Annotated in this window: 52 protein-coding genes (1 of these 52 running past the window's edge); 9 read left to right on the top strand and 43 right to left on the bottom strand. The window is 46.8% G+C overall.

All coding sequences use genetic code 11. The features are described 5' to 3' along the window. On the bottom strand, positions 1-1,178 hold the 5' portion of the coding sequence (pcrA, locus tag ABCM67_RS09845) for a DNA helicase PcrA (RefSeq protein WP_147603317.1). Its footprint begins 1,066 nt before the window's first position; 1,178 of the gene's 2,244 nt are visible here — the first part of the coding sequence; its start codon is at positions 1,176-1,178; the stop codon falls past the left edge of the window. Between the two features lie 145 nt (positions 1,179-1,323). Between pcrA and ABCM67_RS09840 the strand changes: the two genes are divergently transcribed. Then, positions 1,324-1,944 carry a DUF1836 domain-containing protein gene (locus ABCM67_RS09840; RefSeq protein WP_021651658.1) on the top strand — a complete coding sequence of 207 codons (621 nt, stop codon included), beginning with the start codon at positions 1,324-1,326 and terminating at the stop codon, positions 1,942-1,944. 130 nt (positions 1,945-2,074) lie between these two features. Here ABCM67_RS09840 and ABCM67_RS09835 read toward each other — a convergent pair whose 3' ends face one another. Continuing rightward, the gene (locus tag ABCM67_RS09835; RefSeq protein ID WP_015526079.1) at positions 2,075-2,392 is read right to left on the bottom strand and encodes a YerC/YecD family TrpR-related protein; all 318 of its coding nucleotides are present in this window, start codon (positions 2,390-2,392) and stop codon (positions 2,075-2,077) included. A gap of 239 nt (positions 2,393-2,631) precedes the next feature. On the opposite strand from ABCM67_RS09835, the gene ABCM67_RS09830 reads away from it, so the two are divergent. From ABCM67_RS09830 to ABCM67_RS09820, 3 genes are read left to right on the top strand one after another with little or no spacing between them, the layout of a single operon-like run. Beyond that, on the top strand, positions 2,632-3,321 hold the full coding sequence (locus ABCM67_RS09830; RefSeq protein WP_022426525.1) for a YesL family protein: 690 nt from the start codon (positions 2,632-2,634) through the stop codon (positions 3,319-3,321). Then, the gene (locus ABCM67_RS09825) at positions 3,321-4,262 is read left to right on the top strand and encodes a TIGR01212 family radical SAM protein (RefSeq protein WP_147603278.1); all 942 of its coding nucleotides are present in this window, start codon (positions 3,321-3,323) and stop codon (positions 4,260-4,262) included. Before ABCM67_RS09830 ends, ABCM67_RS09825 begins: the two co-directional genes overlap by 1 nt. 14 nt (positions 4,263-4,276) lie before the next feature. Continuing rightward, positions 4,277-4,789, top strand: coding sequence for a DUF4364 family protein (locus ABCM67_RS09820; protein ID WP_059086750.1), 513 nt, complete (start codon positions 4,277-4,279; stop codon positions 4,787-4,789). Positions 4,790-4,817: 28 nt separating this feature from the next. Here the strand turns inward: ABCM67_RS09820 and ABCM67_RS09815 are convergent, their stop codons facing one another. The 11 genes from ABCM67_RS09815 to infC all read right to left on the bottom strand — a co-directional run bounded on the left by ABCM67_RS09815 (position 4,818) and on the right by infC (position 13,934). Continuing rightward, the gene (locus ABCM67_RS09815; protein WP_147603279.1) at positions 4,818-6,140 is read right to left on the bottom strand and encodes a replication-associated recombination protein A; all 1,323 of its coding nucleotides are present in this window, start codon (positions 6,138-6,140) and stop codon (positions 4,818-4,820) included. Positions 6,141-6,322: 182 nt separating this feature from the next. Then, positions 6,323-7,087 carry a polysaccharide deacetylase family protein gene (locus ABCM67_RS09810; protein ID WP_092071246.1) on the bottom strand — a complete coding sequence of 255 codons (765 nt, stop codon included), beginning with the start codon at positions 7,085-7,087 and terminating at the stop codon, positions 6,323-6,325. Positions 7,088-7,189: 102 nt separating this feature from the next. Further along, positions 7,190-7,810 carry a cytidylate kinase-like family protein gene (locus ABCM67_RS09805; RefSeq protein WP_173722505.1) on the bottom strand — a complete coding sequence of 207 codons (621 nt, stop codon included), beginning with the start codon at positions 7,808-7,810 and terminating at the stop codon, positions 7,190-7,192. Between the two features lie 10 nt (positions 7,811-7,820). Beyond that, positions 7,821-8,531, bottom strand: coding sequence for an ABC transporter ATP-binding protein (locus tag ABCM67_RS09800; RefSeq protein ID WP_015526086.1), 711 nt, complete (start codon positions 8,529-8,531; stop codon positions 7,821-7,823). A 14-nt stretch (positions 8,532-8,545) separates the two neighbouring features. After that, on the bottom strand, positions 8,546-9,304 hold the full coding sequence (locus ABCM67_RS09795; RefSeq protein WP_147603281.1) for an ABC transporter ATP-binding protein: 759 nt from the start codon (positions 9,302-9,304) through the stop codon (positions 8,546-8,548). A gap of 2 nt (positions 9,305-9,306) precedes the next feature. After that, on the bottom strand, positions 9,307-10,380 hold the full coding sequence (locus ABCM67_RS09790) for a branched-chain amino acid ABC transporter permease (protein ID WP_173722504.1): 1,074 nt from the start codon (positions 10,378-10,380) through the stop codon (positions 9,307-9,309). A gap of 10 nt (positions 10,381-10,390) precedes the next feature. After that, complete coding sequence (locus ABCM67_RS09785; RefSeq protein WP_015526088.1) at positions 10,391-11,275, bottom strand: branched-chain amino acid ABC transporter permease; 885 nt, start codon at positions 11,273-11,275, stop codon at positions 10,391-10,393. Positions 11,276-11,371: 96 nt separating this feature from the next. Beyond that, positions 11,372-12,532, bottom strand: coding sequence for an ABC transporter substrate-binding protein (locus tag ABCM67_RS09780; protein WP_173741346.1), 1,161 nt, complete (start codon positions 12,530-12,532; stop codon positions 11,372-11,374). 236 nt (positions 12,533-12,768) lie between these two features. After that, positions 12,769-13,125 carry a 50S ribosomal protein L20 gene (gene rplT / locus ABCM67_RS09775; protein ID WP_015526090.1) on the bottom strand — a complete coding sequence of 119 codons (357 nt, stop codon included), beginning with the start codon at positions 13,123-13,125 and terminating at the stop codon, positions 12,769-12,771. Positions 13,126-13,158: 33 nt separating this feature from the next. Next, on the bottom strand, positions 13,159-13,356 hold the full coding sequence (rpmI, locus tag ABCM67_RS09770) for a 50S ribosomal protein L35 (protein ID WP_021651646.1): 198 nt from the start codon (positions 13,354-13,356) through the stop codon (positions 13,159-13,161). A gap of 83 nt (positions 13,357-13,439) precedes the next feature. Next, positions 13,440-13,934 (bottom strand): translation initiation factor IF-3, encoded by a 495-nt coding sequence (gene infC / locus ABCM67_RS09765; protein WP_015526092.1) that lies wholly within the window; start codon positions 13,932-13,934, stop codon positions 13,440-13,442. Between the two features lie 440 nt (positions 13,935-14,374). Here infC and ABCM67_RS09760 point away from each other — a divergent pair, with 440 nt between their 5' ends. Further along, positions 14,375-14,698 carry a DUF1540 domain-containing protein gene (locus tag ABCM67_RS09760; protein ID WP_092071177.1) on the top strand — a complete coding sequence of 108 codons (324 nt, stop codon included), beginning with the start codon at positions 14,375-14,377 and terminating at the stop codon, positions 14,696-14,698. 123 nt (positions 14,699-14,821) lie between these two features. Here the strand turns inward: ABCM67_RS09760 and ftsZ are convergent, their stop codons facing one another. From ftsZ to ABCM67_RS09700, 12 genes are all read right to left on the bottom strand, one after another. Next, positions 14,822-15,973: a cell division protein FtsZ gene (ftsZ, locus tag ABCM67_RS09755; RefSeq protein ID WP_015526094.1), complete on the bottom strand. Its 1,152-nt coding sequence runs from the start codon at positions 15,971-15,973 to the stop codon at positions 14,822-14,824. A 251-nt stretch (positions 15,974-16,224) separates the two neighbouring features. After that, entirely contained in the window at positions 16,225-17,508 is a 1,284-nt protein-coding gene (locus tag ABCM67_RS09750; protein ID WP_092071174.1) for a cell division protein FtsQ/DivIB, read from the bottom strand. Then, complete coding sequence (gene murA / locus ABCM67_RS09745; protein WP_342992826.1) at positions 17,505-18,785, bottom strand: UDP-N-acetylglucosamine 1-carboxyvinyltransferase; 1,281 nt, start codon at positions 18,783-18,785, stop codon at positions 17,505-17,507. The genes ABCM67_RS09750 and murA overlap by 4 nt, the downstream gene beginning before the upstream one ends. Positions 18,786-18,812: 27 nt before the next feature. Then, positions 18,813-19,913: a putative peptidoglycan glycosyltransferase FtsW gene (locus tag ABCM67_RS09740; protein WP_342992825.1), complete on the bottom strand. Its 1,101-nt coding sequence runs from the start codon at positions 19,911-19,913 to the stop codon at positions 18,813-18,815. Between the two features lie 55 nt (positions 19,914-19,968). Beyond that, positions 19,969-21,324, bottom strand: a complete 1,356-nt coding sequence (murD, locus tag ABCM67_RS09735) for a UDP-N-acetylmuramoyl-L-alanine--D-glutamate ligase (protein WP_148448544.1) — start codon at positions 21,322-21,324, stop codon at positions 19,969-19,971. A gap of 14 nt (positions 21,325-21,338) precedes the next feature. Beyond that, complete coding sequence (gene mraY, locus ABCM67_RS09730) at positions 21,339-22,295, bottom strand: phospho-N-acetylmuramoyl-pentapeptide-transferase (RefSeq protein WP_021977880.1); 957 nt, start codon at positions 22,293-22,295, stop codon at positions 21,339-21,341. Positions 22,296-22,358: 63 nt separating this feature from the next. Beyond that, positions 22,359-24,125 carry a penicillin-binding transpeptidase domain-containing protein gene (locus ABCM67_RS09725; protein ID WP_342992824.1) on the bottom strand — a complete coding sequence of 589 codons (1,767 nt, stop codon included), beginning with the start codon at positions 24,123-24,125 and terminating at the stop codon, positions 22,359-22,361. Positions 24,126-24,192: 67 nt separating this feature from the next. After that, positions 24,193-26,262, bottom strand: a complete 2,070-nt coding sequence (locus tag ABCM67_RS09720) for a penicillin-binding transpeptidase domain-containing protein (protein ID WP_227588587.1) — start codon at positions 26,260-26,262, stop codon at positions 24,193-24,195. Positions 26,263-26,292: 30 nt separating this feature from the next. After that, positions 26,293-26,862, bottom strand: coding sequence for a hypothetical protein (locus ABCM67_RS09715; RefSeq protein WP_015526105.1), 570 nt, complete (start codon positions 26,860-26,862; stop codon positions 26,293-26,295). Between the two features lie 22 nt (positions 26,863-26,884). Then, positions 26,885-27,820, bottom strand: coding sequence for a 16S rRNA (cytosine(1402)-N(4))-methyltransferase RsmH (gene rsmH / locus ABCM67_RS09710; RefSeq protein WP_015526106.1), 936 nt, complete (start codon positions 27,818-27,820; stop codon positions 26,885-26,887). 35 nt (positions 27,821-27,855) lie between these two features. Further along, positions 27,856-28,287 (bottom strand): division/cell wall cluster transcriptional repressor MraZ, encoded by a 432-nt coding sequence (mraZ, locus tag ABCM67_RS09705; RefSeq protein ID WP_021651636.1) that lies wholly within the window; start codon positions 28,285-28,287, stop codon positions 27,856-27,858. A gap of 303 nt (positions 28,288-28,590) precedes the next feature. Then, complete coding sequence (locus ABCM67_RS09700) at positions 28,591-31,635, bottom strand: glycoside hydrolase family 2 TIM barrel-domain containing protein (protein ID WP_342992823.1); 3,045 nt, start codon at positions 31,633-31,635, stop codon at positions 28,591-28,593. Positions 31,636-31,775: 140 nt separating this feature from the next. Between ABCM67_RS09700 and ABCM67_RS09695 the strand changes: the two genes are divergently transcribed. Next, complete coding sequence (locus tag ABCM67_RS09695; protein WP_015526109.1) at positions 31,776-32,582, top strand: helix-turn-helix domain-containing protein; 807 nt, start codon at positions 31,776-31,778, stop codon at positions 32,580-32,582. Between the two features lie 194 nt (positions 32,583-32,776). On the opposite strand, the gene lgt is transcribed toward ABCM67_RS09695, so the two are convergent. The 15 genes from lgt to ABCM67_RS09620 form a co-directional block, all read right to left on the bottom strand. Beyond that, entirely contained in the window at positions 32,777-33,895 is a 1,119-nt protein-coding gene (gene lgt, locus ABCM67_RS09690; protein WP_342992822.1) for a prolipoprotein diacylglyceryl transferase, read from the bottom strand. A gap of 56 nt (positions 33,896-33,951) precedes the next feature. Beyond that, complete coding sequence (ychF, locus tag ABCM67_RS09685; RefSeq protein WP_044961563.1) at positions 33,952-35,049, bottom strand: redox-regulated ATPase YchF; 1,098 nt, start codon at positions 35,047-35,049, stop codon at positions 33,952-33,954. A 145-nt stretch (positions 35,050-35,194) separates the two neighbouring features. After that, positions 35,195-35,869: a thiamine diphosphokinase gene (locus ABCM67_RS09680; protein ID WP_342992821.1), complete on the bottom strand. Its 675-nt coding sequence runs from the start codon at positions 35,867-35,869 to the stop codon at positions 35,195-35,197. Between the two features lie 2 nt (positions 35,870-35,871). Next, a complete protein-coding gene (gene rpe / locus ABCM67_RS09675) occupies positions 35,872-36,546 on the bottom strand; it encodes a ribulose-phosphate 3-epimerase (RefSeq protein ID WP_015526113.1) in 675 nt (224 codons plus the stop codon). Between the two features lie 3 nt (positions 36,547-36,549). Next, positions 36,550-37,428: a ribosome small subunit-dependent GTPase A gene (gene rsgA / locus ABCM67_RS09670; RefSeq protein ID WP_021651619.1), complete on the bottom strand. Its 879-nt coding sequence runs from the start codon at positions 37,426-37,428 to the stop codon at positions 36,550-36,552. Positions 37,429-37,430: 2 nt separating this feature from the next. Next, positions 37,431-39,638: a Stk1 family PASTA domain-containing Ser/Thr kinase gene (gene pknB / locus ABCM67_RS09665; RefSeq protein WP_342992820.1), complete on the bottom strand. Its 2,208-nt coding sequence runs from the start codon at positions 39,636-39,638 to the stop codon at positions 37,431-37,433. After that, a complete protein-coding gene (locus ABCM67_RS09660) occupies positions 39,632-40,378 on the bottom strand; it encodes a Stp1/IreP family PP2C-type Ser/Thr phosphatase (protein WP_021651617.1) in 747 nt (248 codons plus the stop codon). Before ABCM67_RS09660 ends, pknB begins: the two co-directional genes overlap by 7 nt. A 1-nt stretch (position 40,379) precedes the next feature. After that, a complete protein-coding gene (rlmN, locus tag ABCM67_RS09655) occupies positions 40,380-41,420 on the bottom strand; it encodes a 23S rRNA (adenine(2503)-C(2))-methyltransferase RlmN (protein ID WP_015526117.1) in 1,041 nt (346 codons plus the stop codon). A gap of 6 nt (positions 41,421-41,426) precedes the next feature. Further along, the gene (rsmB, locus tag ABCM67_RS09650) at positions 41,427-42,779 is read right to left on the bottom strand and encodes a 16S rRNA (cytosine(967)-C(5))-methyltransferase RsmB (RefSeq protein WP_044961572.1); all 1,353 of its coding nucleotides are present in this window, start codon (positions 42,777-42,779) and stop codon (positions 41,427-41,429) included. Beyond that, positions 42,775-43,482, bottom strand: a complete 708-nt coding sequence (locus ABCM67_RS09645) for a zinc metallopeptidase (RefSeq protein WP_015526118.1) — start codon at positions 43,480-43,482, stop codon at positions 42,775-42,777. The genes rsmB and ABCM67_RS09645 overlap by 5 nt, the downstream gene beginning before the upstream one ends. A 6-nt stretch (positions 43,483-43,488) precedes the next feature. After that, complete coding sequence (gene fmt / locus ABCM67_RS09640; protein WP_178687457.1) at positions 43,489-44,433, bottom strand: methionyl-tRNA formyltransferase; 945 nt, start codon at positions 44,431-44,433, stop codon at positions 43,489-43,491. 12 nt (positions 44,434-44,445) lie between these two features. Next, positions 44,446-44,919, bottom strand: a complete 474-nt coding sequence (def, locus tag ABCM67_RS09635) for a peptide deformylase (RefSeq protein ID WP_021651614.1) — start codon at positions 44,917-44,919, stop codon at positions 44,446-44,448. A 12-nt stretch (positions 44,920-44,931) separates the two neighbouring features. Then, entirely contained in the window at positions 44,932-47,151 is a 2,220-nt protein-coding gene (gene priA, locus ABCM67_RS09630) for a primosomal protein N' (RefSeq protein ID WP_250789525.1), read from the bottom strand. 4 nt (positions 47,152-47,155) lie between these two features. Next, positions 47,156-48,622 (bottom strand): UDP-N-acetylmuramoyl-L-alanyl-D-glutamate--2,6-diaminopimelate ligase, encoded by a 1,467-nt coding sequence (locus tag ABCM67_RS09625; protein ID WP_022426879.1) that lies wholly within the window; start codon positions 48,620-48,622, stop codon positions 47,156-47,158. Positions 48,623-48,809: 187 nt separating this feature from the next. Continuing rightward, positions 48,810-50,777 carry a hypothetical protein gene (locus ABCM67_RS09620; protein WP_342992819.1) on the bottom strand — a complete coding sequence of 656 codons (1,968 nt, stop codon included), beginning with the start codon at positions 50,775-50,777 and terminating at the stop codon, positions 48,810-48,812. 565 nt (positions 50,778-51,342) lie between these two features. On the opposite strand from ABCM67_RS09620, the gene arcC reads away from it, so the two are divergent. Beyond that, a complete protein-coding gene (gene arcC, locus ABCM67_RS09615; RefSeq protein WP_173741334.1) occupies positions 51,343-52,275 on the top strand; it encodes a carbamate kinase in 933 nt (310 codons plus the stop codon). Between the two features lie 163 nt (positions 52,276-52,438). Here arcC and nrdD read toward each other — a convergent pair whose 3' ends face one another. Both nrdD and ABCM67_RS09605 read right to left on the bottom strand, forming a co-directional pair. Continuing rightward, the gene (nrdD, locus tag ABCM67_RS09610) at positions 52,439-54,574 is read right to left on the bottom strand and encodes an anaerobic ribonucleoside-triphosphate reductase (protein WP_015526126.1); all 2,136 of its coding nucleotides are present in this window, start codon (positions 54,572-54,574) and stop codon (positions 52,439-52,441) included. 200 nt (positions 54,575-54,774) lie between these two features. Beyond that, positions 54,775-55,308 (bottom strand): hypothetical protein, encoded by a 534-nt coding sequence (locus ABCM67_RS09605; protein WP_147420723.1) that lies wholly within the window; start codon positions 55,306-55,308, stop codon positions 54,775-54,777. A gap of 216 nt (positions 55,309-55,524) precedes the next feature. On the opposite strand from ABCM67_RS09605, the gene asnA reads away from it, so the two are divergent. Both asnA and ABCM67_RS09595 read left to right on the top strand, forming a co-directional pair. Continuing rightward, positions 55,525-56,535: an aspartate--ammonia ligase gene (gene asnA / locus ABCM67_RS09600; RefSeq protein WP_015526128.1), complete on the top strand. Its 1,011-nt coding sequence runs from the start codon at positions 55,525-55,527 to the stop codon at positions 56,533-56,535. A gap of 48 nt (positions 56,536-56,583) precedes the next feature. After that, positions 56,584-57,018 (top strand): CBS domain-containing protein, encoded by a 435-nt coding sequence (locus tag ABCM67_RS09595; RefSeq protein WP_021651604.1) that lies wholly within the window; start codon positions 56,584-56,586, stop codon positions 57,016-57,018. 90 nt (positions 57,019-57,108) lie between these two features. On the opposite strand, the gene ABCM67_RS09590 is transcribed toward ABCM67_RS09595, so the two are convergent. Then, positions 57,109-57,671, bottom strand: a 563-nt coding sequence (locus ABCM67_RS09590; RefSeq protein WP_342992818.1) for a glucosamine-6-phosphate deaminase, incomplete at its 5' end; no start/stop codon positions are given.

Genomic DNA, 57,671 nt, shown 5'->3' with positions numbered 1-57,671 from the left:
TCCTTGATCTCCTTACGGGCATAGAAGTTCACCCCGCCGACAATCTTATAAGGAACATTTGCCAGGAGGAATTTTTCCTCGAAGAGGCGGGACTGGGCATTGGTCCGGTAAAGTACCGCGCAGTCCTTATACTGAAATTTCCCGTTACGCCGTCCCTGGATGATCTCACCCGCAACATATTCCGCTTCCTCAAATCCGTTGTTAAACTGACGGAAATGGACTTTATCGCCCTCTTCGTTCTCTGTCCAGAGGCGTTTTTCCTTACGCTCTGTGTTGTTGACGATCACCTCATTGGCTGCATTGAGGATGTTCTGGGTAGAACGGTAATTCTGTTCCAGGCGCACCACCTTAGCCTCAGGAAAAACCTTCTCAAATCCTAAGATGTTCCCGATATTTGCTCCACGAAAACGATAGATGGACTGATCATCATCACCAACCACACAGAGATTCTTGTATTTCTCAGCAAGAAGACTTACAAATTTAAACTGGGCAGTATTGGTATCCTGATACTCATCCACCATAATATATTTGAAACGTTCCTGATAATAGTCCAGGATATCCGGATTATGCTGAAAAAGCTCCACCGTCTTCACGATCAGGTCATCAAAATCCAGCGCATTGTTTCCCCGGAGGATAGACTGATATTCCTTATACATACCGGCAATCTTCCGTGCATCCGGATCGCCGCCTGCATTCAGCTCCATCTCTTCCGGTGTGATCAGTTCATCCTTGGCATGGGAAATCTCAGCAAGAACGCCTCGTTCCTTGTAGATCTTGGTATTGATATCAAACTTCCGGAAGATTTCCTTCATGACTGTTTTCTGGTCGTCGGCATCATAGATGGTAAAATTACTGCCAAAGCCCAGCACCTCAATATGTCTGCGCAGGATCCTCACGCAGGCGGAATGGAAGGTGGAGACCCATACGCTCTCCGCACCCATTCCCGCAATTTTATTCACGCGTTCCCGCATCTCACTGGCGGCCTTGTTGGTAAAGGTGATCGCCAGGATATTCCATGGGTTTACACCCTTTTCTTCCATTAAATAGGCGATCCTGTGGGTCAGCACTCTTGTTTTTCCGGAACCGGCTCCTGCGAGGATCAGAAGTGGTCCCTCTGTATGTACGGCAGCTTCCCGCTGCATAGGATTCAATGTGTCCAAAGCATCATGTATACTCATTTTGATCTCCATTTCTTTTTCCATATGAACAGTATCTTTATATACTATCATGACTTTACTTTCCGGTAAACCCACCTCTCTGAAAAAAAGTTTCTTTACAAGTAGTATTTAAAACTATATAATAGGGAGCAGAGGTGATAATGCGATGACAGAAAACGAAAAAGAAATGATGAACAGCATTTTTGCAAAAATTGCTGAGCTTGATTATATAAAACCCGATGAAATTCCCAATATTGCTCTTTACATGGATCAGGTCACAACCTTTATGGAAGATAATCTCGCTTCCACCAAGCGTCATGATGATGACAAGATCCTGACCAAGACCATGATCAACAATTACGCAAAGAACAAGCTCCTTCCCCCGCCGGAAAAAAAGCGGTATTCCCGGGAGCATCTGCTGATGCTGATCTTTATCTACTATTTTAAAAATATCCTCTCCATCAGTGATATCCAGACCCTTCTGGGACCGATCACCGAGAAATACTTCAAGTCCGTTACAGAAAAGGACATGACTTACATCTACCAGGAGGTTTTCAGTATGGAGCAGTCACAGATCCGTTACCTGGAAAAGGATCTTATGCGCCGTTTCAAAAGTGCCGGAGAAATTTTTGAGGACGCCGACCCGGAGGATAAGGAATTCCTTCACCAGTTTTCCTTTATCTGTCTTCTTAGCTTCGACGTATACATGAAAAAAATGATCATCGAAAACATGATCGACCACATGAATTCCTCAAAAGATACGGATTCCTCAAAAAAAGACAAATAATATCCGGAGCTCACATCCGATCATAAACGTGCGTCGCCGGGCGCACCGAAAAAAAAGAGACAGACGCACGATCGCCTGTCTCTTTTTCGTTACAGCATTATCCGTTATCATCACGGTATGGACGTAAGCCTTATTCTGCTTCGCCGCCCTGCTCCCCGTTATCCTTCTTCATACGTGCAAATACCATCTCATAACCATCATTTCCATAGTTCAGGGAACGGTTCACACGGCTGATCGTAGCTGTGGAAGCTCCTGTTTTCTCGGAAATATCAAGGTATGTACGCTTATCAGTAAGCATCTTGGCTACCTCGAAGCGCTGAGATAAAGAAAGCAGCTCATTGATGGTGCACACATCCTCAAAAAATGTATAACACTCTTCCTTGTCCTTCAGGCACAGGATCGCTTCAAAAAGATGATCCACAGCCTCCGTCCTGATTTTTTTGCTCATTGTTACGCTCCTTTAAAATACATGAATTTCGTCTAATACAATACTGATATTTTAACACTCTAAATCGTGATAAGCAAGCCTTTTAGGAAAATTTAATAAACTATTTCTCTTTTTTGTCTTTCTATGGCGGACACATGATTTTCCCATTTCCACTGCCCCGGAAAACATTTGGGATTTGCTTTTTCTGCTGTGATTGGGTATACTTAAAATAATATCCAAAAGAAAAGGAGACTTATCAAATGAATCGTTTTTTCAACATGGACAACAAATTCTTCGTGTTCATGGGACGCGTAGCAGACCTGCTTCTTCTGAATTTTCTGTGCATCCTCTGCTGTATTCCGGTTGTCACCGCAGGCGCCTCCATAACAGCTCTCTACTATGTCACACTGAAGATGGCAAGAGACGAAGAATCTTATATTGCCCGCAGCTTTTTCCACTCCTTCAAACAGAACTTCAAACAGGCGACCATCATCAATATCATCATGCTCCTCACCGCTGCTGTTCTGTTTATCGATCTTCGGATCGCCAGAGCCGGAAGCGGAGCTATGTACAAAGGACTTTTCAGTCTGTTCATTGCATTTGCACTGATCTATGCGATGATCCTTCTGTACATTTATCCGATCCTTTCCAAATTTTTTAATTCCGTCAAGAATACCTTTGTAAATGCATTCCTGATGTCCGTCCGCCATCTTCCGCTGACACTTTTGATGCTTGTGATCTCTGCGTCTCCGCTCCTACTGATGTGGCTTTTTGCTTATGTGAGCTACGCACAGTTTACATCCATCCTGATCATGCTTTTTATTCTGATGGGATTTTCCACGCTGGCCTACTGGAAATCAAAGATCTTTGTAAAGATCTTCGATAACTATATACCGAAAGATGAAAACGAAGAAAACGGCGAAGAGAAAAACGAACCGAAAGAGGCATAATGAAGCGCTGGAACGACAAGCCTTATCATTCTCTGGACTATATGCTCCGGGAGCGATACGGCGAAAAGGTCTACCGGGTTGCCTTAAACGGCGGCATGTCCTGTCCCAACCGTGACGGCACCCTGGGCAAAAAAGGCTGCATCTTCTGCAGCCAGGGCGGAAGCGGAGATTTTGCAGCAAACGCCGCTCTTTCCATTACAGAGCAGATCAACACACAGATTAAAAGTCTCTCTTCCAAACGCCCGATTCATAAATATATCGCCTATTTTCAGGCATATACAAACACATACGCTCCTGTGGAACACCTGCGTAAGATCTTCACAGAAGCCATCTCCCATCCGGATATCGTGGCACTGTCCATTGGTACCAGACCGGACTGTCTGGGAGATGATGTACTGGAGCTTCTTGATTCCCTGAACCAGATCAAACCGGTGTGGGTGGAGCTGGGGCTCCAGACTATCCATGAAGATACCGCCAGATATATACGGCGCGGCTATCCACTGTCCTGTTTTGATACCGCAGTGAAAAATCTCCGCGCAGGCGGCATCGAAGTGATCGTCCACACCATCCTGGGGCTTCCCGGCGAAAGCCGGAAGGATATCCTGGAAACAATGGCTTATCTGAACGCCATGGATATCCAGGGGATCAAGCTGCAGCTTCTTCATGTACTGCGTGGTACAGATCTTGCCGCTGATCATGAAGCCGGTCTTTTCCGCACTTATGAACGGGACGAGTATCTGAACCTTGTCATTGACTGTCTGGAACATCTCAGACCGGATATCGTGATCCACCGGGTCACCGGCGACGGACCGAAGGATCTGCTGATCGCACCTTTATGGGCCAGCCGCAAACGAGAAGTTTTAAACCTTCTTCATCACCGGATGAAAGAAAGAGCAAGTTTTCAGGGAAAAGCTCTCGAAGCCTTTTCCCGCAGCCAGTAAAAAGGAGGATTCTTATGGCATCACCTTTTACAACCTATAAGCTTATTATTTTATATATGCTGCAGAATTCCGATGGGGATCTCACAAATTCCCAGATCACCGATTTTATCCTGGACCGGAAATACACCAATTATTTTCAGCTCCAGCAGGCAGTTTCCGAACTTGTGGAGGCAGATCTGGTGGAAATGTCTTCACAGTCCAACCGCAGTTACTATCGACTGACCTCCGAGGGAAAAAACACTCTGAAATATTTTTCCAAAGAACTTTCCTCTGACATCAAGAAAGAAGTGGAAGAATATCTCAATTCCCTCCACTGCAAGATCGAAGAACATCTCCTGACTCCTGCAGATTACTATCCCACCAAAGAGGGCAGCTACTCGGTACGTCTGCGGATCATCGAAAGCGGCGTCAGCATCGTTGATCTCAGCATCAATGTGCCAAATCTTGCTGCTGCACAGTCTGTATGTGAAAGCTGGCCTTATAAATACCAGAATGTTTATGACAAAATAATGGAGGAGCTGCTCTGAGAGGCTCCTCCGTTTTACTTATATTCATTTATTTCGCTTCTTCGTGGATCTTCTTCATATGCTCTTTCAGTTTCTTTTCATATCCCATATCACTGAGCTCGTAAAAATGTTCTCCTTCGATTTCTGGTGGCAGATACTGCTGTTTTACATAGTGGTTCGGATAATCATGGGCATATTTATATCCGATACCATGACCCAGACTTTCGTGGCCACCATAATGGGCATCCTGCAGATGCACCGGAACGGTTGTCTTCTTCGCCTTCACGCAGCGCATGGCTTCCTGTATGGCATTTACTGCAGAATTGCTCTTGGGTGCACAGGCCATGTATGTAACTGCCTGGGAAAGAATGATCTGGGACTCCGGCATTCCCACACGTTCCACTGCCTGTGCTGCTGCCGTTGCCACGCAGAGGGCCTGGGGATCTGCATTTCCGATATCTTCAGAAGCAAGGATCATGATCCTTCTTGCGATAAATTTCACATCTTCTCCTGCATAGAGCATTTTTGCCAGATAATAGACTGCCGCATCCGGGTCGGAGCCTCGCATGCTCTTGATAAAGGCAGAAATGATATCATAATGATTGTCCCCGTTCTTATCGTAGCGCACCACCCGCTTCTGGATACACTCAGAAGCCACCTCAAGGGTCAGATGTATCTTACCGTCTGTATCACGGGGTGTGGTGAGGATTCCCAGTTCTATGGCGTTTAAGGCGCTTCTGGCGTCTCCTCCTGCCATATCTGCCAGAAATTCCAGAGCATCCTCCTCGATCACCGCCCCATAGCTTCCCATTCCACGTTCCGGATCGTTAACCGCACGCAGGATCAGTTCCTTTATCTCCGGTATCTCCAGGGACTTCAATTCAAAGATGATCGATCTTGAAAGAAGCGCTCCGTTTACCTCAAAATATGGATTCTCTGTTGTGGCCCCGATAAGAATGATGGTTCCGTCCTCCACAAAGGGAAGAAGGTAATCCTGCTGGCCTTTGTTGAAACGATGGATCTCATCGATGAACAGAATGGTCTTTTTTCCATACATGCCGAGATCGTCCTGTGCCTGCTTTACAACTGCTTCCATATCTTTCTTCCCTGCTACGGTTGCATTGATCTGGGTAAAGCTGGCGCTTGTGGTATTGGCGATGACTTTTGCCAGGGTGGTCTTTCCGGTTCCCGGAGGGCCGTAAAAAATAACAGATGTCAGCTTATCCGCCTTTATGGCACGATACAGCAATTTATCTTTTCCTACGATGTGCTGCTGTCCCACCACCTCATCCAGTGTTCGCGGACGCAGCCTGGATGCAAGAGGTGACTCCTGATCCAGCGTTTTTGACTTTGCGTATTCAAATAAATCCATGGCTTTCACTCCTGTATTTTCTGTAAAAAGCGGATATTCACGATCCGTATTCTTTTCATAGATCTGTATCCGGCAACGATCGTTTCATTTGTTTCCGGCATACGGACAGATTCCTTATTTTTATAATTTTACCTGTTTGCACATAAAAAAGCAATCGTTTCTGCCTTTTCGGCAAATCACAGTTACATCACCAGCAGCTGATCTGCAGTTACCAGGTCATATCCTTCTTCCGTAAGCATATCCGCGATCTCCAGGGCCGCTTCCACGGAGGTAGAAAAGCTGTCATGCATCAGGATAATGGAGCCATCCTTCACTTGTCTTTTTACGATATTTTCCACAGAACGGACATTTTTTGATTTCCAGTCCAGGGTATCCACATCCCAAAATACCGGCAGCATGGTCACACAGAGCTCCAGATCCTTCGGCCAGGCACCGTAGGGCGGGCGAAGATACATGGGATACTCTCCGGTGATCTCGTAGATCTCATTATTCGTCTTTATGATCTGCTGACAGGCCTGATCACCGGGAAGCTTATCAAGCTGCACGTGATCATACGTGTGATTACCGATGAGATGACCGTCTCTCTGCATCTGCGTTACGATCTCCTCATTTCCCCGGATATTTTTTCCCATAAGAAAAAATGTGGCATGGATTCCACGCTTCCGCAGGCCATCCAGAAGCAGAGGTGTATATGTTGCATGCGGTCCATCATCAAAGGTAAGAGCCACACGTGGACGATCCTCTTTTTCGCTTCTGTCAGAGGCTGTCTCAGCCACCGGTTCTGCTGCTTTTTGTCCGTACTGTGCCGCCACCAGCCGGAGCATCCCCTCACCGGCGATCATTCTGGTCACCCGCATCCGAAATGCACTGTCTGAGATTTTTCCATATCCGCTGAGCAGGATCAATACCATTGCCACTACACAGAAATATTTTTTTCGCTTATCCATATTTCCCGCCGGATCAAATATACTTTTCCACAATATATGAAAAAATCCCCGGGAAAAGACTTTTGGCTTTTCTTTCCCGGGGAATATTCTCTGATATATGTCTTATTTTTTCAGGATCTCAAGTGCACTCTCGATCTCCTCCACACATTTCTCATAACCAAGGGTACCGTTATCCAGGCACAGATTATATTTCGTCATGTCTGCCCAGTCAACACCCATGAAACGTTTGCAGAAATCTTCTTTGCGTTTGTCATCCTTCTGCATGAATTTCTCAATATCCTTTGTAGTTCCGCTGAGCTTCTTACTTGCCTCACGGATACGGAAATCCCAGTCTCCGTAAACAAACACACGAAGAACATTGGAATAATCCTTCAGGATCATATTTGCACAACGTCCGATGATCACACAGGACTCTTTTTCTGCCAGCTGCCGGATCACCTTTGCCTGATAATTAAACAGGTTCTCATCGGATGTGAAATCCTTGCTCTGAGGCGGGATCAGCTCACCCTTGTAGATTCCGGACTTTGCAAAAAATCTCTGCTTTGTGCTGACATTTTCATCTGCCCTTCCAAAAAGCTGCTCATGAATGCCGCTCTCCTCAGATGCCATGCGGATGATATCCTTGTCATAGTAAGAAATCCCTAATTTCTTTGCAAGCTCCTCTCCGATGGTACGTCCACCGCTTCCATACTGTCTTGCAATGGTAATTACGAAATTATCCATGTCTTTCCCCCTACTCTCCAAGATATGCCTTCTGAACGGCCTCGTCATTCAGAAGATCCTCTGCCTTTCCATCCATAGTAATGCTTCCTGTTTCCAGAACGTACGCTCTGTCCGCAATGGAAAGAGCCTTCTTCGCATTCTGCTCAACCAGAAGCACTGTAGTTCCGCTCTCACTTACCTCGCGGATAATGTCAAAAATCTCATTTACAAAGATCGGCGACAGACCCATGGACGGCTCATCCATCAAAATGATCCTTGGTCTGCTCATCAGTGCACGTCCCATGGCAAGCATCTGCTGCTCACCACCGGAAAGTGTTCCGGCACGCTGTCCTTTACGTTCTTCCAGACGCGGAAATCTCTTGTATACACCTGCAAGACTCTCTGCGATCTCTGCCTTGTCCTTTCTTGTATAGGCTCCAAGGAGCAGATTCTCATAAACAGACATATCCGCAAATACACGTCTTCCCTCCGGAACATGCGCCATACCCATCTCTACGATCTTATGCGCCGGTGTTCTTGTGAGGTCTTTTCCCTCAAACACAATGCTTCCGGACTTCGGAGAAAGAATTCCGGTAAGTGTCTGAAGTGTGGTTGTCTTTCCGGCACCGTTGGCACCGATCAGCGCAATAACCTCTCCCTGATTTACATGAAAAGAAATTCCCTTCAGAGCCTGGATCACACCATAATAGACCTGGAGGTCCTTTACTTCCAACATTGCCATTGTCTCGTTCCTCCTTATTCTCCCAGATATGCAGTGATAACCGTCGGGTCTTTCAGCACTGCAGATGTCTCCCCCTGGATCAGTACCTGACCGAAGTTCAGAACTGTAAGTTCCTCACAGATACCGCCCACCAGTTTCATGTCGTGCTCGATCAGAAGAACAGTCATATCAAAATGCTCCCGCACAAAACGGATAGTATCCATCAGTTCCTGTGTCTCATTCGGGTTCATACCAGCCGCCGGCTCATCCAGGAGAAGAAGCTTCGGCTCTGTGGCAAGAGCTCTGGCGATCTCCAGCTTACGCTGTTTACCATAAGGCAGATTTCCTGCCAGAGTGTCTGCTTCCTTATCCAGATCAAACACCCTCAGTATCTCCATGGCACGTTCATTCATCTCTTTTTCTACCTTGTAATATTTCGGCAGTCTTAAGATCCCGGTCAGTGTGGAATATGGATGATGATTGTGAAGTCCTACTTTTACATTGTCAAGAACCGGCATATCCTTGAAAAGACGGATATTCTGGAAGGTTCTTGCGATTCCGGCCTTGTTGATCTCAATGGTGCTTTTTCCGGTGATGTCCTGGCCGTCCAGTCTGATGATTCCCTCTGTTGGTTTGTATACACCTGTGAGAAGGTTGAATACCGTTGTCTTACCGGCACCGTTAGGTCCGATCAGTCCATAGAGCTGTCCCTTCTCAATGGTCATATTAAAGCCGTCAACAGCACGAAGACCGCCGAACTGGATAGACAGATTATTTACTTCCAGCATTGCCATGATCAGGCCACCTCCTTTTTCTCTTTTTTGCCTTTAAATTTCTCTACCATGCGTGCTCTCCAATCTCTCGCCGCCGGTGCCCAGTTAAAGAGCATCATGATGATCAGTACGATGGCATAGATCAGCATACGGTAGTTTGCGAATCCACGGAGAAGCTCAGGCAGTGCATAAAGGATAATGGTTGCAATGATAGATCCTCTGATATTTCCGATTCCTCCAAGTACTACATACACAAGTACCAGAATGGACATATTGTAATCGAATACAGAAACCTTAAGAAGAGAAAGGTTATGTGCATACAGCACACCTGCAACTCCTGCAAGGGCTGCGGAAATTGTAAATGCAAGCAGTTTGTATCTGGTGATATTGATTCCTACAGACTCCGCTGCAATACGGTTGTCCCTGGTTGACATAATAGCACGTCCGCTTCTGGAGTTTACAAGGTTCTGTACAATAAACAATGTGAGAAGAAGCAGGATCACGCCGATCAGGAAAAAGTAATTCTTGATATCTTTATAAAGAGTTGCTGTTCCCGAAATACCAAGGGCACCTTTGAGAATCTGCTTTCCGCCGGCTTCCAGATGAAGACCGGCTGCACTTGTTGCAACGTGAAGTCCTTTGTCATCCACGCCAATGTAAAGTACATTGATCAGGTTCTTAATGATCTCACCAAAAGCCAGTGTAACAATAGCCAGGTAGTCACCGCGGAGACGAAGTACCGGAATACCGATGATCACACCGAACAGTGCTGCAACTGCCGCACCTACAAGGATTGCAAGGATAAAGCGAGGAACCTGCGGAATGGAGTCTGCAGCAACCTGTGAAAACAGGGCACTGGAAAAAGCTCCCACGCACATGAAGCCCGCATGTCCAAGGCTCAGCTCACCGGAAAAACCGACTACCAGGTTCAGGGAAACTGATGCAATGGTATAAACACAAAGGGGAACAAGAAGTCCCATAAGAAGTCTGGAAAGATTTCCAGTTGAGGAAAGTGCCTGTACGATCACAAAGAGTACAATGACAATTCCGTAGTTGATCATGTTATTTTTTGTTGTTTTGTTTTTCATATTCTTCATATCGGCCACCTTACACTTTCTCCTGGATGTTCTTGCCGAACAGTCCGGTAGGTTTTACAAGAAGCACGACGATCAGGACTGCAAATACGATCGCATCTGCAACCTGGGAAGAAATATAAGCTTTTCCGAAGATCTCGATGATTCCCAGAAGGATGCCGCCGACCATAGCTCCCGGAATCGAACCGATTCCACCGAATACAGCAGCTACGAAAGCTTTGATACCAGGCATGGCTCCTGTGTACGGAGTCAGTGTCGGATAAGTCTGACAGAGCAGAAGGCCTGCGATCGCTGCAAGTCCGGAACCGATGGCAAATGTGAGGGAAATTGTCGCATTGACGTTAACTCCCATCAGCTGTGCCGCATCTCTGTCCTCGGAAACCGCCTGCATGGCACGGCCAGGTTTTGTCTTTTTTACAAAGAGGGAAAGTCCCACCATGATAATGATACATGCAAGGATGGTTACGATGGTGATTCCCTTGATGGTAAGCTCACCGTCAAATAGTGTGATGGACGGAACTTTGATAACAGCTACGAAACTCTTGGCATCTGCGCCGAAGATCAGAAGTGCCAGGTTCTGAAGCAGATAACTGACACCGATAGCCGTGATAAGAACGGCCAGGTTTGAGGAAGCTTTTCTAAGTGGACTGTAAGCTACCTTCTCAATGACAACACCAAGCAGTGTACAGATCACAACGGAAAGGATCACAGCAAGGATCGGTGACATGCCGCCTCTTGTGATACAGGTAAGGATGATATAAGCTCCCACCATGATAACATCTCCGTGTGCAAAGTTCAGCATCTTGGCAATACCATAAACCATGGTATATCCAAGTGCGATGATTGCATAGATACTGCCAAGACTGATGCCGTCTTTTAAATAAGATATAAAACTCATAACGCACCTCTTTTAATTGTTTATTGATAAGGGAAAAAGGGGACGGTTCCCACTAAAGGTGACCGTCCCCTGACCCCTAACGTTAACAGAAATTACTTATTTCATCTCTACATAAGCACCGTCTTTGATCTCGAATGCTTTCGGCTCTTTATCACACTCGCCATCCTCGGTCCATTTTGCTTTTCCGGTAAGTCCATCAAGCTCGATGTTTGCCATGGATGCGCTCATTGCTGCACTGATGTCTGCATTTTCCATATCTGGTGTGATCTTTGCATCGTCAGCTGCAAGCTGCATTGCGTAAAGTACATCATATGTATCTGCCGCAAACTGGTTCGGGATCTCACCGTTGTGAGCATCGCCGTATGCTTTTACGAAGTTCTGGCTCTTCTCATCTGTAGCTGTTGCGGAGAATGGTGTCAGAAGCATAACACCCTCTGCAAGGGATTTATCGAAGTTCTCTACATTGAGGATACCATCCATGCCATCTACACCAAAGAATTTAATGTCAAGTCCTGCCTCAGATGCCTGCTGAAGGATCAGCGCATTGTCGGAATAGTAGTTCGGAAGGAAAAGAAGCTCAGCGCCGCTCTTCTTGATCTTTGCAAGCTGTACAGAATAGTCTGTGTTGCTGTCTGTTGTGTAAGCCTCATCTGCAACTACTTCAAGTCCGTCATCAGCAGCTGCTGCAACGAATGCGTCATGTACACCGGAGTTGTAGTCAGCAGCGGAATCATAAAGTACTGCTACTTTCGTTGCAAGTTTGTGCTCGGAAATGTACTGAGCAGATTTGGTTCCCTGTGCCGGGTCTGTGAAGCACATACGGAACTCGTTTGTTCCTGCTGTGATACAGTCAAGTGCTGTTGCGGATGGTGTGAAGAGGAATGTATCCTCAGCTGCCTCAGCTCCTACTGCGATACAGGAACCGGATGTTACAGTTCCACAGAGCATCTGCATTCCTTTATCGATCAGGTCATTGTATGCGTTAATAGCCTTCTCCGGATCTCCCTGGTCATCACCTGCGTCAAGAATCTCTACTTTATATCCGTTGAATCCACCGTTCTCGTTGATCTCATCAGCTGCGATCTTGGCTGCGTTGTATACGTTGGTACCGTACTGTGCGTAATCACCGGTCATCGGTCCGATCACACCAATCTTAAATGTCTCATCCTCTGCCGCAAAAACGGATGCAGGCATCATCATAGCTGCTGTCATCGCTGCTGCTGATGCAACGCCGATTACTTTCTTCCAATTCTTCATAATAATCTCTCCTCCTGCGCTTTGTCGCGTTACTAATGTTTAATGCTAAAATTATAGCATCGCATATTTTTTATTTCAAGGGCAAATTTAGTTATCTGTTGTTTTTCGTCTGATTGCACAACGCGGACACTTGTCCGCTGTACAGCTTGTGTCGTTTTTCGGCAAATTGTCTGAATTTTTTTACAAAAAAATCCAGGGAAAAATTCCCTGGACTCCTTCGTCTCTTAATACTTTACTTATGCGATTGCTTTCTTAGCGATCTCAGCAAGAGCTGTGAAGCCTGCTGCATCGTTAACAGCCATCTCTGCAAGCATCTTTCTGTTGATGTCGATGTTTGCAACCTTAAGGCCGTGCATCATTTTGCTGTAAGAAAGTCCGTTCATTCTTGCTGCTGCGTTGATACGAGCGATCCAGAGCTGTCTGAACTGACGTTTCTTCTGTTTTCTTCCTGCATAGGAGCTTGTAAGAGCTCTCATTACAGACTGTTTTGCTACTCTATACTGTTTGGAACGGGCTCCTCTGTAGCCTTTTGCCAGTTTTAATGTACGGTTATGTCTTTTCTTTGCGTTTAATCCGCCTTTAATTCTTGCCATTTCTTAATTCTCCTCCTGTTCGTCTTCTCTATCTTATAAATATGGTAATACTTTCTTCATGCTCTTTACATTAGTAGAATCAACAACAGTAGATTTTCTCAGATTTCTCTTTCTCTTCTGAGATTTCTTTGTAAGGATATGGCTCTTGTAGGCTTTATTTCTTACTAATTTTCCTGTACCTGTTTTTTTAAAGCGCTTTGCTGCTGCTCTGCAAGTTTTAATTTTTGGCATTATGAATTCCTCCTTGATTTGGTACTTCTAAATTTTATATAGCATCCCGTTCTGCCCGGCTGTTGCCGTGAAGACTGAGATATCTACCGTTTCTCAGTCAGAAACATAGTCATGCTTCTGCCTTCTACCTTCGGAGCCTTCTCTACAGTCGCTATATCGGACAGAAGATCTGCGAAGTCATCAAGCACATGCCTACTGCTGGACATATGTGCCATCTCTCTTCCGCGGAAACGAAGTGTAACCTTAACTCTGTCGCCCTTGCTAAGGAACTTTCTTGCTGCATTTACCTTCGTCTTCAAATCATTCGTATCAATGTTCGGGGAAAGACGCACTTCTTTGACATCGATGGTTTTCTGCTTTTTTCTGGCCTCTTTTTCTTTTCTTGCAAGCTCGTAACGGTATTTACCGTAATCAATGATCTTGCATACCGGCGGTTTCGCCTGTGGGGCAATCTTTACAAGGTCAAGTCCTGCCTCCTGCGCTTTCGCCATCGCTTCTCTGGCGGACACGATTCCAAGCTGAGCTCCGTCCGGACCAATCAAGCGTACCTCTCTGTCTCTGATCTGTTCGTTAATCATTAAACCGCTAATTGTTGTACACCTCCATGAACATGATAGAATTATTTTTTTCTTTCTCATTAATGTAGCTTAAGCTGCACAAAAAAAGCGCAGACAGATGTCCACACTTCAAATAATTACACCTGCGCACTGATGGTTGGTCCGTTTGCAGTACTGTGCAATATTGACCTGAGTCGCTTATCTTCAGCGCTGAGGTGAGAGTGAACTCTGCTTTCTTTTCGCTACGTACTTTAAGAGGATACCATGGTGTCTGCTATTTGTCAACTGTTTTTTATATTATTATGTATTTATTTTTTGAGTATAAATTTTTCTTCTTCCGGACATACTATGCAACATCGGAATCTGTCAAGCCTTACCGCAGTGCTGACGATCAGACAGGATGCGCATTCCGGCAGGCTGACGGTTTCCGATAAAATCATAATTATCAGGAGGACACTTTTATGACAAGTCTTAAATGCTCCGCACACAACTGCTGCTATAACAAAAATTCTCTCTGTTCCAGGGGAGCCATCAGTGTCGAAGGTGCAGATGCTCGTTATGCGGACGACACCGCCTGTGAAAGCTTCCGTGACCAGGAAGAGTGTGCTGTAAAAAATTCCGCAGATCCCTGCTGTGGGTGTGAGACCGTTAACATCGACTGCAAAGCACACAACTGCACCTACAATGAGCACTGCAAATGCACCGCAGCTTCCATCAATGTAACCGGTGACAATGCACATCGCTGCTGTGATACAAAATGTGATACTTTCAGCTGCGAATGCTGATATCCTGAACAGAAATCCTGTTTCCATACAGAGCAGACATTCCTGTTTCTTTTGATCAGAAAGTCAAAAAGATCCGGCAGCGTTCCAGATGGAGTCTCTGCCGGATCTTATCATGTTCATTTATTATCTGTTCTTAAGAAAATCCGGGATCTGGATGTCCTTTTTCTGAACAGTGCTTGTAGGAGCCTTTGTTCCAAACTGTGTGGAATTCATAGTCGGCAGGCTGAAGCTTGGCATGTTAAGGTTCATACCGCCTGGCTGTGACTGGCTTGTTTTTTTGGTGTTTCCGAATACAGAATTGGAAGCTCTGTTTCCAAATGGTGTGTTCTGAAGGTTATTGTCTGTAAGACCTGTAGCAATAACTGTAATTCTCGCATAATCTGCAACAGAATCATCATACATAGCACCAAAGATGATGTTTGCATCCTCACCTGTAAGCTCCTGTACATAGCTTGCAGCATCGTTGGCATCCATAAGAGAAATATCTCCGGAAATATTGATGATCACATGAGTAGCGCCCTTGATGGTTGTCTCAAGAAGCGGAGAAGATACCGCCTGCTGTACAGCCTCCATAGCCTTGTCATCACCTCTTGCCTCACCGATACCGATATGAGCGATTCCCTTGTCTGTCATGACTGTCTGCACATCTGCAAAGTCAAGGTTGATCAGAGCCGGCAGATTGATCAGGTCTGTAATACCCTGTACTGCCTGCTGAAGAACCTCATCAGCCTTACGCAGTGCTTCCGGCATGGTTGTTCTTCTGTCAACGATCTCAAGTAATTTGTCATTGGGGATGACAATCAAAGTGTCAACTGCTTTCTTCAGATTTTCGATTCCCGCAAGTGCATTGTTCATACGGGTCTTTGCTTCAAAACGGAAAGGCTTGGTAACAACACCGACAGTCAGGATACCCATCTCTTTTGCCGCACCGGCGATCACAGGAGCAGCTCCGGTTCCGGTTCCGCCTCCCATACCACAGGTAACGAAAACCATGTCCGCTCCCTCGATGATCTTCTTAACTTCCTCAATGCTCTCCTCAGCTGCCTTCTGTCCAACCTCCGGCTGTGCACCGGCGCCGAGACCTTTCGTAATTTTCTCACCAATCTGAAGTACAGTCGGAGCTTTACACAGTGTCAGAGCCTGTTTATCGGTATTAACACCTACAAACTCAACTCCGCCAATGGCCTCTTCCACCATTCTGTTTACCGCATTATTACCTGCGCCGCCTACTCCAATTACAATAATTTTCGCAGAAGACTCAGCCTCATTCGTCATTATCTCTAACAATGTACTTCCTCCTTTATTTCTACCTGATATCCGATTCAGTGTAATAATCTATTCCAAGCTACATATACACATAGTTATATCATATATTTTTTTCGGTAATTAATCAACCATTAATTTTGTTTTTTTATACTTTTTTCACTAAATTTCGGCACTGTTTCTATTAACCGAAACATTTACAAAACAATCTCTGGCAAAATGTCCAAATACCGGTACTATATATTAAGAAAGCTTTTTTATCTTTACTCATAATCGGACTCATCACTGTAATCGCTGTACGAATTTTCATCATAATCCTCAGCGCCTTCTTCCTGATCACTGCTGTAATCAACCTCTTCCTCGGTGCTGTCCGTACTGCTGTCTGAAGAGTCTTCTTCATTTTCTGTATCTTCGGTATCCGTACTCTGAGCATCTGGATCTTCGGAGTCTGTTCCGTCTCCGGAGCTTTCTGCCGAAGTCTGATAATCCTCCAGAGTGCCTACGTAATTGCCATCACGGTCATATTCACTGACTCCGTCATAGCCTCCGTCTTCCCGGTAACCGCCCTTCCAGTTTCCTTTTTCTGCCATGGTTTCTTCTGTGGGGGCTTCGCCTACATAGGTCATGTTGGCATCGTACTCACCACTGCCTGTGTAATCTCCCTCTTCATCATAGCCACCTACCCAGTTTTCCTGCGCATACTCCAGATCCGTCTGCGGTTTCGGTCCTACATAGTTGCCATTTTCGTCGTATTCGCCTTCTCCGGTGTAATTTCCTTCCTCATCATAGCCTCCGGTCCAGTTTTCTGCGGAAGTCTGGCTCTCGTCCTGTTCCTGCTCCAGGGTAATGTTCTTGGAATTATCATTTACATTTTCTGCATGGAGAATTCCTTTTTTTTCGGAAATCATCGGAAGGATAGCCAGAACTCTGGTCATTTTGTCTTCCAGATATTCATCCTTTCCAAGTTTAACTGTGATATCCCCGTAAACAAGACTGATCTGTCCGTCGTCTTCAAATTCAATGTGATCCGGAACCTTATCATTTTTTGCAAAAATAGTAGAAAGAGCAACTGCCGTGTTCATCACCGTTTCATCCTTGATGGGGAGTTTCTCGTTCTGGATCACTTTTTTGACTTTGATCCCGTCAAAAAACGGGATTTTTTCGTTACGTTCCGTGGATCCTTCCACAAAAATACCGTTTCTGTCAAAATAAATATAACTGTCCAGATAAGGGATACAGCCAACGATATCCTTCTCCTTCACACTGACACAAATGGTGTGCCGGTTCAGCCTTGTTACGGTATAGCCTTCTATAAAGGGAACATCCTTTGTATTCTGCTTAGTATAAAGAAGCGGTGCAAGAACAGAATTGGATGCCAGCGGCCCCCTAAGCACCATCTTCCTGATCTGTTTTTCAGAATAATGGTTGCTGCCCATCACCTGCACTTCATCTACCTGATAATACGTAAAAAAGAAAATAATTCCTGCCAGCAGCAGAACAAGAAGTCCGCCAACTGCTTTCAGTGGCTTTTTTTTTGATGTTTTCATAAAGTTCCTCTGTCCTTTATCAGCAGACCGCCCAGTGCGGTCAGATCCTCACAGATATGTTCATAGCCTCTTTCTATGAAACAACAGCCCCGGATCCTGGTAATCCCCTGCGCGGCAAGTGCTGCGATCACAAGTGCCGCACCTCCGCGAAGTTCCTCTGCTTCCACAGTACAACCGTTCAGGGGCTGCCCTCCGTATATCACGGCAACTCCATCCCGGATCTGGATCTGTGCTCCCATTTTACAGAGCCATGAAGCTGTTTTATATCTGTCTTCAAAAATCTTCTCGCGGATCCTGCTCACTCCCGGGATCGTGGCCAGTACCGCCATCGCAGGAGACTGCAGGTCTGTAGGAAATCCCGGATAAACTTCTGTTTCCAGAAGCTCCAGGGGAAAACCTGTATTTTTTCCGTTGACTATTAGTTTACCACCTACCCTGCGGCATTGTCCACCCATTTTCCGATATACGTCCAGGATTCCATCCATTTCCTCCAGAGGCGGATTTTCCAGGATGATCTCTCCTCTGGTTGCCGCCGCTGCCATGAGATAGGTTCCGGCGACAATACGGTCTGGTGGAATGCAGCCATCGCCAGCTTCAAGCTTCTCCACCCCTTCAATACAGATACAGCCATTTTCACGAATCCGGATCTTTGCCCCCATTCCGGTAAGATAATGGCAAAGCCAATAAATTTCCGGTTCACAGGCGCAGCCGCTAAGGACTGTTTTCCCCTCTGCAAGGACCGCTGCCAGAATGCCCTGTTCTGTAGCGCCTACACTTCTTTTTTGAAAAAACATCTCTGCGCCTCGGAGTTTTCCACAGGATGCCCGGATCATCCCGCCGTTTTCCACCACAGCTGCCCCAAGGCGGCGCAAAACCTGGATATGAAGATCCACCGGCCGCTTCCCGATCACACAGCCTCCGGGATATCCTGTCTGTGCCTTTTTGCTCCGCCCCAGCATTGCTCCCATTAAGATCACGGAAGAACGCATTTTTCCGGAATAACACTCCGGTATCATGGTGCCGTCCGCATGGCTGCAGTCCAGATAAAGATCTTGACCTTCCCACCAGGTTTCTGCCCCCAGATATTTCAGGATCTTTTCCATCAAATATACATCACTGATTTTCGGGCATCCCCGCAGTACACTGGTCCCGGTACTTAAGAGTGCTGCTGCCATAACCGGAAGTGCCGCATTTTTTGACCCCTGGATCCGGACGCTTCCATGCAGCGGCCTGCCTCCGGTCACGATGATCTCATCGATCTCATTCAAGTATTCCACTCCTAAAAGGGCCTCTTACTTGTTATTCTATGTGATCCTTCCATGTCTGTGACTGCTGACACTTAAGGCCAGCCCCATTTCCCCCAGAAGAAAAACAACAGAAGTTCCGCCATAGCTTACAAAGGGCAAAGTGATCCCGGTGTTGGGAATCGTATTCGTTACTACTGCAACATTCAGGACTACCTGGATCGCCATATGTGCCATGATCCCGGCGCACAGCAGCGTTCCCTGCAGATCCCGGCAGTTTAATGCCAGAATACAAAGCCTCCAGATCAGAATACCAAACAGAAAAAGTGTCAGAAAGGCTCCCAGTATCCCCGTTTCCTCACACACAATAGAAAATATCATATCATTCTGGGCTTCCGGGACAAATCCCAGCTTCTGAAGGCTGTTTCCGAAACCTTTGCCAAAAATCCCTCCGCTTCCTATGGCATACAGACCCTGTATGGTCTGAAAGCCTTTTTCATATTTTTCCGGATCCCGCCAGATTGCCAGACGCTCCAGACGGTAACTCTCCGCAGCAAGAAAAACTGCAATAAATCCGATTCCCGCACTCCCCAGAGCCAGAAACTGCAGGTATCTGGGATTGGCCACAAAGATCAGCAGCACACCAATCCCGAGAATGATCACCGCTGTACTTAAGTTGTTGGAACCTACCAGACCAACTACCGGAAGCAACGTCATCATGGTCCTGCACATAAACCAGAATCCGGTTGTCTTGCTTTTTGTCCGGCTGATCTGCCACACAAGAAAAAGGATTACCGCAACCTTGGAAAATTCCGAGGGCTGAAATGATAGCGGCCCGAGATTCAGCCACCGCTTCGATCCGTTAATTTCCTGTCCGAAAAGCAGCACTGCCGTTGAGAGAAAAAGTGAAAGGATATATGCTCCAGGTGCCAGCTTCACAGGAATGCGATAATCCACCTTTGATGCCAGATACATAACAAGCAGCCCCAGTGCCGTGGCAAAGAGCTGCTTCTTAAAATAATAGGCAGAGTCGTGAAAACGCACTCTGCCATTATATTCGCTTGCCGAAAAAAGCGCCCCCAGGCCAAACACAACAAGGATCAGAACCAGAACCCAGAGAACGGTATCAGTCTTTCCGGTCTGTTTCTGTTCTGCCTTCATGCTGTGGCCTCCACAGTGGTCTTTATTTCAGCTTATGTATGTATTTTTCGGATTATTACAGTGCTTTCACATATTCCTTGAACATGTCGCCACGCTGTTCATAGTTGTCGAACTGTCCCCAGCTTGCACATGCCGGTGAAAGAAGAACCGCATCTCCCGGATTGGCTTTTTCCGCGCAGACCTGAACAGCTTCTTTCAGATCCTCACAGAGAATGATGTCTGTAAATCCAAGACGTTCTGCTGCTGCTTTGATCTTTTCTTTCGTCTGGCCGATGAGAACAAGATAACGGACTTTTCCGTCGAAGGATTCTATCCACTCATCGTAGCTGGATTCCTTGTCATAGCCACCGCCGATGAGAAGAGTCGGACGGTTCATAGCCTGAATTCCCTTGATAGCTGCATCCGGGTTTGTTCCCTTGGAATCGTTATAATAGGCAACGCCGTTCTTCTCTGTTACATACTCGATTCTGTGAGGAACTGCCACAAACTCGCAAACACTCTTGTGGATGCTCTCCACAGAAACTCCCGCATAATATGCCATGGCTGCTGCAGCCATTACATTCTCGTGATTATGACGGCCAAGGATCTTAAGTTCTCCTGTCTTTACGATCGGGATCTCTTCTTTTTCTGTTTTCAGAATGATCTGATCTCCGTCCAGATAGATACCCTGATCCAGTTTACGAAGGCTTGAAAAATATACCACCTTCGGAACGATGTTCTCACCGAATTTACGGAGGACTTCATCCTCATAATTCAGGACACATACATCTTCTGGTCCCTGATTCTTGGTAATCAGCTCTTTTACACGGATGTATTCTTCCATGGTATGATGACGGTTCAGATGATCTTCTGTAATGTTGAGGATCGCACTGACCTTCGGGCGGAACTGCTCGATAGTCTCCAGCTGGAAGCTGCTGATCTCCGCAACGGTTACAGAATCCTCACGCATCTCTAGTGATTTTGATGTATATGCAGTTCCGATATTTCCTACAACAAATACAGATTCACGGGCATCTCCCATAATCTTTCCAAGGAGAGCTGTTGTTGTTGTCTTGCCGTTGGTTCCTGTAATTGCAAGAACCTCACCTTTTCCTGTACGGTAGGCAAGTTCTACCTCACTCCATACCGGAAGGCCTTTTTCGTAGAAGCTCTTTACCAGTGGAAGATCTGTTGGTACTCCCGGGCTTAACACTACGAGATCAAGACTTTCCATCTCTCCTTCCGGAAAAGCACCGGCCCAGATCTCCGGGGTGTATGTTCCGTTTGTTTTATGTAAAACCGCTTCTTTATCAAGGTTTTCATTTCCGTCATAGATTATCGGCTGTGCTCCTACACTTCCAAGCAGGTCAGCGGCACCAATGCCACTTTTTCCAGCTCCGAAAACGAGAACTTTTTTTCCTTTTAAATCCATTTTTCTGTTCCTCCTTATAATGCCAGGAGAGCGATCAGGCACATAATGGCAGTTACAACAGAGAACACTGCAACGACCCGTGTCTCGGACCACCCGCAAAGCTCAAAATGATGGTGGATAGGCGCCATCTTGAAAATTCTTTTTCCGTGTGTTGCCTTGAAATAGGATACCTGGATCATAACGGACAGTACCTCAATAAGATAGATCAGTCCCACCAGGATGATAAACAGCGGCATCTGCATGGCATAAGCCACACCAGCCACAAAACCGCCCAGTGCCAGAGAACCGGTATCTCCCATAAATACCTTGGCCGGATATACGTTAAAGAGAAGGAAGCCCATAAGGCTGCCCACAACTGCACAGGTGATCGGCTCCACGCCGCTGTTCATTCCAAGGGAAACAACGGTAAAGAATACTGCAACGATCAGGGTAACACTGGATGCCAGTCCGTCAAGTCCGTCGGTAAAGTTTACTCCGTTTACTGTACCAATAACTGCAAAAAACAGTACCGGAACCGCAAACCATCCCAGATTCAGATAATGTCCGCTCCAGAACGGGATCTTCATGGTCAGGGATACATTGGAATAATTTACAAGATAAAAAGCAAATACAGCTGTCACAACAATCTGCAGTGCCATTTTCTGCCATGGCAGAAGTCCGTCTGAACGTTTCAGGACTACTTTCAGATAATCATCCAGAAATCCGATCAGTCCAAATCCCAGGGTCAGGAAAAGTACCGGGATGATCATCGGATAATCTCTGATATAAAACAGTGATGTTACAGTTGTCGCAATGAGAAAGATCACTCCGCCCATGGTGGGGGTACCGTTCTTTTTCAGGTGGGACTGCACGCCCAGCTCTCTCTCTGTCTGTCCCATTTTAAGTCTTCTTAAAAAAGGGATAACAATCGGTCCTAATACAAGGCTGATCGCAAATGAAATCAGCACAGGGATCACAACATGAAACTCCATCCTCACACCTCTAATTCTTTCGTTTTTTTATACTTCTTCAACAGTATAAGGCTTTTATCCTCATTAATCAACCCCATCTGCCCGGTTTTCCCCGGATGGAGTTTCCGTAACTGTCCTCTTGATCCCAAGATAGGGAAGTACATTTTCAAAAATACTGCGTACCACCGGTGCGGCAATGATCCCACCATAATACATACCCTGAGGTGCATAGATGATACAAAGAGCCAGGACCTTCGGATCCTCTGCCGGGGCAAACCCCAGGAATGAAGAAATATATCTGCCGGAGCCTCTGGGCAGTGTCTGAGAGGTAGCTGTTTTTCCCCCAATGGAAAACCCCTGGATCCCGGCATTTTTTCCGGAGCCTTCTGAAACTACAGTTTCCAGGATCGTACGTACTGTCCGGGAAGTCTCACCGGACACAATCCCGCTTTCCACCGGATATTCCAGTGTCCGCACCTTTGTTCCGTCCGCACTTTCCACGCTGATCCCAAAATGAGGTGTGATCCGGTTTCCGCCATTGATGATCCCACTGACGGTTGTTGCAAGCTGGATCGGTGTGATCTGAAACGACTGACCAAAGGATACCGTGGCAAGCTCCACCTCTCCCATATTTTTGGGGTTATGCATGATCGTTCCTGCCTCGCCCGGAAGATCTATCCCTGTTTTTTTCAAAAGTCCGAACTGTTTAAAATATTTGTAATAACGGTCTGCTCCAAGCCGCAGGCCCACCTCAATAAATACCGGGTTACAGGAGTTCTGGGCACCTTCTACAAAACTCTGCGCACCATGTCCTGTTCTCTTTGCACAGTGGATCCGCCGGTCCTCCACCACCTTATAGCCCGGACAGAAAAAACGATCCTCTGTTGACACCACTCCTTCCTCCAGCCCTGCTGCCATAGTGATGATCTTAAAAGTCGAGCCAGGTTCATAGGTATCATTCAGGCAGGGGTTTCTCCACATCCGGTTCAGAAGATCCTGCTTCTTTTCTCCCTCTGCTGCTGTTTCTTCTGTATTCAGAGTAAACGGATCGTTCAGATCAAATTCAGGCACATTGACACAGGCATAGATTTCTCCGTTCTGAGGGTTCATAAGCAGTATGGAAACTCTCTCCGCCTGTTTTTCTTCCATGACTTTACCGGCTGCCTGCTGTACATATTCCTGGATATTAACATCCAGACTGGTACGCAGAGTATTTCCTGACACCGGTTCCTTCCTCCGTTCTCCGGTTCCGTCGATCTCCACACCACGTGCATCCGTAACTGTGAGGATCTTTCCGGGCTCTCCTTTCAGGATCTCATCGTATTTCACTTCAAGACCAATGATCCCCTGATTATCACCTCCGGTAAATCCCAGTACTTTTGAAGCGAGAGATCCATAAGGATAATATCTCCGATAATCCTCATCTACCTTCACTCCCTCAAGGTCATATTCCCGGATCCTGTCTCCAATGCTTTTTTCCACGTTTGTCTGTATTCTTTCAATAGAAGAAATTTTTTCAACTTTTTTTCGGATTTCCTCTTCTTTTACAGACAATGCTCCGGACAGTACGCGGATCACTTTTTCAGGATCTTTGATCTGGCTGTGTATCACCGATACTGTGCAGACTGTCCGGTTATCCGCCAGAATATTTCCCCTGATGTCCAGGATCTTTCCCCTGGCCGCTTTTATGTCACGTTCCCGCTCATGAAGATCCTCCGCCTTTTTTGAATAATATTCTGCCCGGACGTTCATAAGATACCAGAGTCTTCCCACAAGTCCCAGAAGAAGCATTATGCAGATCAGAAAAACCACCCATATTTTTTTCCTGTGATAAACCATGGTCCGGATCATAAAAAAATCCCTCTCAGAGGTCGTCACTGTAATATATGACGTTCCCCTGAGAGGGTATTCTTTTTATCTATTCCAGACCGGCCTCCTCGTTGGTAAGACCTTCGCTCTGCATATCGTTATTATCTTCGGTATCACTGTCCTCCGACTCATCTTCCGGCGGACTTGGTACATTCTCATCGGAAATGGCCTCCTTCTGCCCGTCTGCGCCGGTTCCTGTTGCAGAATCGCTGATTCCCTTAAAAAGTTCCCACAGCTCTGTAGTCGGAACTTCTCCATCCTCTGCCTCATCCGGCTGTACATTCAGATACGGAAGTGCTTCGGAAAGGATTCCCTGTGCAATGTACTGTGCGTACGTACTGCTTGCCTGATCATCTACCTTCGGCTCATCCACAACTACATAGATCACAAGCGCCGGATCATCTACCGGTGCAAATCCGATAAAGGATACCAGATACTTGCCATTGCCTCGCGGAAGCTTCTCGGCAGTACCGGTTTTACCACCGGAGCTGTAGCCCTGCACCTTGGAGGTACGGCTGGTACCATGGTCTACGCTGGCAGCCATGTAGGAGCGGATATCTGCAGATATCTTCTCGGAAATCGTCTGCTTCATCAGTGTCGGAGAGATCGTTTTTACGATTCCGCCGCTGCTGTCCTTGATCTTCGTCACCAGATGAGGCTGATAGTAGTATCCTCCATTGATCACAGAACACATTGCATTGATCTCCTGTATCATGGTCAGTGTATAGCCCTGTCCGAAAGCAGAGCATGCAAGCTCCGTTTCTCCCATGGTATCGCTGGTATGGATCACACCGCTTCCCTCATTGGGAAGATCGATACCGGTTCTTGTTCCGAAATTGAAAACGCTCTGTGTCTTAAGAAAATTATCTTTTCCCATCTTTGCTGCGATCTGCATCATACCATCGTTGCAGGAATTGGCAATGACATCGGAAAGAGCTTCTGTCCCGTGAGCATCCGGCCATACCGCACATTTGATAAAAGTAGTCGCACCTTCCGCTCCAAAAGACTGTCCGCCGTCACAGACAAAATTATCGCTCTCGGAAATCGCTCCCATTTCAAGTGCGGAGCCCATAACGATGGGCTTTACAACCGATCCAGGCTCGTAGGCATCTGTCACACAGAAATTACTCCACATTCCGTTCAGCGCTTCCACGGTTTCCTCATCGTTCATGGCAGCGATCTCACTCTGGGAATACACATTTGAAAGATCTCTCGGGTTATTCAGGTCATAACGGTCACCGCCGTCCATTGCCAGGATCTCTCCTGTTTTCGGATCCTCGATGATCACGCCTACATTTTTGGCTCCCATCTTTTCTTCAAAGGTATTTACGTATTTTTCCACGATCTGCTGAAGTCCCAGATCCAGCGAGGTCTCAATGCTTTTGCCATCCGTCGGTTCGATGATCGTCTGTTCTACGTCGGAATTGTTGTTGATGTATCCGTACTGTCTTCCATCCACGCCGGTAAGTGTCGCATTGTAATATCCTTCCAGTCCGGCATCCGCCACATCTCTGGAAAGTGTAAATCCAACGGTATCACAGGCAGTCTCATTAAACGGATAAGATCTGAGATAATCTTCCTCAAACCATACACCTGTGATCCTGGAACGTTCTTTCAGCTGCGTGGCAGTCAGTTCACTGTCGTCTCCCGGATCTTCGTATTTTTCGAAAGCTTTTTTGTCGTCCATGGAGATCTGTTTCTTTACGATCTGATACTGACTTTTTTTTGTACTGCTGTCGGTGAGAAGCTTCCGCATCTCATCTTCATCCAATCCCAGGACTTCCACAAGAGCCTTTATGGTAGGCTCCACGGAATCCTGATCCTTATTGACCTCCAGACAGTCAAGGACCACATTATAGACCTTGTTGCTGGTTGCCAGGATATTCCCGTTCCGGTCATAGATATCGCCTCTTTTTGCTGGAAGTGTCTGATTTTCATATTTCTGCTGAGCCTGACTCAGCACCTGCTTTCGATATTTGCTTCCGCTGGTGGCATTGATATAGGTAATTCTTGCCACCAAACCGACTAAAGCCAGCAACACTAAGGAAAATAGTACTGCCAGCTTTTTCTTCATACTGTAATTTATTTTTTTTACCGGCCTGCGCCTTCTTGTACTCAATCGATCACCTGCTTAAAAACTGTACTTCTGTTACTTGTGTGTGTCCACATCCTGATACTGTCTCACATAACTGTTTCCTTCCGTGGTATAGGTCTGTATCTGATCCTCCGAAGGATACTTCATTCCAAGCTCGCCGATAGCTTTTTTCTTGATCTCGCTGATATCCACTGCAGAAGTGACCTGACTGTAATATGCATCGTTATCTTCTTTCAGCTGTGCAAGCTCAGATTCCAGATTTGCAACATTTTTCATACTCGCCGTGATTTCGGATTTTACCTGAAGATAATTGATACAGGTAAAAAGTACCGCGATGGAAACTGCCGTAAGAAACAGAACGAACCCCTTGTTCATGGCCATTGCCTTTTCCCGGTTCCGCTGTGCCTGTCTGCTTACCACCTGTTTTGCCGGTGTCACAGGTACTGCGGATTTCTGTTTTCTTTTCTGAGCCAGCCGTCGCCTTTCCTGTATCTCGGGCAGATCAGTCCTCTGAGGAACTTCCTGCAGCCGTTTTACCGCATTTCCCTGAACATACATTTCTCTGCTGTTCCTGACGGTATTTCGATTTCTTCTGGCTGTAGTCCCTCTTCCTGTCTTCGCCATTTGCCTACCTTCCATCTCTCAACTACATTTTCCGTTCAAAAATACGAAGCTTCGCACTTTTGGACCTCGGATTCTCTTCCATTTCCTCTTTTCCCGGTAAGATCGGTTTCCTTGTGATCACCTTACCCTTGGATTTCTTTCCGCATACGCAGACCGGGAAATCCGGCGGGCAGGTACAGGGATTTTCATTTTTTCGGAAAATGGTCTTAACGATCCTGTCTTCCAGAGAATGGAATGTAATGATACAGATCCTTCCTCCGTCATCCAGGAGATCGATCATGCCGTCCAGGGAATCCCGAAGCACGTCAAGCTCCCGGTTGAGCTCAATACGTATTGCCTGAAAAGTCCTCTTGGCCGGATGTCCTCCTGTAGCTTGTATTTTCATGGGGATCGCACCCCGTATGATCTCGGTCAGTTCTCCGGTCGTCCGGATCGGTGCCTGCTCTCTGGCAGCCACAATGTGTTTCGCTATATTTTTGGCAAATTTATCTTCGCCGTAATCGCGGATAATCCGATACAGCTCCCGTTCCTCATAACCGTTGACTATATCACCGGCTGTACGGCTCTGTCTTCTGTCCATTCGCATGTCCAGAGGAGAATCGTACCGATAGGAAAAACCTCTCTCTTCATTATCCAGCTGATAAGATGACACTCCCAAATCCAGCAGGATCCCGTCCACCTTCTCAATGCCACGGGATCTCAGCTCATCTGCCATGTAACAATAATTGCTGCGAATGATTGTCACCTGATTAAAGGCTGACAGCCGTTCACTCGCAGCAATTATCGCATCCTGGTCTTGATCTATGCCAATAAATCTCCCCTTGGCAGAAAGTTTCTTACACACCTCTGTGGCGTGTCCCGCTCCTCCTAAAGTGCCATCCACATAGATTCCATCCGGCTTTACCCTTAAGCCGTCAATGGTCTCATTGAGTAATACAGATTTATGCTTAAATTCCATATCCGTCTCCTGTGGGATTTCTACCTGCGTTATGCTCAAATGACGATTCCTATGTTCTGCATGCTTTCCGCAATGCTGTCCATATCATCATAATTGCAGTTCTCGCTCCACTTCTCTTTGCTCCAAACCTCGATCCGGTTCAGATTACCCGTAAGCACCACATCCTTATCCAGACCAGCGAACTGGCGCAGCGTCTGCGGCACCAGGATTCTTCCCTGCTTATCCAGCTGACATGTTGTAGCTCCGGCTACAAAGAAACGTGAAAAGGTTCTTGCGTCTTTATTTGTAAGTGGTAATGCTCGGAGTTTCTCTTCAAAAGCAACCCATTCATCCATCGGATAAATAGAAAGGCAACCATCCAACCCTCTTGTCAGTACGAACTCTTCCCCTAAGAGTTCCCTGAACCTGGAAGGGATGATCAGACGCCCCTTCGCGTCGATCGTATGATTATACTCGCCCATGAACATGAAACCCACCTACTCTCGTGAAACACGATTCTCCCCTTCGTGCTTCCAGGGTGCAAATGGTGTATTCTGCCACTCATCCCCATTCGCTACCACTATTCACCACTTTCTACCACTTATGTAATCATTCTAAACTATTTACCATGAAAAAACAAGTGCATATCCAAGTTTTTTTTCATTTCATGAAATATCCACAGGTTTTTTTTCAACCTGTTTATTTTCTGTGCATTATTATGAAATGAAAAAGCTTCCGGACAATCGCCGGAAGCTTTTTTCTGACTTTATGTTCTGTTATTTTATGACATTTTAAAGGCCTTTGAACGCAAAGGAAAATTTCATCTTTCCATTGGTATCCAGAAGGTATTCCGGATGGGTGCGGGCACCCCAGCTGTCATCTCCTCCAACACCCATCTGCGCCTTTGCGGCACGGACAACGGTATAATGGATTGCCGGAAGCTCATAGGGATGCATGGCATTTTCCATTTCATGAGGAGTATATGGAAGTGCCGAGAACATCATCGGGCCGTTTTCTTTATCCATCTCAAAGAGCATTCCTCTGCCCTTTCTGTCTGTGATCTTTGCCCAGCGTACTTCCGCTTTGTTTCCGCATTCCTGCGGCACAAGATAGCGTGCCATATTGTCTGTCACGAGATTCTCATAAATGCCGAGCTTTGCGCCATGCTTCCGGTCTGCATAAGTCTCTGCCGGTCCCAGGCCGTACCACTGAACATGATCATAATCCGCATTGAATTTAAAGAGTACTCCGAACTCCGGCATATCGCCCAGCTCTTTTACAGGATCATAGGTCAGCGTTGTCTTTACTCTTCCATCTCCGGTTACCTCATAGGCAAGACGGCATTCACTGGCAGGCGTAGTTGGCAGGATGTAGGTAAAAGCAACCTCCACGCTGTTTTCGTGAACCGTTGTCTCCGGAGCATTGGCCGGACCATACATGCCTTTTCGGTAATCCTTATGACTTGCGTACATGCTGGCGATCTTCCACTGTGCATAGCGCATCTGCATCAGACTTCCGCAATCATTATCTGTAGGTGCTCTCCAGAAGTTGGGCTTCGGAATCGCTTCGATCATTTCTCTTCCTGCATATTTATACGAAACCAGACCACCATTGAGAACGGAGAACAGCACTTCGAAATTTTCCCCACGGACACCGATGTTATGAAGGCTTCTCACAAGCTCCACGCCACACGCAGGAGCTTTCGGTGATCCTTCCACCTGATAAACATACTGGCCGAAAGCAACCTCATGTCCTGCCTCTGCCCAAAGTGTTTTTTCTCTGAGAAGGAAGGCTACGGTTACCGTATATTCGCCCGGACGCTGCTGTTTTCCAAATGGAAGTCTGTAGGTCTGTTGGCTTAAAGGCTCCACCGCTGTATCCAGTGTCTCTGTGCGGAGAACATGACCGTTCTTTGCAAGAGTCACTTCACATCGGAATGTGTCCGTATTTACAAAAAGATTTTTGTTGATGATCTTAACAGAATCCTCACTTACCTGCGCAGTGATATTCTGGTAGTTGAATTTTACCTCCTGCATCTTTGGTGAAGCATCTCTGTCTCCGCCGTATGCGATACCGTTTCCACTGAAATTATAATCTGTAGGACGTTCACCGAAGTCTCCGCCGTATGCCTGGAATTCTTTACCGTAACGGTCTTTTTTGTAAATAGACTGATCAATGTAATCCCAGATAAAGCCACCCTGATATTTCGGTTCTGTATCTGTAAGATCTGTATATTTATGCATTGCACCGCAGGAATTTCCCATTGCATGGGTATACTCACAGCAAATAAACGGCTTGCTGTCATCCTTTGCAAGGAACTCCCGGATTGCTTTTACGGAAGGATACATCTGGCTTTCCATGTCACTGGTGGCATTGTAGCTGCGGTCATGGAAAACCCCCTCATAATGTACCAGTCTTGTAGGATCATTCTTGTGGTAGAACTCAGACATCTCAAAGATATCTTTTCCACCAAAGGATTCATTTCCACAGGACCAGATCAGGATCGCCGGATGGTTCTTGTCACGCTGATACATGGAATTTACACGGTCCAGCATCATACCCAGCCATTCCGGTTTGTTGTGCGGAACGATATCCGTGTGATCTCCGGTAAATTCTGCTATATCCCAGGTTCCGTGAGATTCCAGATTGTTTTCTGCGATCATGTAAATACCATATTCATCACAGAGACGGTAGATCGGAGATGCATCCGGATAATGACAGGTACGGATCGCATTGATGTTGTTCTGTTTCATGGTCACGATGTCTTTGAGCAGTTCCTCCCGGGACACATGTCTTCCTGTGACAGAGCTGAACTCATGGCGGTTCACACCCTTGAATACAATACGTTTTCCGTTAAGGGTCATGATACCATCCTTCATTTCAAAACGGCGGAAACCGACTTTCTCCGGGATGATCTCCTGGAGCTTTCCGCTTTCATCACTGATCTCCAGCTCCAGATCATAGAGATTCGGCTCTTCTGCACTCCAGAGAAGGGGATCCTGAATCTCCCAGGTACAGGTATCCTCTCCGTTCAGAGATCTTTCCTCCTGCAAAAGGATCTCTCCCTTTCCGGAAAGTGTAAGCTTCATTTTTCCTTTTCCCCAGGTACTGGTCACGATCTCAAGCTCGGCTTTTTTGAGAGTTTCATCCGGAATGGCACGGATCCTGAGATCATATACATGGACATCCGGTACCGTAAACAGATAAACATCTCTGTAAATTCCGGAAAAACGGTAAAAATCCTGATCCTCGCACCAGCTGCTGGCTGTCCATTTAAACACCTGTGCCGCCAGCTTGTTCTCGCCGTCCTTCAGATATTCCGTAAGCTCGAATTCTGACGGAGTAAAAGAATCTTCACTGTATCCCACAAATTTTCCATTGAGCCACAGAGCCAGGCCGCTCTCTGCTCCCTGGAATGAAACAAATACTCTTTTTCCTTTCATGCTCTCCGGCACATGAAAATATCTCACATAGCTTGCCACCGGGTTAAAACGTTCCGGGATCTGTCCCGGATGAAGTTCTTCATGGCCTTCCCACGGATACTGGACATTGGCATACTGCGGTGCATCATATCCTTCCATCTGGATATGTGCCGGCACATAAATCTCCTCCCAGTCCTTACAGGAATATGCTTCTTCCTCAAAGCCTGGGATAGCAGATGCATAATTCCGTGCATAATGGAACTTCCAGAGACCATTCAGACTGTGACGGAAAGAAGTTTTCCCATCTTCTCTCTCTTCCTCACAGCGATAATATGTATGATCTGAGTGGGCATCCATTCTTCCGTCGCTGAAATACCGGGGATCTTTTAACAGAGAATGATCAAATTTTTTCATTTTTTCCTCCTGCCCGGCAGATTCTGTTTTTTCTGCCGGATCCTTCGTTTTTTATGCTAGGATCATTATAGTATAATCCACCGGATTATGGTATAATATGTTTCGCCAAAATATATAACATTTAGAAACAGGTGAATATCATGTCGATCTATTTCAGAAACACTCCGGTCAGTGCTCCCTTCATGTTTGAATCTCTTGGGAACCACTGGAATCAGGTTAATATCTTCCGTCCGGACGGATATCCGTATTATCATTACCTCCAGACTGAAAAGGGTACCGGACGCATTGAAGTCCGTGGGAAATTTTATACTCTCGGAGCCAACGAGGGCATCCTCATCGCCCCCGGTGTCCCTCATTCCTATCACAGAGAGTCTACTTCCTGGACCACGATGTTTGCCACCTTCACAGGAACACTGGCAGGCAGCATTCCTTCCATGACAGACAACCAGGAAGTGATCCTTATCGAAAAGGAACAAGGAGCCAGTATCCGGAAAATGATTTCTTCTACCTTGCGTAAATATCATCAGCCCACACCGGATATGAAATCTCTTTCTTCCGACTGCTATAATTTTCTTATGAATTTTACAGACTGTGCAGCTTCTCCGAAGATACAGGATAATCCGCTCTACCAGAGATATGTGATCCCGGTAATAAAAGAAATCGAAACCGGTTATCAGCAGGATATCACTGCAGCGCAGCTGAGCCGGAGCGTTTTTGTCTCTCCGCAGTATCTTTCCCGTCTGTTCCGCCGTTTTATGGGCTGCTCGGTTTACGAGTACGTTACCATGTACCGCATCAGCCGCGCCCGGGAGCTTCTGCTTTCCAGACCGGATATGAAGATCCAGGATGTTGCCGGCGCTTCCGGATTTTCCGATGCCAGCCACTTTATCGCCATGTTCCGTAAAGTCACAGGCACAACTCCTCTGGATTTCCGAAAGATGTACTGATATATTCCTACTGCACAGCACAAAAACTGCCCCGCCGGAAACGTCATAGAAGACGTTTTCCTGCAGGGCAGTTTTCTGCTGCTCTTATCAGCCAAATACCGGTATCCTATTCTATATTCTGATCCATCAGACAAAAGCATCTGTATCCTATATCTGTTTGATCTCAGTTTCCGTAATATAATTCCAGAATACGGTCAACTCTTTGGCTGGCCTCCAGATTCTTCAGAAGATCGCTCCTGCTCCTGATCTGGCTGTCCAGCTTCTTCCGTTCCTCCTGCAGCTGCTGCAAAAGTGACGCTTTCCGAAGAGCTTCCTCTTTCTTCTGTATCTCGTTCTGATCCATTTTTTTCTCCCTGTACAGTCTCTGTTTCCAGATTCTCTGCTACATTTTCCCGTTGCTGTTCCGCTTCTTTCTCTGCTTGCTGATCTTTCTCGATCCTTCTCATCCGTACTTTTGCCCGCTTTCTGGACATCACGCGTTTCACTGCAACTACCACGGTGCAAAGAACGAAAAGTATTACCGAGATCACCAGTGAAACATCCACGCCGGTTCCCGGAAACAGTATTTTATCTGTGCGGAACCACTGGATCACTGCTCTTCCAAGACCATAGCCTGCCAGATATCTCAGAAAGATCTCTCCCTGAAATACTTTTTTGCGAAGCAGCATCATAAGCATCAAAAGCACAAGCAGACACCAGAGACTTTCATAGAAAAACAAGGGCTGTACCAAAATCCAGGTACCACCGTCCACGGTTTGAAGCTTTTCACGCATAGCCGTGGTGACCTCTCCTGCCCGTACCGCAGTCAGCGGCAGCTGCATGGAAAAAATGTTGTCTGCATATTCCCCGAAAGATTCTCTGTTAAAAAAGCTTCCCCACTTTCCTATTATCTGCCCGATCAGAAGTCCCATGCAGGCAAGATCTGCCATCTGCCAGAAGGATTTCTTTCGGATCCTGCAGTAGACCGCACCACCCAGCACACCGCCCAGAAGTCCGCCATAAAACATAAGTCCTCCGGACCGTATATTCAGAAGCTGTCCCGGATCATTTTTATAAAGGCTCCAGGAAAAAGCCACATAAAGCAACCTCGCCCCTGCCACACCGGAAAGCAGCGTTATGATGGCCAGATCCAGATATGCATCCGGATCTTCATGATTTCTTCTGGCTTCCAGTACCACAAAAAAGATTCCCAGAAGCATTCCTATCGCGATCAGGACGCCATAGATCGTGATCTCAAAGCCAAAGATCTCAAAGGATCTCGGCACATGATCCAAAACCAGATTTAATCCGGGAAACCGAATTGACATATCCATAAAATCACCTGTTATAATTTTTCAGCTTACAGCCGGTATTTCACAGACGTTGGTGATCACACGTTAAATCTGAATAAGATCACATCTCCGTCCTGTACAACGTACTCTTTTCCTTCCATACGTACAAGGCCCTTCTCTCTGGCACCTGCATAGGAACCGCAATCCAGAAGATCCTGATAATTCACAACCTCTGCTTTGATAAATCCACGTTCAAAGTCTGTGTGGATCTTACCTGCTGCCTGCGGTGCCTTGGTTCCGATCTTGATGGTCCATGCTCTTGTCTCATCCTCTCCTGCTGTCAGGAAACTCATAAGTCCAAGAAGGTGATAGCTTGCGCGCACCAGCTTCTCAAGGCCGGATTCTGTCAGTCCCAGATCCTCAAGGAACATCTTTCTCTCATCCTCATCCAGCTCGGAGATCTCCTCCTCGATCTGCGCACAGATCACAAATACCTCGCTGTTCTGTTTGGCAGCGTATTCACGTACTGCCTGTACATACTGATTGTTCGCCCCATCATCTGCGATATCATCCTCTGCAACGTTAGCCGCATAGATCACCGGTTTTGCAGTAAGAAGATTATAGGTTGCAAGCCATGCATCCTCATCTTCGTTCTCTGTTTCCAGAGTAATGGCAAGCTGTCCCTCTTCCAGATGCGCCTTTACTTTTTCAAGGAATGCAAGCTCTTTGGCAGCTTCCTTATCCATACGTGCAGTCTTGGTAACCTTGGCAATTCTTCTCTCGAGGATCTCAAGATCAGAGAAAACAAGCTCCAGATTAATAGTCTCGATATCGCGGAGCGGATCAATGCTTCCATCTACATGAACAACATTGGAATCCTCAAAGCAGCGTACCACGTGAACGATAGCATCTACCTCACGGATATTTGCAAGGAACTGGTTTCCAAGTCCCTCTCCCTTAGATGCGCCTTTTACAAGACCTGCAATATCGACGAATTCGATCACTGCCGGTGTTACTTTTTTTGATTTATAAAAATCTCCGAGAAGATTCAGTCTCTCATCCGGAACGGTTACAACACCCACATTGGGGTCGATAGTACAGAACGGATAGTTTGCGGATTCTGCTCCGGCTTTTGTCAGTGAATTGAATAATGTACTTTTTCCTACGTTAGGAAGACCTACGATTCCTAATTTCATCTCTCTATATACGTCCTTTCAATATATTTATTTACAGTATTTTTCAGATACTCTTTAAACAGGCCTTTCCGTTTTTCAGGCCATTCCTGTCCCATATTACCATACACAGCCTGAAATCGCAACTGTGAGGCAATTATTGTTACTGTCAGTCCCTGGACATGATCATCAGAAGCTGCCCGCTTTCATACAGGATCTCTGCGGTTTCTTCCGAAATCTCATTGCTGACGGTCAGGCCACTGTCTTCTACTGTCAGATGATATCCGTTCAGCGGATACTTAAATCCCCTCAGAGTGAGGCCTGTCACATCACCTCCCACAGTAAAGAATGAAACATATTTTCCAAACTGCTCCTCTCTGTGCAGTATGGTTCCGCTTTCTGCAAGTGTGATATAATTCCACTGATCTGCGATCGCAATACGAACGCCCTGTTCCTTACCCATGGAAAGCAATCCCAGATTCGCCAGCACATGATCCAGCCTTGTGCCGGTAGCTCCCAGGATCAGGATATCCTTTGCACCCTTGCGGATCATCTGGTTTACCGCAGACTGTGTATCCGAATCATCCTTCTCTGGCTTCAGCCTGATGATCTCCGTTCCCTTCAGGCTTTCCATATATTTTTGGCCTTCTTCGGAAAGACTGTCAAAATCCCCAATTGCAAGATCCGGAATAAATTCCCGGTTTTTCATAAACCATTCCATCCCCTTATCTGCAGCAACAAGAGTGATTTTCTCTCCTCGGCTTTCTTCTATTCTTTTTTTTAAAAAATCGAGGGCAAAACCATTCTGGATATTGCCCCCGCTGATTATTATTGTATCGATCATTTTCAGTCCAGCTCTTTTTTGATATTGTGGATTTTTTCTGTAATGTGTCTTACATTGGCTGCCACATCGCCCTTAAATACCCAGGAACCTGCGACCATGAGGTTTGCACCGGCACGCATAACCGTCTCCAGTGTATCATCATTGATACCACCATCTACCTGGATATCAACATCCAGCTCTTCTTCATCAATAAGCTCACGAAGCTCCTGGATCTTCTCCGTGCATTCGTCCATGTATTTCTGTCCGCCAAATCCTGGCTGAACAGTCATTATCAGCACCATATCCACATCTTCAAGAAGATGGCTGATGTCATTTACCGGTGTGGATGGCTTGATCGAAACTGCCGCCTTTACCCCTGCTGCCCTGATCTGCTCCAGTGTACGCTCCAGATCCTCACATGCCTCCGCATGTACAGTAATGGAATCTGCTCCGCATTCTACAAAATCGCGGATATATCTTTCCGGTTCTGTTACCATCAAATGTACGTCGAAAAACATGTTGGATTCTTTCCGGATCGATTTGATCACCGGCATTCCAAAAGAAATGCTGGGAACAAAATCTCCATCCATAACATCAATATGCAGATATTCAACGCCTTCCTTTTCCAGAATTTTGATCTGTTCTCCCAGTCTGTTAAAATCTGCTGATAAGATCGACGGGCACAATCGGTATTCCATGACTCAGTATCTCCTTTTCTCTTTTAATTCCTGGTGCAGCTCCAGATAATCTTCATATCGGAGTCTGCTGATCTCATTGTTCTCAAGGGCTTCCTTAACAGCGCAGCCCGGTTCATGTATGTGACGGCACCCCTGAAAGCGGCACTGTCCTTCATATCTTCGGAACTCCGGAAAGTAATCCTTCAGTTCCTGCTCCTCCATATTTTCAATATATAAGGAGGAAAATCCCGGTGTATCCACAAGGAATGTATCCTGTGCCACCGGTATGATCTGTGCATGGCGCGTGGTATGTTTTCCCCGTTTCAGCTTACGGCTGATCTCACCGGTTTCCATCTCCACTTCTTCCTGAAGGGAATTTGTAAGAGAAGATTTTCCCACGCCGGATGGGCCGGCAACCACAGTTGTCCTGCCCTGAAGCACTTCTTCGATCTCGTCGAGTCCTTCTCCCTTCAGGGCACTTGACAGGATCACCTGATAGCCGCAGCTCTGGTATGTTTCATAGAGAAATTCCAGTTCTTCCGTTGTTGCCAGATCTTTTTTGTTAAAACAGATGACTGCCGGAACACCTTCCCTCTCCATCATAATGAGGAAACGATCCAGAAGCATGAAGTTCGGCTTCGGATTATCCATGGCAAAGATCACCAGTGCTTGATCTACATTGGCCACAGCCGGACGGATCAGAGAATTCTTCCGCTTGTGGATCTCCGTCACACTTCCCTCCAGTTCCTTTTCATCCAGAACTGTAATGTCCACATTGTCACCTACCAGAGGCTTGAATTTATCCTTACGGAAAATTCCCTTGGCTCTGCATTCATATGTATTACCGTCTTCTGCATATACGTAGTAGAATCCGGCAATACCTTTGATTATCTTTCCCTGCATGATCACTCAGCTTTCTTGAATGTAACCGTGTAGGTTCCAAGCTGCTGATAATCCCCGTCTACCTCTTCATAGAGATAGATGGTTCCTGAGGTAACGCCCTCAGCACCTGAGATATCAAGCTGATACGGGAAGCTGATATTCTGTCCATCAATGATGGTGGATGCCTTAGGCTCACCGTTTACATCCTGGATCAGTTCCAGACGGATCGCGCCTCCATTGTAGCCGGACGGGGTATCCAGTGTCTGTGTACATTTCCAGCCTGTGTTTGCATTGACATCTGCTGTAGATGTAGTTGTGGATACTGTGCTGTCTGTGGATGCTGTACTGTCTGTAGATGCTGTACTATCTGCAGATGCTGTGCTGTCTGTGGATGGAGCCTTGTCACCGGAGCTGATGGTAATGCTGATCGGCTGATCCGGGTCTGCTGCCGCATAGGCTTCCGGATCCTGTGCGATAACTGTACCTGCAGCTTCTGTACTCTGCTGTTCTGTTATCTGGATATCAATAAATTTCCCTAAAGTAGTAAGCGCATCATCCTTGGTCATTCCTACAACACTCGGAACCTCAGCATTATCGCCATAATCAACCCCTCGACTGACTGTCAGTGTTACAGAAGAGCTTGCCTGCACAGAAGTACCTGCTGCCGGTTCGACATTGTAAACATATCCCGGATCTACCAGTGCATATCCGTTGTCATCTGTGTCGCTGTATTCTTTCTGGACATTTACCTGAAGTCCAAGATCTTCCAGAGTCTGCTGTGCATCGATTCCTGTACGTCCATCCAAATCTGGGATCGTAACCTGTGCTGTTCCGGTGCTTACCCAGTATTTCACAGTTGTATTGGCTTCAACCTGTGTTCCCGCAGCTGTCTCCTGACGGGAGATCCTACCTTTTTCCTGATCGGATGCCTCCTCACCGGCCATCTGGACACCCAGATGTGCATCGTTTGCAAGTGTTTTAGCCTCTTCCTCTGTCTTGCCTACAAGATCAGGAACGGTTGCCAGACCGTCAGCTGCTGATTCCTGCTTCGCCTCTGCCTTGCTGCTGTCTGCAACTCCGCTGCTGCCGGTTCCAAACAGTCCTGCGGCACGTCCAAGCACTACCACAAGAACGATCAGAAGGACTGCACCTCCGATCAGTGCCGCAATCGTCAGGCCTCTTCCGGAACCATGATGCTTCTTTTTCTTTCCGGATCTATGCTCGGATCTCGGTCTGTATTCTTCCTCTGCATCATCGTAATCGTTATCGTCGTATTTTTCTTCCTCAAGTGCGGTGATCTCCGGTTTTGTGATCTGCTTCGGTGTATGTTTGATCTCACCAAGCTCTTCTTCTGAGATCACAACCGTCTTGGCATCGTTGTCAACTGTAGTAAGCTTTACAAAATCACCCTGGGGATCGATCAGAGAATGCTTCAGGTCTGCGATCACATCCTCCATACGGCTGTAACGACGATCTACACTTTTCTGTGTACATTTCAGAATGATCTGCTCCAGACTGTACGGAAGATCCGGTGTATAAACACTTGGCGGAACCATCTCTTCCTGCAGATGCTTGATAGCGATCGCCACAGTGGTATCTCCGTCAAAAGGAACTCTTCCTGTGACCATCTCATACAGTGTGATTCCAAGAGAATAGATATCGCTCTTCTCATCGCTGTATCCGCCTCTCACCTGCTCAGGTGAGCTGTAATGTACAGATCCCATTACATTGGAGCTGATCGTATTGGAAGATGCAGCTCTGGCAATTCCAAAATCTGTCACCTTTACTTTACCATCTGTGGAGATAATGATATTCTGGGGTTTCACATCTCTGTGAACGATACCATGGCTGTGTGCCGCCTCCAGACCCATAGAAACCTGGATTGCGATACTTGTAGCCTCTTTAATGGAAAGCTTTCCCTTCTTGGAGATGTATTCCTTCAGAGTGATACCCTCGATCAGTTCCATAACAATGTAATAAACACCGCCGTCATCTCCTACGTCAAATACATTGACGATATTCGGATGTGTAAGACCAGCTGCCGCCTGGGCCTCACTTCTGAATTTCTTTATAAACGTGGTGTCTTCCCGAAACTCCGGTTTCAGGACCTTCACTGCAACAAAACGGTTCAGCTTATGGTCCATAGCCTTATAGACATCTGCCATTCCGCCAGTTCCGATTTTTCCTACGATCTCATAGCGCTCGGCTATGATCATTCCCGTCTTCAACATGCTTCCACCTCATTCGTGAATGGCTCTACCAGTACGACTGCAATATTATCCTTACCACCATTCTGATTTGCTTCCCGAAGGAGCGCACTGCCCTTCTGATCAATATCTGCTTCCGGATCGGATATGATCTCCTGGATCTTCTCATCTTCAACCATATTGCTGAGACCGTCTGAACACATCAGGATCGTACATCCTTTTTCAAGTTTCAGATCAAAGAAATCCACATCCACCGTTTTCTCCGCGCCAAGTGCCCTTGTAATGATGTTCTTATCTGGATGATTCCGTGCTTCCGCTTCGCTGATCTCGCCCATTCTCACCATTTCCTGTACCAGGGAATGATCTCTGGTGACCTGGCGGATTCCGTCCTGGATCACATATAAACGGCTGTCACCCACATTGGCTACATAGGCATACTGATCTACAATAGTCGCCACCACCATAGTGGTTCCCATGCCCCGGAGGTTTTCGTCTTCCTGCGCACGGTTTCTGATCTCCGTGTTCGCAGCTTCGATCGCATGACGAATAACCTTCACAGGATTGTAATCCGCATCTTCACGGATTTCATCCACAAGGATCCGTACTGCATGTGAGGATGCATAGTCACCGGCGTTATGTCCGCCCATTCCGTCCGCGACTGTGAAAAGATTAGGCAGATTTCCAACCGGACCTTCAGATGCAAACACGTAATCCTGATTCATCTTCCGCTTCTGCCCTACATCAGTAGCTGAGTATATCCTCATGTCACTTCTCGCTTTCTGTTTTTTCCATGTAACTTTTTCTTAGCTGTCCACAGGCACCGTCGATATCGCTGCCCATTTCCCTTCTAATAGTAACATTAATTCCGTATTTTTCAAGTTTTATTTTGAAATTCTCCACAGCCTGTCGAGTAGACCTCACATAGGAGCGTTCCTTGATGGGATTGACCGGAATCAGATTTACATGGCAATTGATGCCTTTTATACGGCCTGCCAGCTGTCTCGCATCTTCTTCACTGTCGTTGACGCCGGCTACAAGACTGTACTCAAAGGTGATCCTTCGGCCTGTTTTGTCAAAATAATTTCTGCAGGCATCCAGAACCTCATCCATGGAATACTTATTCGCGATCGGCATCAGTTCCTGTCGTTTTTCATCATTTGGAGCATGAAGGGAAAGTGCCAGAGTGATCTGAAGCTTTTCTTCAGCCAGATCATACATCTTCGGCACGATCCCACAGGTAGAAACCGTCACATTTCTCTGACTGATCCCAAGACCGTTTTCGTCGGTAAGGATCCGGACAAAACGGACAAGATTGTCATAATTATCCATCGGCTCACCGGTTCCCATCACAACTACATTGGCCACACGTTCGCCGGTATCTGCCTGGATACGGTAAATCTGATCCAGCATCTCGGACGGTTTCAGGCATCTGGTCAGTCCTCCGATGGTAGATGCACAGAATCTGCATCCCATACGGCAGCCCACCTGAGAAGAAATGCACACAGAATTTCCGTGGTGATACCGCATGAGAACACTCTCGATCACATTTCCATCTTCCAGCTGGAACAGATATTTTCTGGTTCCGTCAATTTTTGAGATCCTTACATCTGCCTGGGTCAGTGCTGTGATCGGATAAGCCGAAAGCTTTTCCCTGAGGCTTTTGGAAAGATTTGTCATTTCATCCCAGGAGGTAACCAGCTGCTGGTGAAGCCATGCATAGATCTGTTTCGCCCGGAAAGGCTTTTCACCGATCTTTGTCATGAATTCCTTCAATTCCTCCATGGTCATGGATTTTACATCTGTCATTTTCTGTTATTTCCTTCTGAATCTGGCAATAAAGAATCCATCTGTCTTATGTATTCCCGGCAGAAGCTGCAGATAGCCAAGCTTCGTGGATTTACAGTGCAGTTCCTCCGGAATATACGGATCCAGGCTTTCCAGCCGGTACGGATAATTCTTTAAAAACCATAATACATTTTCTTCGTTTTCTTCCCGGGCAATGGTACATGTGCTGAAGATCAGCGTTCCATCCGGTTTCACATACTTCGCAGCCTTATCCAGGATCATTCTCTGGAGCATTACGATCTCTTCCTGTTTCTGCGGAGTTGCCCGGTATTTGATTTCCGGTTTCTTGCCGATAACTCCATAACCGGAGCACGGTACATCTGCGATCACAATATCCGCAGCCTGTTCGGAATCCGGATCATATACCGTTGCATCCTGAACTCTGGCTTCCACATTGATCACTCCGGTCCTGTGGATGTTTTCTTTGATAAGATCTGCCTTATACTGACTTACATCTCTGGCATCCACATTTCCGTAATCCCCCATTTTGTCTGCCGCATGGATGCTTTTTCCACCTGGTGCAGCGCACATGTCGATGATATGGTCGCCTTTTTTCGGACTTGCAGCTTCCGCTACAAGCATAGAGCTTACATCCTGCACCAGGATCTTTCCCTGAAGGAAGGTCTCAAGTGTCAAAATATGATTGTAATCGGAAATCTTCAGTGCATAGGGAAGATAAGGAGCCTGTTCTACTGTCACTCCCTGAGACTTCAAACTGGTGACGATCTCTCTCAGAGACGCCTTATGAGTACGGCACCGTACTGTGATCGGTCTTTCTGTCAGAAAATCCTCCAGGATCTTCTCCGTAGTCTTCACTCCGTAGGCTGCTTTCCATTTTTCTACCAGATATTCCGGCATGGAATATTTCACAGAAAGATAACGGACTTCGTTTTCTTCCCTGGAAGGAAGCTCCAGATCACCGATCTCTCTTGCGATCGTACGGAGCACCCCGTTGACAAAGGGCTTTAGATTATAAAAGCCTTTTCGCTGTGCCAGCTTTACCGCTTCATTGCATACTGCACTGTCCGGAACACTGTCCATAAATTTCAGCTGATATACCGCACTTCTCAGAATCTCACGGATCTGCGGTTTCATCTTGTTTACAGAAACCTTGGAAAAAGAATCGATGACATAATCAATATAGATCCTGTATTCCAGGGTTCCCTCACATACTCTTGTAATAAAGCTACGTTCCTGTTTCGGAAGAAACTGATATTTGGAAAGCGCATTCCGGATCGCAATATGGCTGTGCTCACCCTCCTCCTCGATCTGTAACAGGATCTCAAGGATCAGTTCTCTGGTATTTACTCCGCTGCTAATCACGATCTCTACCTCCTGCAAGGATAATCAGTCTCAGAAGCTGCAGAATAGATGCCGCCAGAGCTGCTACATAGGTAAGCGCTGCCGCTGTAAGTACTTTTCTTGCACCCTTTTTTTCATCTGCACCTAAGATACCTGTACTTTCCAGCATTTTAAGCGCTCTGGAAGACGCATTGATCTCAACCGGAAGTGTCACCAGCTGAAACAGTACTGCCAGTGAAAACAAAACAATTCCCAGAGTTACCAGCGGATCAATGGAAAAGATCAGTCCTGCGATAAACAACGGCCACGAAAGCTGGGAACCAATATTTGCGGCAGGTACAATGGCTGAACGGATATTCAGTGGTGCATAATTGATCGCATCCTGGATCGCATGGCCACATTCATGTGCTGCCACCCCCACAGCCGCCAGAGAATTTCTTCCATAAATATCTTCTGAAAGGGAAACCGTTTTCGTTCTCGGATCATAGTGATCCGTAAGACTTCCGCGGATCGGAACCACCTGTACGTCTGTGATCCCAGCCGCTCTCAGGATCCTCTGTGCAGCTTCCGCACCGGTGATACCTGAATGACTCCGGACCTTTTTATAGACTGCAAAGGTACTGCGCAGCTTCGCGGATGCCGCAAGAGAAAGAAGCATTCCGATCACGAGCAAAAGAATCGTGGGGTCCATTCCCCATCCGTAATAACCATATCCGTACATAACTCATCACTCCCTGGAATCTCTGAACATGTCTCCTGGTTTCAACTGATATCCCCGAAGGAACGCATCCGCTTCCATGCGTTTTTTGCCTTCCAGCTGCACTTCATGGAGCACGAGTACCTTCTGGCCGCATGCTACCTGGATTCCTCCTTTGTCAGCGGCTATCACAGTTCCCGGTGCTTCCTGTGCCTGTTTTTCCAGAACAGAGCTCTTCCAGACCTTCAATGTTTTTCCATTGATAAAGGTAAAAGCGCTTGGCCATGGATCAAGGCCTCTTACCAGACGCTCCAGTTCTTCCGCATTTTTGCTGAAATCCAGAAGCCCCATTTTTTTGGAGATCATGGCAGCATATGGTGTTGGACTCTCCTCCGGCTGTTTCTCGCGGGTTGCAGTTCCGTCAAAAATGGACGGTAAAGTCTGTACCAGAAGCTCTGCACCTGCCTGTGCGAGCTTATCAAACAAGCTTCCACCTGTCTCATCTTTGACAAGCGGAACCACGATCCTAGAAATCATATCACCGGTATCCAGACCGGTTCCCATCTGCATAATGGTAACACCGGATTCTTTTTCACCGTCGATCACCGCCTGCTGGATCGGTGCAGCTCCACGATATTTAGGAAGCAGAGACGCATGGATATTGATACATCCGAATCTCGGCATATCCAGGATGCTCTTTGGAATGATCTGCCCGAATGCCGCAACAATGATGATGTCCGGTGCAAGATTTTTCAGTTCTTCCACAAATTCAGGATCTCTTACCTTCACCGGCTGCAGTACCGGGATCCCGTGTTTCAGTGCTTCTTCTTTTACAGGAGTAGGCATCATAGTTTTGCCTCTGCCCTTCGGTTTGTCCGGCTGTGTGATCACAGCCTCCACTTCATATCCGTTCTCTGCCAGTGCTACAAGAGGCGCCACCGCAAAGTCCGGAGTTCCCATATAAATAATCTTCATAGTATCCCGCCTTTAGTCTTCTTCATCATAAGTTACCTTGTGAAGTTCTCCCTCCACAAGTTCTGTATACATTTTTCCATCCAGATGGTCAATCTCATGACAGAATGCTCTTGCCAGAAGGCCCTCTCCCTCGTAGATCTGTTCGTTCATATTTACATCAAGTGCTTTTACCTTCACATAGTTCGGACGTGTTACCTGTCCTGCCATTCCCGGAACGCTCAGGCATCCCTCGTCACCGGTCTGCTCGCCGCTTGTCTCAAGGATCTCCGGATTGATCAGCACGATCGGGCCCTCACCTACATCGATGACAACGATACGTTTCAGGATTCCTACCTGTGGTGCAGCGAGGCCAACACCCATTGCATCATACATGGTATCCAGCATATCTGTGATCAGTTCCCCGATCCTCGGTGTCATTTTGTCTACTGTCCGGGATTTTTTTGTCAGTACAGAATCCCCCTGTACACGGATTGTTCTAAGTGCCATTTTTCTTCTCCTTTAATTCATATCAAATTGAATGTATATTTTCCGGAATCCGGAATTTATCTCTATATATTTCTCCAGCTTCTCTCTGACTGCTGTGAGAAAGCAGATATCCCTGTGCTTCAGATGGATCACCTGACGATAAACATCCTTTACCTTACCTACCGATGCAGCTGCAGGTCCGATCATGTGAAGCTCTTCCTTCGGACTTACCCTGCGGATAAAAACTTCTATATAATACATGGCATTTTTCAGAAGTTCTTCATCCTGGCAGGCGCCAAAAACAGTCATCATATGGGCTGCCGGCGGATAGTCCAGAAGCATCCGATACCCCATTTCTTCTTTATAAAATTTCTTATAATCCTGAACAGCTGCAGCCTGGATACTGTAATGCTCCGGCTGATATGTCTGGATCACCGCCTGCCCCGGCCGATTCCCTCTGCCGGAACGTCCAACTGCCTGAGTCAGAAGCTGGAATGTACGCTCCCCGCAGTGATAGTCATCCATATTCAGCGAAAGATCTGCTGCGATCACTCCTACCAGAGTCACATTCGGAAAATCATGTCCCTTGACGATCATCTGGGTTCCCACCAGAATATCTGCCTCATGCTTTGCAAAAGAAGCCAGGATCTTCTCATAGCTGTCCTTGGTCCTTGTGGTATCAAAATCCATTCGAAGTACCCTAGCTTTCGGGAATTCTTTTTCAATGACCTTCTCGATCTGCTGGGTTCCTGCCTTAAATCCACCAATGTGCGGTGAACCACAGGACGGACAGATTTCCGGTTTCACAGTCTCATAGCCGCAATAATGACAGATCAGACGATTGCCATTGTGTTCACTTAGAGATACATCACAGTGGGGACATTTCATAACATGACCGCAGGCTCTGCAGGAAACAAAGCCCGCATATCCTCTCCGGTTCAGAAACAGCATGGCCTGTTCTCCTCTTTCAAGGACCTGCTCCAGATCCCTCTTCAGCTCCAGACTCAGTACCGAGCGGTTTCCTTTCTTTAATTCTTCCCGAAGATCCACGATTGATACCTGTGGAAGAGGCCTTTCCTCATAACGTGCGTTTAACTTTACCAGAAGATATTCTCCGTCACAGGCATGACTGTAGGCTTCCAATGACGGAGTGGCTGATCCCATGACCACACGGGCATGTTCCATTCGTGCCCTCTCAATGGCAGTCTCACGTGCATGGTACCTTGGCGTATTCTCACTTTTGTAGGTGGGTTCATGCTCTTCGTCGATAACGATCAGTCCCAGATCTGAAAACGGTGTGAACAGTGCGGATCTGGGTCCTACCATCACCTGGATCTCACCACGTTTTGCTCTTTTGAACTGATCATAACGTTCTCCCTGGGAAAGTCTGGAGTTCAGAACCGAAACCTTATCTCCGAACATGGCATAAAAGCGCCTGACTGTCTGATAAGTAAGCGCGATCTCAGGGATCAGCACGATCGCCTGTTTTCCCTCCTCCAGTACCTTCTGGATCAGGCGCATATAAACCTGGGTCTTTCCGCTTCCGGTCACTCCGAAAAGAAGTGCAGGCCTTGGGTCCGGCTCCTGCCATTCCCGAAAGATCTGCTCTGCCGCCAAAAGCTGTTCCTGGTTCAGACTCAGCTCCATGTTCTCCTTCACCAGGCCGAACCCATCGGGAATACGATACATTTCCTGACTTTCAATAGTTATCAGACCTTTTTTCTCAAAAAAATCAAGAACGGAAATGCCGGCTCCAAGCTCTTTGGAGGCATAGGTATAATCCAGGCTCCCGGCCTCCAGGATTGCCCGAAGGAACCGCTCACGTGCTTTAAAGCGGCTGCCTTCCAGCTTGCCAAGAAGTGCCTGCCCCTCTTCCTTTTTCCCTGTAAAAAGGATCAGTCTTTTCTCTTTTGCACGGACCTTGTCTTTTACAGGCAGAACTGTTTTCAGTGCCTGGATCATGGTGGAGCCATAGGTCTCCTTCATCCAGGCCGCAAGTGCGATCAGCCGGGATTCTGTTGTCTCACTGTCTGTGGACACTCCCCAGATCTCCTTGAGCTTTGACGCATCATATTTTGCCGTTCCGGAGATCCCGGTCACATAGCCTTTCCGAAGGGTATTTCCCTTTCCGAAGGGCACTGTGACCACAACTCCGGGTTTTATTGCCTGCACCAGCTCCTCAGGTACACGATACTGAAAATCCCGGTCCAGCTTTTCATGAGAAATGTCAATGATCACATCTGCATAGATCATCCATTTACGCTTTCTGATCTTCTTCCAGGATCTCCCGGATCAGTACACGCTCATCCATGGGATATTTCTTACCCTTGATCTCCTGATAATCCTCATGGCCCTTTCCGGCAAGGACGATGATATCTCCCGGCTCACCATGATGGATCGCGTAGGCGATCGCCTCTTTACGATCCGGGATCTCTACATATTTTCCATCTGTTTTTGCCATTCCGATCTTAATATCATCGATGATGGCCTGTGGATCCTCATCTCGCGGATTATCTGAAGTAATGATGGTCAGATCTGCCATCTTTCCTGAAACCTCACCCATTTCATAACGGCGCAGCTTGGAACGGTTTCCGCCACAGCCAAACAGGCATACCAGTCTGTGCGGATCATATTCCTTCAGTGTTCCGAGAAGGCTCTCCAGCGCCATGGCATTATGTGCGTAATCGATCATCAGTGTGAATTCGTCAGATACCTTGATCATCTCAATACGGCCTTTGACCCTGGCCACCTTCAGAGCTTTGATGATATTCTCCTCGGATACCTTAAAATGGCGGCAGATGGCAATGGCAGTCAGAGAATTGTAAATGCTGAACTTACCTGGAATATCGATCTCCACAGGAAAATCCATAAGTCCCTTAACATGATAGGAAATTCCCAGATAGCCCTTTCTTCCAACGAGTCTGGCGCCCTCTGCACGGAGATCTGCTTTTTCGGAAAATCCATAGGTTTCAAGTTTACAGGTGTGGCCTTCGATAATGCGGTCAAAGTGTTCATCGTCACGATTTACGATACCAACCTTACACTGTCTGAGAAGCATGGATTTGCAGTGCAGATAATCATCAAAGTCCTTGTGCTCATTCGGTCCGATATGATCTGGTTCAATATTTGTGAAAATTCCAAAATCAAACACAAATCCCTGGGTTCTGTGAAGCATCAGTCCCTGTGAGGAAACCTCCATAACGACCGCATCGCAGCCTGCTTCTACCATATCATGAAAATATTTCTGTACCATATAGGATTCCGGTGTCGTGTTGGCTGCCGGGATATGCTTCTCCCCGATAACAGCCTCGATGGTTCCGATCAGACCAACCTTATATCCGGCATTCTCAAGGATTGATTTCACCATATAGGTTGTAGTTGTTTTTCCTTTGGTTCCGGTGATACCGATGGTTTTGAGCTTTTCTGCCGGATGTCCGAACCATGCTGCTGAAATAAAGGCCATGGCGTAACGGGTATCCTCTACCTGGATCACTGTCACATCCTCCGGTGCCTCCACCGCTTCTTCCACGATGAGTGTCTTCGCACCCTTTGCCACAACATCAGGTATAAATTTATGTCCATCCACGACCGCACCTCTGATGCAGATAAAAAGGCTCCCTTCTTCTACTTTGCGGGAATCATATACAACAGAAGAAACCTCCTGCTCTGTACTTCCCTGAAGGCATTTGTATTCAAGATGTTCCAATAAGGATAAAAGATTCATTTTTCTCCTCCATCTTCCCTTTTTCCGGTCTGACGGGCAGCACACCGGAGGCGGGAAATATACTGTTCTTATTTTCTGTACATACCATATAGAATAGCACACCTCCCCCCTGTTTTCAACGTTTCTTTGAGGTACGGCCGCCTTGTAAAATATCAGCTTGTTACTGTTCACTCCGTTCTCAGTAACATCAGCTTTTTCCATAAATATCCGCATATTTTTTCCGAAGCCAGATGCCGCCCAGCACAGTCACCAAAGCTGTCACTGCCAGAAGCGTCCACAAATCCCTCCTGGTATCATCTCCGGTCTTCGGATGTGTGGACGCAGTTCTTGCCATCTGTATCTGACCGGAAGCCGGACCCTGGTCATCTCCCTGCAAAGGCAGCCCTTCTTCCGGCGTAATAGCCACCTCTCCTTTTACCATGACAGAAGCGGAGGCCTCCATCAATCGCTCTCCGGTTTCCTTGCTTGTGACCGTCACCTGGTTAAAAAGCTTCTGATCCGCTGTTTTTCCCGGGATCTTCACCACAGCCTGAAGAGAAACTGCCTCTCCCGGCGGGATCTGTTGGATCATTGCCTTTGTACGGCTGCTGTTGAGCGTTACACCTTCCTGCTCCAGAAACTGTGCATGGATCCCTGCTGCCTGAAAGCGCTCCGTTCCCACAACCGAATGAAGCGTTTTTTCACCGGTATTCACGATACAGATCTGATAGGTCACAGTCTCACCCGGTGCAGCGGTTTCTTTGTCTGCAGTTTTCTTTACAGAAAGATCCGCCTTCAGTGCCTCCAGACCATTTATAGTGGAAGCGTTCTTCCGGATCACCTCCTCCACTCTGTCCTTCACCCTGGCCTCTGCTTCCACCTGGTGCTCCAGATCTTTTTCCTGTTCATCCAGAAGCGGCGCCTGTACATAAAAGCTCCTGCTCTCTCCGGCTTTTAATTCTGCAAATTCCGCCACAGCCCCTTCTGTTAGAAGGCCTTCTGCATCTTCCCACAGCTGCCGGATCTTAGGGCATGAAAGGCTGCTGGTCAGACGGATATCTGCAAGATCCAGCTTTCCGGTATTGGCTATCTCTACCTGATAACGGATGGTCTGCCCTGCTTTCATTTTTTTATTCTGTGCAATTACCGACAATTCCATATCAGCCTCAGCAGCCTCCACGTCCAGCATAGGCGAGATTCCCTCTGCGATCACCAGCTCTTCCCCGTTTTCTTCTGTCATGAGAAAGGTTCCCGCACCGGTACAGTCCTTCTGAAGCGGTTCCTCCTGAGTCACAGGATAACTGCTTTTCTCTGCCGGAAAACGGTATTCCTGCCGCAGGATCAGCGGGATACGGAAAAAAATCTCATCCTGCCCGTTCTGCTCCACGTTCAGCACGCTTTCCAGCTTTGTGATCTCTGTATCTTCACCGCTCTGGCTCCTTACAGAAATCTGCTGTGCAGCCATATTTTTCGGGACAGAATCCGTTTCCGGAACAAAATACTCCGAAATATACGTGACCAGCGTCAGCTTTTGCGTCTCCTCAAACTCACCTTCCTCTTCATTCCCTACATTTTCCCCTCCGGTCGACGTTCCTTCCGGTGTGAGCGGACCCGTTTTCTCCTGCTCTTCATCCTCCGGCTGTACTGTTTCCCCGGATGCCAGCTGCTCCACGTGCTCATATCCTTCCTCCATTTCTATTCCGATTCCTTCCACAACCTTATCCACCGGCAATTCCTGTTCTGCCTTCTCTTCCTGCTGCAAGTCATCCTCCGGCTCTGGCTCCTTTTCCTGCTGCCAATCATCCTCCGGCAGCTCCTGCTCTTCTTCCTGCTGCAAGTCATTCTCTGGCAGCTCCTGTTCTATCTCTTCTTCCTGCTCCACCGATGGATCTTCAATCTTCTGAAGTTCATCGTCCCACTTCTCATTTTTCTCCTTATCCTCCGAAAACCTTCTCCCGGACAGCCATTCATTCAGGCCGCGAATCCGGATCCCAAGCTCCGCCTGTCCGGATTCTATGTCTTTCCAGAACACACTCTGATCGATAAACGGTGCCTGTCCCGGCAAAAAATCTGCTCCCAGAGTCAGCTCCGGTTCTATTGTTCCTCCCAGCATGGCTCCTGCCAGCACTGTCACAATTCCGGCTTTCTTCATCTGTTTCCATATTCTGTTTTTCATGGCTCTTCCTCATTTCTGCCTGATCTGGCATTTCTTATACACATGTTTTTTTTACAGAAACTTACTTTTCCACAGACAAAGGCATCCCTCCCCGGCAAATGGTGCATGATCAATATTTTTTTCGATAAAATAAAATGGATTTCTGCATCGAAACGATGCGTGAACAGATCCCGCAGAATGCAGGATCAAGACTTTTTCAATGTATCACATTTTCAGACCATGCGCAACCGGATATAAAAATTATAAAGTTTGTTTAAACTTTCTTTATAAATTTTCCATTTCTTTTAGATTAACGACATATTTTAAACATATTTTCTCTATATAATAGGTGTTGGATAGATGAAAAACCACTCTCTATCTCCCCCCTCAAAAAATAGTAGGAATCAAACCGTCTGACTGGATCAGGCGGTTTTTCCTGTCTCGGAAAACACTCGATTTTCTATTGCATTTCCCACATAGGTCTTTTATAATAAAATATAATATTCGTGCATCGTTTTCGATGTACTCGTTACTGAATACAGTAACTGATTTCATTCCAATTTTTAAGAGAAACGAGGTATTTCCTATGAGCGAAAAAACCGTAGTAGTTGCATTAGGCCACCGGGCACTTGGCACCACACTTCCAGAGCAAAAAACAGCTACAAAACTCGCAGCGAAGGTAGTCGCAGATCTGGTAGAGGAGGGAACCCGCGTAGTGATCTCCCACAGCAACGGTCCGCAGGTAGGGATGATCCACACCGCAATGAATGAATTCGGTAAGGCACATCCTGATTATACATTTGCACCAATGTCCGTATGTTCCGCCATGAGCCAGGGTTATATCGGCTATGACCTTCAGAACGCCATCCGTGCTGAGCTTATCTCCAGAGGGATCTACAAACCGGTCAGCACAGTTCTGACACAGGTTGTCATCGATCCATACGATGAAGCATTTGCAGAGCCGGAGAAGATCATTGGACGTGTTCTTAACGCAGAAGAGGCCGAGGCTGAAGAAGAAAAAGGAAACTTTGTCACAAAGGTGGGAGAGGGCCAGTACAGACGTATCCTTGCAGCACCGAAGCCACAGAAGATCGTAGAGATTGAAACCGTAAAGGTCCTCTCTGCAGCAGAGCAGATCGTCATTGCCGCAGGCGGTGGCGGAATCCCGGTTCTTGAGCAGGGAACTCAGCTGAATGGTGCCAGCGCCATCATCGAGAAAGACCTGGCAGCAGGACTTCTTGCAGAAGAACTGAACGCTGACACTCTGATGATCCTTACAAGCGTCGAGAAAGTAAGCCTTGACCATAATACGGATCACGAATCTTATCTGGATACTATTTCCACAGAAGATGCCAAGAAATATATTGCCGGCAAACAGTTTGCGGCAGGCTCCATGCTTCCTAAGATCGAAGCAGGTGTTTCCTTCGTGGAGAAGGGAACCGGACGCCGTACCATCATCACAGACATGGCCCATGCAAAAGACGGCTACCGTGAGAAGACCGGAACTATCATTAAATGATCATTTTACGGACTCAGAATACAAAGTGAACTATAAAACTTCACTTTACATAAAAATATCCCGCAGACGGCTGCTGGTCTTACCGGCAGCTCTGCGGGATATTTTTTATACTGTCTGACTCTACATCCGATCACTGTTACACAGTTGATCGGGCAGCCAGTATTTACATAGATTTTCGCTCAGCGATCTCAGCCATCTTCGCCTCATTCAGGCGGGTATCTCCATGGACACGGCTGTAGGAAAGATATCCGTTCATACGGTCGATCTTGGTCAGATTTCTGGAACCGCAGACAGGGCATACATCCATCTCCAGTTCCTCATGACCACAATCGTCACAGTATGCAAGAGAAAGGTTCACTCCCTCATAATATCCCAGATCCATGGCTCTGCGGATCAGTGTACGGATAGCTTCCTTATTGTAGCCGATCGGATAACGTACATACTGAATCTTACCGCCATTGCAGAGCTCCCAGAAACGTCCCTCCAGATCCTGTTTCTCGATCGGAGTTACATCCTCTGTTACATGGCAGTGGAAGCTGTTGCTCACATATGGTCTGTCAGAAACGCCCTCAATGATTCCATACATCTTACGGAACTGCTCTACCTGCAGGCCACAAAGACTCTCTGCCGGTGTTCCGTAGATCGCATAAAGATAACCATCTTCCTTCTTGTACTGATTTACCTTGTCATTGATATATTTCAGGACCTCCAGAGCAAACGCCCCATCCTCGGCAATGGATTTGCCATTGTAAAGTTCCTGAAGCTCATTTAACGCTGTGATACCGAAGGAAGCTGTCATAGGCTTCAGGATCTTGCCAATCTTTTCATTCGGTTTCAGATGTCCGCCGTAGAAACCGCCTTCACAGTATGCAAGCGGGTTGGTGGATGCACGCATCTGTCCCAGATATTCGTAAGTGCGGATGTGCAGGTTACGGATCATTTCCAGATAGAAATCCAGAACCTCATAGAAATCTCTGCTCTCCGCTCTGGCCTTTGCAAGGATCATCGGAAGATGAAGGCTTACCGCACCAATGTTAAAACGTCCCACAAAAACAGGCGTATCATTCTCATCCGCCGGCTCCATACCGCCACGCTCATACCACGGACTTAAGAAAGCACGGCATCCCATCGGGCTGATGACCTTCTTGTATTTCCTGTACATACTGGAAATATAGCCTGCGCCGGACATAGACAGCCAGTCCGGATACATGGTTTTGGAGGAACACTCCACACCAGCCTCAAAAATATCCTCACAGCACTTTCCTGGACCATGGATCTCTTTGTCATAAAGGAATACGATCTTCGGGAAAAGTACCGGTTTCTTGTGTCCGGCCTTACCCTGTCCTCCCTGATGGACCTCAAGAAGGGAAATCGTACACATCTTCTCAAACTGCTCGGTTCCGAGACCAAGTGTCACCGTAACAAACGGATAATCACCTCTGGAAGAACCGACGGTATTCAGCTTGTACTCAATTCCCTGCCAGCCCTGGTCATAATCCCTGCGGACCTTATCAAGAGCATACTCAATAGCTCTCTCCTCACGGCCACTCCAGCTCTCGTCCGAGTATTTCATAAATTCGGAAATATATTTATCATAGCTCTTCTTTGCATACGGTGCCAGGATCTTATCAACCTCCGGCACTGTAAAGCCACCATACTGCTGTGCTGCTGTACTGAGAATGATATCCCCCATAACATCAAAGGCTGTATCCAGAGTCTTCGGCTCGTTATACCAGACATTTCCCATCTCAAAACCGCCACTTAAAACAGCTGCCACATCGAACAGACAGCAATTCATGGTATCCAGACGTGCAGACTGGTCATGAATATAAATGTAGCCGTCCTTACATGCCTGAAGCTCATTACGGTTCATAAAAAACTTCCGATAGAGTTCCTTGTTCAGCTCATTAAAGATCAGGCTTCGTTTCGTGGCAACAAGGGCGCTGTCTGTATTGGCATTACTTTTATCACCGATATAACGGATCGCCTGACTCTTGGTATAGACATCATCCATCATATGGATAAAATCCAGCTTGTAATTCCGATAATCACGGTAGCTCTTGGCAACTGCCGGATTCACACGCTCCAGAGCCCCCTCCACGATATTGTGCATCTCCTGGATCTCAATCTCATTCTTTCCAAGGGAATCCGCATGCTCCTGGGCAAAACGGCAGATAAAATCCTTCTCCTCGTCTGAAAAAGTATAAAGAATACGCTCTGCGGATTTGTTCACGGCAGCCACGATCTTCTGCGGATTAAACTCCTCTCTTGTCCCGTCTTTCTTGATCACATATAACATTGCTCATCCCTCCCTGTGCTATATATAAGTCGCTATGCAAAATACTATATATAGTACCTATATCTTCTATATATTGTTTTTCATCTATATGTTGTGCTAGGCATGAGTATAACACAGCTGAGGAGAAAAGAAAAGGGATATTTCTGTATACACGAAAATACAGACACTTAGCACTGCCTGATCTCACTGCAGAAATATTCTCACAAATTTGTTCCGATCCAGTCTGCAAGAAAATCCCATAATTTTGGAAGCAGAATGGCCAGTGTCACTATAAACCATATGATCCAGCCTGCCCCGCTGCTTTTCTGATCTTTTTTTTGCTGTTTTTTTCCCTGTTCTAAAACTTCTGCACGATTTCTGCCCACCGTTGTTTTATTCCTGGTATTAACTGCCGCTGCAGTCTTACGTCCGGCTGCTGCACCTGTATTCCGGCTTCTGGTTAGATTCCGATTCAAATCGGTATTGCGGCTTGCATTCGTATTCCGATTTATGTTTGTATTCCGGTTTGCGTTCGTATTCCGGTTTACGTTTCCGTTATGTTGTGTTGTTTGATCAGCATCCTGTCCATACTGCCGCATCATATCCCGCACTTTGGCGGAAGCATGTTTATAATGTATCTCCCGGGGCTCATTCAAATGATATAACACCTCATCATTTCTGTAAGGCATCCCACATAATGAACACCTGCCATTTACAACCTTACCCCCACAAACCTGACACCTTTGACCTGCCATAAGCTCCCTCCATTCTATCCGTCAAAACGGATATTTATATTTCCGTCGTAAACATAAGCATTCTTTTTTCAGTATATCACACCAAGCATTTAATACCCAGCATTTTTCTACGATACCCCAAAAGACTTCCCCTCTCATTATATTGCCACTCCACCCATTTTCTGCTATAATACCCCACAGAGCAATAAGCCTAAAAATCATCAGGAGGAGCCGATAATGAATACAATCACAATCCCCGCAACCTATCATGCAGACCTGAACCTCCATGACACACAGATTGCGATCAAAACAGTAAAAGATTTCTTCCAGCAGACACTCTCACAGAAGCTGAACCTTCTTCGAGTATCCGCTCCAACATTTGTAGCACCGGAATCCGGCCTTAATGACAACCTTAATGGTGTAGAGCGCCCGGTAAGCTTTGATATCAAGGCTATCGAAGGAAGCAACGCCGAAATCGTACACTCCCTTGCCAAATGGAAACGCTACGCACTGAAAAAATACGGATTTTCTCACGGAGAAGGTCTTTACACAGATATGGTAGCCATCCGCCGGGATGAAGATCTGGACAATATCCACTCTGTTTACGTAGACCAGTGGGACTGGGAAAAGATCATCTCCAAAGAAGAACGTTCCATGGAGACTCTCAAGGAAACCGTACGCACCATTTACAGTGTCCTTCGTAAAACTGAGAAATACATGGCTGTACAGTATGACTACATCGAGGAGATCCTTCCGAAGGATATCTTCTTTATCACAACTCAGGAGCTTCTTGACATGTATCCGGACTGTACACCGAAGGAACGTGAATATCGGATCACCCGTGAAAAGGGCGCTGTCTTCCTTATGAAAGTCGGCAAAACCCTCACCAACGGCGAGCGCCACGACGGACGTGCCCCGGACTATGATGACTGGGAACTGAACGGTGATATCCTCGTATACTATCCGGTACTTGACATTGCCCTTGAGCTTTCCTCAATGGGAATCCGTGTTGACGAGGACGCACTTGACCGCCAGCTTACCGAAGCAGGCTGTGATGACCGAAGAGAGCTTCCATTCCAGAAAGCAATCCTGAACAAAGAGCTTCCGTACACCATCGGTGGTGGTATCGGACAGTCCAGGATCTGTATGTTCTTCCTTCGTAAAGCACACATCGGAGAAGTACATGTCTCTCTCTGGCCGAAGGAGATCACAGATGCTGCAGAGACACACGGACTTCAGCTTCTCTAAAACAGCCTACAGATTTATTTATAATTTTCGCGGAAATGAGGTAATAACGTGAACATTCTGTTTTTTCTGATTCCCAAAAGCGAAGTAGCCTACATCTTTGAGGATGAAACTCTTCGCCAGACCCTCGAAAAAATGGAGCACCGCAAGTACTCCTGCATTCCTATCCTCACCATGGACGGCAAATATCTCGGCACCATCTCAGAGGGAGATCTCCTCTGGGGCATGCGCCGTGCAGATATCCACGACATCAAGGAAACAGAGGGAATCCCAATCATGGCGATTCCACGCCGTGCCACCTACAAACCGGTCCATGCAGATTCCAATATGGAAGATCTCCTGGATCGCGCCATTAATCAGAACTTCGTACCGGTGGTAGATGACCAGGGCTCCTTCATCGGGATCATAACCAGAAAATCTATCATCAAATACTGTTACAACGAAATAAAAGCCGCACAAAAAACTGCCGGTGAAGAAATCCACTGAGCAGCGGAAAGAAAAAGGATGGCTTCCGTTCCTGCACAGGTAGGAATCGGAAGCCATCCTTTTTTGATCCGGCAGTTGTATTCCGGATTTTTATTTTATTTTTTCGCGGATCATACTCAGTGCATCTTCATCTGCCACAACCGTGAGATCCGGGTGAAGCTGCAGGATAGATGCCGGAACCTTCGGTGTGATCGGTCCGTACAGGGAATTATACAGGGCTTCTGCCTTGGATGTTCCCGTTGCCACAAGAAGGATCTTTTTTGCAGCCATGATATTCCCGATTCCCATAGTGTAGGCCTGTTTCGGGACCTCATCCATGCTTTCAAAAAACCTTGAATTGGCCCTGATGGTACTTTCTGTCAGATCCACACAATGGGTTTCTTTTTCAAAGGCATCTCCTGGTTCATTGAAGCCGATGTGTCCGTTCCCGCCGATACCAAGCAGCTGCATATCCACACCTCCGGTTTGCCGGATGATTTCGTTATACTGTGCACATGCCTTATCGCTATCCTCTTCCAGTCCGTCAGGCACAAAGGTCCGTGCTTTGTCAATATTTACATGGTCAAAGAGATTATGATCCATAAAATAGCGGTAGCTCTGGTCATTGTCGCCGGAAAGTCCCTTGTACTCATCCAGATTCACACTTGTCACCC

The organism is Blautia sp. 2227st1_G12_2227SCRN_220401, from assembly GCF_039062885.1.
GTDB classification, from domain to species: Bacteria; Bacillota; Clostridia; order Lachnospirales; family Lachnospiraceae; genus Blautia_A; species Blautia_A fusiformis.
This window is presented reverse-complemented; position numbering and strand designations above follow the sequence as displayed.

What these genes read in the sequence shown, in the direction of transcription:
- ABCM67_RS09840 (WP_021651658.1), top strand. Translation starts at nt 1,324, where the DNA reads ATGACAGAAAACGAAAAAGAAATGATGAACAGCATTTTTGCAAAAATT.
- ABCM67_RS09835 (WP_015526079.1), bottom strand. Translation starts at nt 2,392, where the DNA reads ATGAGCAAAAAAATCAGGACGGAGGCTGTGGATCATCTTTTTGAAGCG.
- ABCM67_RS09830 (WP_022426525.1), top strand. Translation starts at nt 2,632, where the DNA reads ATGAATCGTTTTTTCAACATGGACAACAAATTCTTCGTGTTCATGGGA.
- ABCM67_RS09825 (WP_147603278.1), top strand. Translation starts at nt 3,321, where the DNA reads ATGAAGCGCTGGAACGACAAGCCTTATCATTCTCTGGACTATATGCTC.
- ABCM67_RS09820 (WP_059086750.1), top strand. Translation starts at nt 4,277, where the DNA reads ATGGCATCACCTTTTACAACCTATAAGCTTATTATTTTATATATGCTG.
- ABCM67_RS09815 (WP_147603279.1), bottom strand. Translation starts at nt 6,140, where the DNA reads ATGGATTTATTTGAATACGCAAAGTCAAAAACGCTGGATCAGGAGTCA.
- ABCM67_RS09810 (WP_092071246.1), bottom strand. Translation starts at nt 7,087, where the DNA reads ATGGATAAGCGAAAAAAATATTTCTGTGTAGTGGCAATGGTATTGATC.
- ABCM67_RS09805 (WP_173722505.1), bottom strand. Translation starts at nt 7,810, where the DNA reads ATGGATAATTTCGTAATTACCATTGCAAGACAGTATGGAAGCGGTGGA.
- ABCM67_RS09800 (WP_015526086.1), bottom strand. Translation starts at nt 8,531, where the DNA reads ATGGCAATGTTGGAAGTAAAGGACCTCCAGGTCTATTATGGTGTGATC.
- ABCM67_RS09795 (WP_147603281.1), bottom strand. Translation starts at nt 9,304, where the DNA reads ATGGCAATGCTGGAAGTAAATAATCTGTCTATCCAGTTCGGCGGTCTT.
- ABCM67_RS09790 (WP_173722504.1), bottom strand. Translation starts at nt 10,380, where the DNA reads ATGAAGAATATGAAAAACAAAACAACAAAAAATAACATGATCAACTAC.
- ABCM67_RS09785 (WP_015526088.1), bottom strand. Translation starts at nt 11,275, where the DNA reads ATGAGTTTTATATCTTATTTAAAAGACGGCATCAGTCTTGGCAGTATC.
- ABCM67_RS09780 (WP_173741346.1), bottom strand. Translation starts at nt 12,532, where the DNA reads ATGAAGAATTGGAAGAAAGTAATCGGCGTTGCATCAGCAGCAGCGATG.
- rplT (WP_015526090.1), bottom strand. Translation starts at nt 13,125, where the DNA reads ATGGCAAGAATTAAAGGCGGATTAAACGCAAAGAAAAGACATAACCGT.
- rpmI (WP_021651646.1), bottom strand. Translation starts at nt 13,356, where the DNA reads ATGCCAAAAATTAAAACTTGCAGAGCAGCAGCAAAGCGCTTTAAAAAA.
- infC (WP_015526092.1), bottom strand. Translation starts at nt 13,934, where the DNA reads ATGATTAACGAACAGATCAGAGACAGAGAGGTACGCTTGATTGGTCCG.
- ABCM67_RS09760 (WP_092071177.1), top strand. Translation starts at nt 14,375, where the DNA reads ATGACAAGTCTTAAATGCTCCGCACACAACTGCTGCTATAACAAAAAT.
- ftsZ (WP_015526094.1), bottom strand. Translation starts at nt 15,973, where the DNA reads ATGACGAATGAGGCTGAGTCTTCTGCGAAAATTATTGTAATTGGAGTA.
- ABCM67_RS09750 (WP_092071174.1), bottom strand. Translation starts at nt 17,508, where the DNA reads ATGAAAACATCAAAAAAAAAGCCACTGAAAGCAGTTGGCGGACTTCTT.
- ABCM67_RS09740 (WP_342992825.1), bottom strand. Translation starts at nt 19,913, where the DNA reads ATGAAGGCAGAACAGAAACAGACCGGAAAGACTGATACCGTTCTCTGG.
- murD (WP_148448544.1), bottom strand. Translation starts at nt 21,324, where the DNA reads ATGGATTTAAAAGGAAAAAAAGTTCTCGTTTTCGGAGCTGGAAAAAGT.
- mraY (WP_021977880.1), bottom strand. Translation starts at nt 22,295, where the DNA reads ATGGAGTTTCATGTTGTGATCCCTGTGCTGATTTCATTTGCGATCAGC.
- ABCM67_RS09725 (WP_342992824.1), bottom strand. Translation starts at nt 24,125, where the DNA reads ATGATCCGGACCATGGTTTATCACAGGAAAAAAATATGGGTGGTTTTT.
- ABCM67_RS09715 (WP_015526105.1), bottom strand. Translation starts at nt 26,862, where the DNA reads ATGGCGAAGACAGGAAGAGGGACTACAGCCAGAAGAAATCGAAATACC.
- rsmH (WP_015526106.1), bottom strand. Translation starts at nt 27,820, where the DNA reads ATGGAATTTAAGCATAAATCTGTATTACTCAATGAGACCATTGACGGC.
- mraZ (WP_021651636.1), bottom strand. Translation starts at nt 28,287, where the DNA reads ATGTTCATGGGCGAGTATAATCATACGATCGACGCGAAGGGGCGTCTG.
- ABCM67_RS09700 (WP_342992823.1), bottom strand. Translation starts at nt 31,635, where the DNA reads ATGAAAAAATTTGATCATTCTCTGTTAAAAGATCCCCGGTATTTCAGC.
- ABCM67_RS09695 (WP_015526109.1), top strand. Translation starts at nt 31,776, where the DNA reads ATGTCGATCTATTTCAGAAACACTCCGGTCAGTGCTCCCTTCATGTTT.
- lgt (WP_342992822.1), bottom strand. Translation starts at nt 33,895, where the DNA reads ATGGATATGTCAATTCGGTTTCCCGGATTAAATCTGGTTTTGGATCAT.
- ychF (WP_044961563.1), bottom strand. Translation starts at nt 35,049, where the DNA reads ATGAAATTAGGAATCGTAGGTCTTCCTAACGTAGGAAAAAGTACATTA.
- ABCM67_RS09680 (WP_342992821.1), bottom strand. Translation starts at nt 35,869, where the DNA reads ATGATCGATACAATAATAATCAGCGGGGGCAATATCCAGAATGGTTTT.
- rpe (WP_015526113.1), bottom strand. Translation starts at nt 36,546, where the DNA reads ATGGAATACCGATTGTGCCCGTCGATCTTATCAGCAGATTTTAACAGA.
- rsgA (WP_021651619.1), bottom strand. Translation starts at nt 37,428, where the DNA reads ATGCAGGGAAAGATAATCAAAGGTATTGCCGGATTCTACTACGTATAT.
- pknB (WP_342992820.1), bottom strand. Translation starts at nt 39,638, where the DNA reads ATGTTGAAGACGGGAATGATCATAGCCGAGCGCTATGAGATCGTAGGA.
- ABCM67_RS09660 (WP_021651617.1), bottom strand. Translation starts at nt 40,378, where the DNA reads ATGAGGATATACTCAGCTACTGATGTAGGGCAGAAGCGGAAGATGAAT.
- rlmN (WP_015526117.1), bottom strand. Translation starts at nt 41,420, where the DNA reads ATGACAGATGTAAAATCCATGACCATGGAGGAATTGAAGGAATTCATG.
- ABCM67_RS09645 (WP_015526118.1), bottom strand. Translation starts at nt 43,482, where the DNA reads ATGTACGGATATGGTTATTACGGATGGGGAATGGACCCCACGATTCTT.
- fmt (WP_178687457.1), bottom strand. Translation starts at nt 44,433, where the DNA reads ATGAAGATTATTTATATGGGAACTCCGGACTTTGCGGTGGCGCCTCTT.
- def (WP_021651614.1), bottom strand. Translation starts at nt 44,919, where the DNA reads ATGGCACTTAGAACAATCCGTGTACAGGGGGATTCTGTACTGACAAAA.
- priA (WP_250789525.1), bottom strand. Translation starts at nt 47,151, where the DNA reads ATGATCTATGCAGATGTGATCATTGACATTTCTCATGAAAAGCTGGAC.
- ABCM67_RS09625 (WP_022426879.1), bottom strand. Translation starts at nt 48,622, where the DNA reads ATGAATCTTTTATCCTTATTGGAACATCTTGAATACAAATGCCTTCAG.
- ABCM67_RS09620 (WP_342992819.1), bottom strand. Translation starts at nt 50,777, where the DNA reads ATGAAAAACAGAATATGGAAACAGATGAAGAAAGCCGGAATTGTGACA.
- arcC (WP_173741334.1), top strand. Translation starts at nt 51,343, where the DNA reads ATGAGCGAAAAAACCGTAGTAGTTGCATTAGGCCACCGGGCACTTGGC.
- nrdD (WP_015526126.1), bottom strand. Translation starts at nt 54,574, where the DNA reads ATGTTATATGTGATCAAGAAAGACGGGACAAGAGAGGAGTTTAATCCG.
- ABCM67_RS09605 (WP_147420723.1), bottom strand. Translation starts at nt 55,308, where the DNA reads ATGGCAGGTCAAAGGTGTCAGGTTTGTGGGGGTAAGGTTGTAAATGGC.
- asnA (WP_015526128.1), top strand. Translation starts at nt 55,525, where the DNA reads ATGAATACAATCACAATCCCCGCAACCTATCATGCAGACCTGAACCTC.